The organism is Streptomyces sp. NPDC021080 (genome assembly GCF_044333225.1).
Lineage (GTDB): Bacteria > Actinomycetota > Actinomycetes > Streptomycetales > Streptomycetaceae > Streptomyces.
On sequence record NZ_JBIRQM010000028.1, the window covers coordinates 1 to 55190 of the forward strand.

General features: G+C 69.1%; 53 protein-coding genes and 6 pseudogenes (1 of these 59 running past the window's edge). 39 read left to right on the forward strand and 20 right to left on the reverse strand.

The features are described from left to right. The 3 genes and pseudogenes from ACH4S8_RS41390 to ACH4S8_RS41400 all read right to left on the reverse strand — a co-directional run. Positions 1–369: pseudogene (locus ACH4S8_RS41390) on the reverse strand (IS200/IS605 family accessory protein TnpB-related protein); the annotation flags it as partial. Between the two features lie 168 nt (positions 370–537). Continuing rightward, a complete protein-coding gene (locus ACH4S8_RS41395) occupies positions 538–927 on the reverse strand; it encodes a GNAT family N-acetyltransferase (protein ID WP_398403832.1) in 390 nt (129 codons plus the stop codon). Positions 928–1128: 201 nt separating this feature from the next. Continuing rightward, positions 1129–1851: a Type 1 glutamine amidotransferase-like domain-containing protein gene (locus tag ACH4S8_RS41400; protein WP_398403834.1), complete on the reverse strand. Its 723-nt coding sequence runs from the start codon at positions 1849–1851 to the stop codon at positions 1129–1131. A 192-nt stretch (positions 1852–2043) separates the two neighbouring features. On the opposite strand from ACH4S8_RS41400, the pseudogene ACH4S8_RS41405 reads away from it, so the two are divergent. Further along, positions 2044–2133, forward strand: a pseudogene (locus tag ACH4S8_RS41405) (IS5/IS1182 family transposase); the annotation flags it as partial. Positions 2134–2251: 118 nt separating this feature from the next. Beyond that, positions 2252–2437: a hypothetical protein gene (locus tag ACH4S8_RS41410; RefSeq protein ID WP_398403836.1), complete on the forward strand. Its 186-nt coding sequence runs from the start codon at positions 2252–2254 to the stop codon at positions 2435–2437. A gap of 105 nt (positions 2438–2542) precedes the next feature. Here ACH4S8_RS41410 and ACH4S8_RS41415 read toward each other — a convergent pair whose 3' ends face one another. After that, positions 2543–2758, reverse strand: a complete 216-nt coding sequence (locus ACH4S8_RS41415) for a hypothetical protein (RefSeq protein WP_398403838.1) — start codon at positions 2756–2758, stop codon at positions 2543–2545. Positions 2759–3007: 249 nt separating this feature from the next. After that, positions 3008–3304 carry a hypothetical protein gene (locus ACH4S8_RS41420; RefSeq protein ID WP_398403840.1) on the reverse strand — a complete coding sequence of 99 codons (297 nt, stop codon included), beginning with the start codon at positions 3302–3304 and terminating at the stop codon, positions 3008–3010. A gap of 990 nt (positions 3305–4294) precedes the next feature. Here ACH4S8_RS41420 and ACH4S8_RS41425 point away from each other — a divergent pair. Next, on the forward strand, positions 4295–4558 hold the full coding sequence (locus tag ACH4S8_RS41425; RefSeq protein WP_398403842.1) for a hypothetical protein: 264 nt from the start codon (positions 4295–4297) through the stop codon (positions 4556–4558). Positions 4559–4633: 75 nt separating this feature from the next. On the opposite strand, the gene ACH4S8_RS41430 is transcribed toward ACH4S8_RS41425, so the two are convergent. The 3 genes from ACH4S8_RS41430 to ACH4S8_RS41440 form a co-directional block, all read right to left on the reverse strand. Continuing rightward, the gene (locus ACH4S8_RS41430; RefSeq protein ID WP_398403844.1) at positions 4634–5215 is read right to left on the reverse strand and encodes a DUF4383 domain-containing protein; all 582 of its coding nucleotides are present in this window, start codon (positions 5213–5215) and stop codon (positions 4634–4636) included. Between the two features lie 200 nt (positions 5216–5415). After that, positions 5416–6861 (reverse strand): PHB depolymerase family esterase, encoded by a 1446-nt coding sequence (locus ACH4S8_RS41435; protein ID WP_398403846.1) that lies wholly within the window; start codon positions 6859–6861, stop codon positions 5416–5418. Positions 6862–7026: 165 nt separating this feature from the next. Then, positions 7027–7344, reverse strand: coding sequence for a hypothetical protein (locus ACH4S8_RS41440; protein ID WP_398403848.1), 318 nt, complete (start codon positions 7342–7344; stop codon positions 7027–7029). Between the two features lie 247 nt (positions 7345–7591). On the opposite strand from ACH4S8_RS41440, the gene ACH4S8_RS41445 reads away from it, so the two are divergent. The 3 genes from ACH4S8_RS41445 to ACH4S8_RS41455 all read left to right on the forward strand — a co-directional run bounded on the left by ACH4S8_RS41445 (position 7592) and on the right by ACH4S8_RS41455 (position 11286). Continuing rightward, on the forward strand, positions 7592–8920 hold the full coding sequence (locus ACH4S8_RS41445) for a phosphoribosyltransferase family protein (RefSeq protein ID WP_398403850.1): 1329 nt from the start codon (positions 7592–7594) through the stop codon (positions 8918–8920). A gap of 132 nt (positions 8921–9052) precedes the next feature. Then, complete coding sequence (locus tag ACH4S8_RS41450) at positions 9053–10183, forward strand: CapA family protein (RefSeq protein ID WP_398403958.1); 1131 nt, start codon at positions 9053–9055, stop codon at positions 10181–10183. Between the two features lie 260 nt (positions 10184–10443). Next, a complete protein-coding gene (locus ACH4S8_RS41455) occupies positions 10444–11286 on the forward strand; it encodes a formate/nitrite transporter family protein (RefSeq protein WP_398403852.1) in 843 nt (280 codons plus the stop codon). Here ACH4S8_RS41455 and ACH4S8_RS41460 read toward each other — a convergent pair. Then, positions 11273–11407 (reverse strand): hypothetical protein, encoded by a 135-nt coding sequence (locus tag ACH4S8_RS41460; protein ID WP_398403975.1) that lies wholly within the window; start codon positions 11405–11407, stop codon positions 11273–11275. The two genes, ACH4S8_RS41455 and ACH4S8_RS41460, sit on opposite strands and share 14 nt — an antisense overlap. On the opposite strand from ACH4S8_RS41460, the gene ACH4S8_RS41465 reads away from it, so the two are divergent. Next, positions 11406–11582, forward strand: coding sequence for a hypothetical protein (locus tag ACH4S8_RS41465; protein ID WP_398403960.1), 177 nt, complete (start codon positions 11406–11408; stop codon positions 11580–11582). The two genes, ACH4S8_RS41460 and ACH4S8_RS41465, sit on opposite strands and share 2 nt — an antisense overlap. Positions 11583–11614: 32 nt before the next feature. Here ACH4S8_RS41465 and ACH4S8_RS41470 read toward each other — a convergent pair whose 3' ends face one another. Then, entirely contained in the window at positions 11615–12340 is a 726-nt protein-coding gene (locus tag ACH4S8_RS41470; protein ID WP_398403854.1) for a carbon-nitrogen hydrolase family protein, read from the reverse strand. A 273-nt stretch (positions 12341–12613) separates the two neighbouring features. Next, positions 12614–13225, reverse strand: coding sequence for a hypothetical protein (locus tag ACH4S8_RS41475; RefSeq protein ID WP_398403856.1), 612 nt, complete (start codon positions 13223–13225; stop codon positions 12614–12616). Positions 13226–13599: 374 nt separating this feature from the next. On the opposite strand from ACH4S8_RS41475, the gene ACH4S8_RS41480 reads away from it, so the two are divergent. Continuing rightward, positions 13600–14709, forward strand: coding sequence for a lactonase family protein (locus ACH4S8_RS41480; RefSeq protein ID WP_398403858.1), 1110 nt, complete (start codon positions 13600–13602; stop codon positions 14707–14709). 378 nt (positions 14710–15087) lie between these two features. Here the strand turns inward: ACH4S8_RS41480 and ACH4S8_RS41485 are convergent, their stop codons facing one another. Then, positions 15088–15264 (reverse strand): hypothetical protein, encoded by a 177-nt coding sequence (locus tag ACH4S8_RS41485; RefSeq protein ID WP_398403860.1) that lies wholly within the window; start codon positions 15262–15264, stop codon positions 15088–15090. Between the two features lie 94 nt (positions 15265–15358). On the opposite strand from ACH4S8_RS41485, the pseudogene ACH4S8_RS41490 reads away from it, so the two are divergent. After that, a pseudogene (locus ACH4S8_RS41490) lies at positions 15359–15847 on the forward strand (transposase); the annotation flags it as partial. A gap of 329 nt (positions 15848–16176) precedes the next feature. Here ACH4S8_RS41490 and ACH4S8_RS41495 read toward each other — a convergent pair. The 3 genes from ACH4S8_RS41495 to ACH4S8_RS41505 form a co-directional block, all read right to left on the reverse strand. Continuing rightward, complete coding sequence (locus ACH4S8_RS41495; protein ID WP_398403862.1) at positions 16177–16554, reverse strand: hypothetical protein; 378 nt, start codon at positions 16552–16554, stop codon at positions 16177–16179. 206 nt (positions 16555–16760) lie between these two features. Further along, a complete protein-coding gene (locus ACH4S8_RS41500) occupies positions 16761–18017 on the reverse strand; it encodes an IS701 family transposase (RefSeq protein ID WP_398403962.1) in 1257 nt (418 codons plus the stop codon). A 155-nt stretch (positions 18018–18172) separates the two neighbouring features. Beyond that, on the reverse strand, positions 18173–19009 hold the full coding sequence (locus tag ACH4S8_RS41505; RefSeq protein ID WP_398403864.1) for an SDR family oxidoreductase: 837 nt from the start codon (positions 19007–19009) through the stop codon (positions 18173–18175). 82 nt (positions 19010–19091) lie between these two features. On the opposite strand from ACH4S8_RS41505, the gene ACH4S8_RS41510 reads away from it, so the two are divergent. The 4 genes from ACH4S8_RS41510 (at position 19092) to ACH4S8_RS41525 (ending at position 23363) form a co-directional block, all read left to right on the forward strand. Further along, a complete protein-coding gene (locus ACH4S8_RS41510) occupies positions 19092–20051 on the forward strand; it encodes an AraC family transcriptional regulator (RefSeq protein ID WP_398403866.1) in 960 nt (319 codons plus the stop codon). A gap of 400 nt (positions 20052–20451) precedes the next feature. After that, on the forward strand, positions 20452–21036 hold the full coding sequence (locus ACH4S8_RS41515; protein WP_398403868.1) for a DinB family protein: 585 nt from the start codon (positions 20452–20454) through the stop codon (positions 21034–21036). A 37-nt stretch (positions 21037–21073) separates the two neighbouring features. Beyond that, positions 21074–21900, forward strand: a protein-coding gene (locus tag ACH4S8_RS41520; RefSeq protein WP_398403964.1) for an IS5 family transposase whose coding sequence is annotated in 2 segments (ribosomal slippage) — positions 21074–21430 and positions 21433–21900 — 825 coding nt in all. Because the reading frame shifts where the segments join, the coding sequence is not laid out codon by codon here. A gap of 344 nt (positions 21901–22244) precedes the next feature. Then, the gene (locus ACH4S8_RS41525; RefSeq protein ID WP_398403870.1) at positions 22245–23363 is read left to right on the forward strand and encodes a substrate-binding domain-containing protein; all 1119 of its coding nucleotides are present in this window, start codon (positions 22245–22247) and stop codon (positions 23361–23363) included. Here ACH4S8_RS41525 and ACH4S8_RS41530 read toward each other — a convergent pair. After that, positions 23320–23796 carry a MarR family winged helix-turn-helix transcriptional regulator gene (locus ACH4S8_RS41530; RefSeq protein ID WP_398403872.1) on the reverse strand — a complete coding sequence of 159 codons (477 nt, stop codon included), beginning with the start codon at positions 23794–23796 and terminating at the stop codon, positions 23320–23322. The two genes, ACH4S8_RS41525 and ACH4S8_RS41530, sit on opposite strands and share 44 nt — an antisense overlap. Before the next feature lie 396 nt (positions 23797–24192). Here ACH4S8_RS41530 and urtA point away from each other — a divergent pair, with 396 nt between their 5' ends. From urtA to ACH4S8_RS41560, 6 genes are all read left to right on the forward strand, one after another. Continuing rightward, positions 24193–25446, forward strand: coding sequence for an urea ABC transporter substrate-binding protein (urtA, locus tag ACH4S8_RS41535; RefSeq protein WP_398403874.1), 1254 nt, complete (start codon positions 24193–24195; stop codon positions 25444–25446). Positions 25447–25549: 103 nt separating this feature from the next. Beyond that, positions 25550–26437, forward strand: a complete 888-nt coding sequence (gene urtB, locus ACH4S8_RS41540) for an urea ABC transporter permease subunit UrtB (protein ID WP_398403876.1) — start codon at positions 25550–25552, stop codon at positions 26435–26437. After that, positions 26434–27564, forward strand: a complete 1131-nt coding sequence (gene urtC, locus ACH4S8_RS41545) for an urea ABC transporter permease subunit UrtC (protein ID WP_398403878.1) — start codon at positions 26434–26436, stop codon at positions 27562–27564. Before urtB ends, urtC begins: the two co-directional genes overlap by 4 nt. Continuing rightward, complete coding sequence (gene urtD, locus ACH4S8_RS41550) at positions 27561–28343, forward strand: urea ABC transporter ATP-binding protein UrtD (protein ID WP_398403880.1); 783 nt, start codon at positions 27561–27563, stop codon at positions 28341–28343. The genes urtC and urtD overlap by 4 nt, the downstream gene beginning before the upstream one ends. A gap of 5 nt (positions 28344–28348) precedes the next feature. Then, positions 28349–29041 (forward strand): urea ABC transporter ATP-binding subunit UrtE, encoded by a 693-nt coding sequence (gene urtE / locus ACH4S8_RS41555; RefSeq protein WP_398403966.1) that lies wholly within the window; start codon positions 28349–28351, stop codon positions 29039–29041. Between the two features lie 129 nt (positions 29042–29170). Continuing rightward, complete coding sequence (locus ACH4S8_RS41560) at positions 29171–29548, forward strand: hypothetical protein (RefSeq protein ID WP_398403882.1); 378 nt, start codon at positions 29171–29173, stop codon at positions 29546–29548. Here ACH4S8_RS41560 and ACH4S8_RS41565 read toward each other — a convergent pair. Next, positions 29533–30447 carry an MBL fold metallo-hydrolase gene (locus ACH4S8_RS41565; protein WP_398403884.1) on the reverse strand — a complete coding sequence of 305 codons (915 nt, stop codon included), beginning with the start codon at positions 30445–30447 and terminating at the stop codon, positions 29533–29535. The genes ACH4S8_RS41560 and ACH4S8_RS41565 overlap by 16 nt on opposite strands. Positions 30448–30547: 100 nt before the next feature. Between ACH4S8_RS41565 and ACH4S8_RS41570 the strand changes: the two genes are divergently transcribed. The 4 genes and pseudogenes from ACH4S8_RS41570 to ACH4S8_RS41585 all read left to right on the forward strand — a co-directional run bounded on the left by ACH4S8_RS41570 (position 30548) and on the right by ACH4S8_RS41585 (position 33776). Then, complete coding sequence (locus ACH4S8_RS41570) at positions 30548–31540, forward strand: AraC family transcriptional regulator (RefSeq protein ID WP_398403886.1); 993 nt, start codon at positions 30548–30550, stop codon at positions 31538–31540. A gap of 364 nt (positions 31541–31904) precedes the next feature. Continuing rightward, positions 31905–32618, forward strand: a pseudogene (locus ACH4S8_RS41575) (zinc-binding dehydrogenase); the annotation flags it as partial. A gap of 187 nt (positions 32619–32805) precedes the next feature. Beyond that, positions 32806–33111 (forward strand): cupin domain-containing protein, encoded by a 306-nt coding sequence (locus ACH4S8_RS41580; RefSeq protein WP_398403888.1) that lies wholly within the window; start codon positions 32806–32808, stop codon positions 33109–33111. Next, positions 33108–33776 carry an NAD(P)H-binding protein gene (locus ACH4S8_RS41585; RefSeq protein WP_398403890.1) on the forward strand — a complete coding sequence of 223 codons (669 nt, stop codon included), beginning with the start codon at positions 33108–33110 and terminating at the stop codon, positions 33774–33776. The genes ACH4S8_RS41580 and ACH4S8_RS41585 overlap by 4 nt, the downstream gene beginning before the upstream one ends. A 65-nt stretch (positions 33777–33841) precedes the next feature. Here ACH4S8_RS41585 and ACH4S8_RS41590 read toward each other — a convergent pair whose 3' ends face one another. After that, positions 33842–34735 carry an SDR family NAD(P)-dependent oxidoreductase gene (locus ACH4S8_RS41590; protein ID WP_398403892.1) on the reverse strand — a complete coding sequence of 298 codons (894 nt, stop codon included), beginning with the start codon at positions 34733–34735 and terminating at the stop codon, positions 33842–33844. 58 nt (positions 34736–34793) lie between these two features. On the opposite strand from ACH4S8_RS41590, the gene ACH4S8_RS41595 reads away from it, so the two are divergent. From ACH4S8_RS41595 to ACH4S8_RS41625, 7 genes and pseudogenes are all read left to right on the forward strand, one after another. Next, positions 34794–35474 (forward strand): TetR family transcriptional regulator, encoded by a 681-nt coding sequence (locus ACH4S8_RS41595; protein WP_398403894.1) that lies wholly within the window; start codon positions 34794–34796, stop codon positions 35472–35474. Between the two features lie 49 nt (positions 35475–35523). After that, positions 35524–36030, forward strand: coding sequence for a hypothetical protein (locus ACH4S8_RS41600; protein WP_398403896.1), 507 nt, complete (start codon positions 35524–35526; stop codon positions 36028–36030). 511 nt (positions 36031–36541) lie between these two features. Continuing rightward, positions 36542–37627 carry an S-(hydroxymethyl)mycothiol dehydrogenase gene (locus tag ACH4S8_RS41605; protein WP_398403898.1) on the forward strand — a complete coding sequence of 362 codons (1086 nt, stop codon included), beginning with the start codon at positions 36542–36544 and terminating at the stop codon, positions 37625–37627. A 55-nt stretch (positions 37628–37682) separates the two neighbouring features. Further along, positions 37683–37894 (forward strand): annotated as a pseudogene (locus ACH4S8_RS41610) (MBL fold metallo-hydrolase); the annotation flags it as partial. A 238-nt stretch (positions 37895–38132) separates the two neighbouring features. After that, complete coding sequence (locus ACH4S8_RS41615; protein WP_398403900.1) at positions 38133–38495, forward strand: bifunctional 3-phenylpropionate/cinnamic acid dioxygenase ferredoxin subunit; 363 nt, start codon at positions 38133–38135, stop codon at positions 38493–38495. Continuing rightward, positions 38492–39694: an NAD(P)/FAD-dependent oxidoreductase gene (locus ACH4S8_RS41620; protein ID WP_398403902.1), complete on the forward strand. Its 1203-nt coding sequence runs from the start codon at positions 38492–38494 to the stop codon at positions 39692–39694. Before ACH4S8_RS41615 ends, ACH4S8_RS41620 begins: the two co-directional genes overlap by 4 nt. A 130-nt stretch (positions 39695–39824) precedes the next feature. Then, entirely contained in the window at positions 39825–40955 is a 1131-nt protein-coding gene (locus ACH4S8_RS41625; protein ID WP_398403904.1) for an aromatic ring-hydroxylating dioxygenase subunit alpha, read from the forward strand. Positions 40956–40964: 9 nt separating this feature from the next. Here ACH4S8_RS41625 and ACH4S8_RS41630 read toward each other — a convergent pair whose 3' ends face one another. Then, positions 40965–41762 carry an IclR family transcriptional regulator gene (locus tag ACH4S8_RS41630; protein ID WP_398403906.1) on the reverse strand — a complete coding sequence of 266 codons (798 nt, stop codon included), beginning with the start codon at positions 41760–41762 and terminating at the stop codon, positions 40965–40967. A gap of 151 nt (positions 41763–41913) precedes the next feature. Between ACH4S8_RS41630 and betA the strand changes: the two genes are divergently transcribed. The 3 genes and pseudogenes from betA to ACH4S8_RS41645 all read left to right on the forward strand — a co-directional run bounded on the left by betA (position 41914) and on the right by ACH4S8_RS41645 (position 45798). Further along, positions 41914–43581: a choline dehydrogenase gene (gene betA / locus ACH4S8_RS41635; RefSeq protein WP_398403908.1), complete on the forward strand. Its 1668-nt coding sequence runs from the start codon at positions 41914–41916 to the stop codon at positions 43579–43581. Positions 43582–43738: 157 nt separating this feature from the next. Next, positions 43739–44962: an RNA-guided endonuclease InsQ/TnpB family protein gene (locus ACH4S8_RS41640; RefSeq protein ID WP_398403910.1), complete on the forward strand. Its 1224-nt coding sequence runs from the start codon at positions 43739–43741 to the stop codon at positions 44960–44962. 64 nt (positions 44963–45026) lie between these two features. Beyond that, positions 45027–45798, forward strand: a pseudogene (locus ACH4S8_RS41645) (5,10-methylenetetrahydrofolate reductase). Between the two features lie 326 nt (positions 45799–46124). On the opposite strand, the gene ACH4S8_RS41650 reads toward ACH4S8_RS41645, so the two are convergent. Further along, positions 46125–46583 (reverse strand): carboxymuconolactone decarboxylase family protein, encoded by a 459-nt coding sequence (locus ACH4S8_RS41650; protein ID WP_398403912.1) that lies wholly within the window; start codon positions 46581–46583, stop codon positions 46125–46127. An 86-nt stretch (positions 46584–46669) separates the two neighbouring features. On the opposite strand from ACH4S8_RS41650, the gene ACH4S8_RS41655 reads away from it, so the two are divergent. The 6 genes from ACH4S8_RS41655 to ACH4S8_RS41680 all read left to right on the forward strand — a co-directional run. Continuing rightward, positions 46670–47545 carry a sigma-70 family RNA polymerase sigma factor gene (locus ACH4S8_RS41655; protein ID WP_398403914.1) on the forward strand — a complete coding sequence of 292 codons (876 nt, stop codon included), beginning with the start codon at positions 46670–46672 and terminating at the stop codon, positions 47543–47545. A gap of 307 nt (positions 47546–47852) precedes the next feature. After that, a complete protein-coding gene (locus tag ACH4S8_RS41660; RefSeq protein WP_398403916.1) occupies positions 47853–49322 on the forward strand; it encodes an aldehyde dehydrogenase family protein in 1470 nt (489 codons plus the stop codon). Between the two features lie 20 nt (positions 49323–49342). Continuing rightward, the gene (locus ACH4S8_RS41665) at positions 49343–50431 is read left to right on the forward strand and encodes a glycine betaine/L-proline ABC transporter ATP-binding protein (RefSeq protein WP_398403918.1); all 1089 of its coding nucleotides are present in this window, start codon (positions 49343–49345) and stop codon (positions 50429–50431) included. Beyond that, entirely contained in the window at positions 50431–52440 is a 2010-nt protein-coding gene (locus ACH4S8_RS41670; RefSeq protein ID WP_398403920.1) for an ABC transporter permease, read from the forward strand. Before ACH4S8_RS41665 ends, ACH4S8_RS41670 begins: the two co-directional genes overlap by 1 nt. Positions 52441–52452: 12 nt before the next feature. Next, positions 52453–53424, forward strand: a complete 972-nt coding sequence (locus ACH4S8_RS41675) for an ABC transporter substrate-binding protein (protein ID WP_398403922.1) — start codon at positions 52453–52455, stop codon at positions 53422–53424. Between the two features lie 249 nt (positions 53425–53673). Continuing rightward, positions 53674–55190, forward strand: the 5' portion of a protein-coding gene (locus ACH4S8_RS41680) for an FAD-dependent oxidoreductase (protein WP_398403924.1). 922 nt of this gene lie beyond the right edge of the window; only the first 1517 of its 2439 coding nucleotides appear in the window; it begins with the start codon at positions 53674–53676; its stop codon lies beyond the right edge, outside the window.

Here is a 55190-nt window from a genome sequence, read left to right on the forward strand (position 1 = left end):
CCCGAGAGGGAGGGACAGCCGGTGCCGGATCGTGTCCACCCCAGCCTCCAACTGCCGGATGTGCGCCAGTTGGCCGCGCCGGGCCAGCGCCCACAGGTCATGGGTGGCCTTCGTCAGCGACCCCGCCCACCGCGACGACGACAGCCCCGTCAGCTCCCGCTTCCGCACTGCCCACGACTCACTGCCGTGCTCCAGGCCGACCGCGCACCGTGCCTTCAGATCCCGCGCGGCGAGTGAGCCCAGATGGTCGCCGACCAGCCGCAGCACCCTCTCGTCCTGGGCAGTCAGGCCCTTGAGCCGGTCCCGGACCGCCACCCCCGACGGACCGGGCACCACGAACGACGCCGCCACCGCCCGCAGATCCCCCACACCGCCACCCCCAGCCCCATCCGGCCCGAACAGCCCGTCACCCCACCCAACGACCACCACCCATAAAGGTCACGCATTCGAGACAGGAACCCCCGTTCCCTCCCAGACCTCGTACGAGCGGAAACCGTCAACACTCACTCACGCACGCCAGAACACACTTACGCACAGTCAACAGGCAACAGTTGCCAACCCCCGGCCTTGGCCGGCCGCAGCCAGCGCGATCCGGAAGTTGCAGCTGCGGTTGCCGCTGTCCCACTCGTTGAGCACCGCCTCGCCCACGCAGGCGCCGGTCGCCCGCTCGACGACGGCCAGGTCCAGCCGGTCCGCTTGCTCGTGACGGGTGCCGTACCACACGCGCATCCGTTGCTCAGCGGTCTCGTCCCAAGGCTCACGGCCTGCCGGTCCTTGGCTGCTGCCGGTCAGACGGCCCACCTCCGGATCCTGGAGCAACGAGCGAAGCACGGGAGCGTCCTGGTCCATGAGGAACGGGCGCAGGAACACCCTCTCCCCGACGAGCGTGGGTTTGACGGAGAAGTCGGTCGGCAAGTGATCACTCACGAGGCGATTTTCAACGGAACTGGGCGTATCGGCAATCGAGTTCCTCGGGCCACGTCACATTGATCGAAGGAACGTCGTGGTCAGCCGCATCGAGCGGTATCGGCAACAAGACCAGCGACAGCGCCCGGGGTCGGCAAGGCGCAGATCTCCGTTGCTTTCGCGGCCCGCTGGACAGCCTGACCGACGGGTGAGGCGAACGAGTCACTGTGCTTCGCCGAGCGGGCGGCAGGGCATGGTCTCCTCCAGCACATCGCCCTTCCCGTCCGTCCGTACATGGTGCAGACGGGCCATGGGGGTGCGGGTCACCGCATCCGTCAGCAGGCCGTCGGTGAACAGGGCGCCGATGCCGTCGTCGAGGGCCCAGCCGGCGGCGAGCGAGCCGGCTGCGACAGCTTCGTGGTATGAGGAACGGCGGCCGGGCTCGCTGTCGTAGTGCGGGCAGACCGAGCCGGGCAGCAGGCCCAGCCCGTCCGGGAGGAACGTCAGCGGTCCGAACGAATCGGTATGGGAGCCTTCCGCCCAGCAATTGGCGCCTGCGCTGATGCCGCACAGGAGGGTTCCGCGGTCGTAGGCCTCGCGAAGCAGGCGGTCGACGCCGTGTGTGCGCCAGACCGCCAGCAGGTTCGCGGTGTTGCCGCCGCCCACGTACACGATGTCCTGGGAGAGCAGGACTGCTCGTAGGGCGTCGTCGTCGAGTTCCCTGCGGAACAGGGACAGGACAGCCGGCTCGCACTCGCGGGGCCGGAACGCGGTGTGGAACTGCTCGACGTAAGCCGGGGCATCACCACTTGCTGTGGGAAGGAAGCACACCTTGGGCCGCGGAACGTCTGCGAGGGAGAGCATCCAGTCGTCGAGCAGGCCGTCGTCGTCGGTGGAGAAACCTCCGCCGAGGAGAACGAGTCGACGGGCGGGAGCGGCAGCCATGGACGGGCCTCCTTGACGCGCGGACAGCGGCATCTCGAACGATGGCCGGTCACCGACCGCGTCCGCAATGCATATAGAACGCCTGGTAGTAGAGGCACTCATGCCGCACTGCCGTAGGTGGCAGCCGACATGATCGAGAGCGTTTCAGGCAACGCAGAGGAACCTGTCCGCCCGGCTCGGCCGCATGCTGCCCGCTACGAACGCCGCGCCGACCTCCACCAAGGCCTCCTGGAACTCGCCTGCAGCATCATCTGCCTCAGGCGACTCCGCACATCATTCTGAAACGATCAGGAATCACCCCTGACCGGCAGACGCGGTACCTTCACGCCGAGCCCGGTCTTCCCCTCGCCGTCAGCACCGAACAGCACTGCCCCGACCACACCCACCCCCCTGCCCCCGGGTGCCACCGTGCTCTTGTTCACCGACGGCCTCATCGAACAACCCCGCTCACGCCGTCGACGACGGCCTGGCCGCTCTCGCCACCGCCCACGCGCACCTGCCCCTGCAGGACTTCGTGGAGGTCCTGGCCGACCACCACCCCAGCGGCGGCCACGACGGCATGGCCATCCTTGCCCCGGGCACCTGACGGGCAAGCACCTGTGCCTGGCCCCTTGCTCCAGGCCGGCCCGTCAGCAAGAAGACAGAACAGAAGGCATTACGCCGGGCTCGTCGGTACGGGTGCCACAGGGGGTCAGCCGTCTCTGCGGTCCAGGACACGACGGGCCGCTTCCGCCTCTGCCGCAGGCGGCGACAGCTCGTCGAGCGTGTCGAGTTCGGCGTCTTCCTCCAGCTCGTTTTCCCAGGCCGCAGCGAGGCGCTCCTGCTCATCGCGCGGTTCGGCGTCGACAGTCTGCCGATCCTCCGGGGTCAGAGCCGCCAGAAATCTAGCCACCGAGTCCATCGGCATGCCGTACTCCTCTTCGCTGGACAGCGTGTGGATTCCCGCCCAGCATGGTCAATCGGCTTTCGGACGGTCGCCTGACACGGCTTCAGTACACTCGGATGGCCGCTGCCCGGCCGGGCAGCCCCGACGAACGCCCGCCAGACCGCCACGGGCCGAACCGCAGACGGCCTGTCCGGCAGACCGCCAGGGTCCGGTGATGGCAGCGCGGGCGCCGCTGCGCCCGCGCCTGTGGCGGGAACGGGAATTCGGTGCTCATGGCCATCCGCCCATCCGCACAGGCTGAGGAACGACAGCGCCGCCGCCGGCCTGCACGGCGTCCACCACCGCCTGGTGCAGCCGCCTGCTGTCCTGCTCGGACTGGCACGGCGCCGGGCTCCCGGTGAGGGTGAACCACTTCGTGGTGTCGGTATACCGCGCCTCGACATCGGCCTGTCCACCGTCCCAGGTGGTGCGTACGGTCAGTTCGCCGGTCACGATCCCGGCCTCGTCCGTACGGGCACCTCCTCGCCCGGTGAACACACTCTTCGTCGTCCACGTCGCTTTGGCCATGATGTCTTTCCTCCTCCTGGTCGTGAGGGGCTCTTGGCGTCCTTGCGGCGGAAACCGTCGCGGCATCAGCCGAAGAACCGCGATACCCGGATCGTCTCGACACCTCTGCGCCGGGCTCCTGGCAGCCCCAGCCGTGCTCCTGTGGCGCCCGTACGGCTCGACCGTGCGGTAGGGCCCTGCGTCGGCGACGTGTCCGCGTCGCGTGCTGCACGGCGTGCCGGCAGCCTGGCGCCACAGGCACCCCGGTCGGAGCGCAGGGGCTGCTCCCCGTTCCGCAACCACGAGTCACGGGGTTCCGGATCTCCTCCCGGTGAAGCGCAGTACGTCACCCGCCTGTGCTCTGCATCCTCGTCACTCCCACTCTTCCCGGAGGTCGACACCTTCACCCGCGTCCCGTATGTCGGGTTTCCTTCTTTCGGGGATCGCCCATGGGTCGGCTCGCGAGATGGGCCGATCGGGCATTCCTGGGGGTCATGCGGCCCGGCAGTCAGGGAAGGGGCGATCCGCGGGGATTCGGCATGCCCGCTACGGCGCAGATACAGCCCCGGCCATGATCCTCCATCCACCCATCCATGTAGCCCAAAGTGATACCAAAAATGCATTGAGTTACATCGGGGTTGTATTGATTCGCGCTCCGGGCAGCGGCGTACGGAAGGCATGGGAAGGCGGAGCATGTGATCCCCCTCTGACCCCGCCGCGGGAGCTACGTAACGGCGGCGGGTCGTCCGCGGAGCGCCGAGGCTCTGCCGAACGCGGATCCGCGCATTGATCGGATCAGGTACGCGATCGGGCAACCCTTGGTCCAGACGGCGGTGAGAACGTTCTTTACCTCCACGACGCCGGCGGTGTTCTTCGCCTCCGCGGTCGCCCGGCGGGCAGCAAGCCTCGATCCCGGCCTCGACCTCCGCCCTGATTGCGGCGTCGTCTCTGATGAGAGCCTGCAACAGCGCGTTGCGGCGTACGACACCGACCGGGCGGCTCTCACGGTCGGTGACCGGGATCCGCTTCAGTCGGGACGGCGCGGCGAGCACGCACGGCTTCGGTCTCGGGAACTGCCTCGCTCCGGCGGAGGCTCTCGATTTGCTGCCGCCGAGGCTCGTGGTGCACGCCGTGGAGGTGACCGACGTCGAGTTCGGCACACCTCTGAGCGAAGCGGTGCGGTCGGCCCTCCCCGTATTGACCGACCGCGTCACCGCCTCCGTGCGACAGGCCTACGACGGAACCCCGGGCGCCGGGAGGCGGCAGGAGCGTTGAAGATCGGCCGTGGTGCCGGGCCGGGGCGCGCGGTCGAGCCCGCCTGTCCGACGTCCCTGGGCACCGGCCTGCCCGTCAGCTGCGCCGTGGGCCGGGAGCCCCGGTCGGTCCACCCAGGGCGGTCCGGTTCGTGCCGGTCGGCAGTACCCCTCCGGGAGCCGACCTCCTGCGCCGGGCGAGGGATTCCTCGGCGGCCTCGCGCGGGTGGCGCCGTTGCCAGTACGGGTTGTCGTGCGGCAGTTTGCTCGACACGCGTCCGTACATGCCGAACGTCAGGATCACCAGCCCCATGACGAAGCTGAAGATGACGTTGGTCATCCCGAAGCCGAGGACGTTGGCGGGCCGGTCGAGGATGAAGATGTGGACGAACCCGCTGAGCACGAACAGGGTTCCCACCACCATGTTGAGCGTGGAGGCGACGTTCCCGCCGATGACACCCCCGATGATCAGGGCCAGGCCGACCATCACAGAGATCAGGCTGAGGGTGCCGTTGGTCGACATGCCCGCGATGCTCCGCCCGTCGGTGGTGAACGGGCTGAGCTCGTCGGCGAAGCCGAGGGCGCCGAAGACGAGCAGGACCACCCCGCAGAAGGCGGCTCCCCAGCGGTACACGGCGGCCAGGTGGTGGTCGATGGGGAGTTCGTCCTGGAGGTTCATCGCTCGTCCCTTCGCGTGCCGGGGAGGCCCACGACCGGGGGGCCCTTTTGCTCATGTTTCGCAGCTTTATTCCGCCGAAAGCCGCCGGGCGGTTGCACCTCTTTCCCGAGTGGCGGGATCGGCCCGTCGAACCCCTCCGGCCGGCGCCGAAGGGGTTGTCCACGCGTCGGCCGGGGAGGCGTGAGCAGCGGCGGTCCCGGTCAGGCGGGGCAGCCGGAGTCGGCGATCACGTAGTAGCCGGTGGAGGTCTCCTCGAGGGTGTGGGTGGTGAAGGTGTTGTACAGGCCCATGTTCTGGTGGGAGCCGTTCGCGTAGGTGTAGCCGCCGCTCTGGTGGGCGCGGCCCGCGGTGACCTGGTCGTAGTTGTCGGCGGTGAAGCACTGTGGCTGGAATCCGGTGGTGGTCGCCGTCACGGCTGCGCTGGCGGCGCCGGCCCTCCCCGGTGAGTCGACGGCGGCGACGGTGTAGCTGTATCCGGTGCCGGAGGCCAGTCCGGTGTCGGTGTACGTGGTGGAGGTCGTCGAGCCCGTCTTCGTACCACCGCGGTAGACGGTGTACGAAGCTGCGCCGCCGACGGCGTTCCAGGACAGTGAGACGCTGGTGTCCGTGGTGCCGGTCACGCTCAGCCCGGTGGGCGCGGGCAGGGAACCGGTGCCGCCGCCGGAGGTGGCGTCCAGGCCCCAGAACTTCGCCGTGTAGTAGCTGGAGCAGATGTAGTCGAGGTAGTACGTGCCGGTCGTCCCGCACTGGCCGGAACCGGAACCGGGGTTCACGGCGAGACCGTGTGCCATGCCGGAGATGGTGAAGGTCTCGACGGCGGGATCGCCGTTGGCATCCTTGTAGATGTTCTGGGTGGTGCCGCCGGTGAGCGTGGTGGTCGACGACGGGGTCTGGCTGACGCCCCAGACGTTCGTCCACTGGTCGCGGGACTCGGTCGCGTTGGCGGGGTTGACGGTCGAGTCGCCGGAACCCTGCCAGACGGCCACCCGCGGCCAGGGTCCGTTCCAGCCGCCCGATGCGCTGCGGACCAGGTCCCCCCATTGCTTCGGGGTCTTGCCGACCGGGTTGTACTCGCAGGTGAGGCCGCTGCTGAGATCGGTGGCGCAGCCCGCCGGGATGCCGGAGTCGATGGAGCCGCCCGCGAAGACGTCGGGGTAGTCGGCGAGCATCACGGAGGTCATGGCGCCGCCGGCCGACAGTCCCGTCACGTACACGCGGCCGGGGTCGCTGCCGTACCGCGTCTTGGCGTAGTCGACCATCTGCTTGATGGACAGGGCTTCGCCCTGGCCCCGGGTGTAGTCCTCGGACTGGTACCAGTTGAAGCACGAGTTGGCGTTGTTGGCGCTGGAGGTCTGGGGGAGGACCAGCGCGAAGCCGTACAGGTCGGCGTACTTGGGCCAGCCGGAGTGGCTGTAGTAGTCGCTCGCGCTCTGGGTGCAGCCGTGCAGGGCTACGACCAGCGGGGCGCCGGAGGGCAGGTTGTCGGGGACGTACGTGTACATCGACAGGCTGCCGGGGTTGGAGCCGAAGCCGGTCACCTGGGTGAGCGAGGCGGCCGACGCGCTCTGCGGCGGGGTGATCAGGGCGAGCAGCAGGGCAGTCAGTGCGGCCCAGCGGCCTTTACGGGTGCGGTCACGAACCGACATGCGGTCCTCCCGTGGTCCGAGGAGTGGGGGGCCGTCGCTCCGGTGTCCCTCCGGAGCGGCGGTCCACTGCACCGTAGGACCGCGGCGGGCAGCCGAAAGTGGAAGCGGACTACACTTCTCGATCACCTCGGGTGTCGGTGGACTCCATTGTGCAGGGCATCAACGTCACGGCAGTTCACCGGAGTTGACCAGGTCTTTGGAAGCGGGCCTGGGTGCGGTTCCGCTCGCCGTCGGCGCGGCCCGGTGCTCGACCCGGTCGGTCGGAGCGTGGAAGGCCGAGGGCTGACGGGTCGGCATCGGCCGGAGCCGGTCCGGACAGGTGCGGTACAGGTCGTGGACGTGGGTGCCGCCCGTGAACCCGCGGTAGCGGTGCGAACGGTGAGACAGGCTGAACCGCCGCGTCGGCGTCGGCGTCCGGAACATGAACCACGACGACATCTCGAGGCCGGACGTGCTGTTCAAGGGCTTCGAGGTGCTGCTCACCACGGCCGTGTACGGCGCGTGCGGGATGGTGGTGCGACTGAGCCGCCGCCGCGACGCGGGCTCGTGTCCGGCCTGTGACCGGGTATCGACCGGTGTGCATCACCGCTACGACCGCTGTCTGCCGGATCTCCCAGTGGCCGGGCCGGAGCGGGTCGCTCGGCGATGAGCGTCTCTTGGCCGTGGGGCTGAGGGTAGAGGTGAGGGGCGAGTGTCGCCCCGTGTTCCTCCGTGACGAGGAGGTCGGGTCGTGTTCTTCAGGGATCGTAGAGATGCCGGCCGGCAGCTGGCCGCCAGGCTGGGGCATCTGAAGGGGAGCGACGTGGTGGTGCTGGGGCTGCCCCGTGGAGGGGTGCCCGTCGCCGCGGAGGTCGCGGGGGCGCTCTCCGCGCCGCTCGATGTCTGTCTGGTGCGCAAGCTGGGCGTGCCGTTCCAGCCTGAGCTGGGGATGGGGGCGATCGGTGAGGGCGGGGTGCGTGTGATCAACGATGACGTGGTGCGTACCGCGGGCATCGCCCCGGACCAGCTGGCTCGGGTCGAGGCCCGTGAGCGGGAAGTGCTGGAGCGCCGGGCCCGGCGTTACCGAGCAGGGCGGCAAGCGGTTGGCATCGAGGGTCGCACGGTGTTGCTGGTCGACGACGGGGTGGCCACGGGGTCCACGGCGCGTGCGGCCTGCCGGATCGCCCGTGCGCGCGAAGCGGCGCGCATCGTGCTCGCCGTCCCCGTGGCGCCGCACGACTGGAGCGCGCGGCTCGGCGAGGACGCGGACGACCTGGTCTGTCTGCACAATCCGTGGGGCTTTTCCGCGGTCGGCCAGTTCTACGAGGACTTCTCCCAGACCGGCGACGACGAGGTTGTCGCCTGTCTGGAGGAAGCCGTGGTCCGTCTGTCGAGCACCCGGCGGACCGAGCCGCGTCACGCCGGGCCGGAGGATCCGGAGGAGGATGTGCAGGCCGGGGCGACGGTGTTGCGCGGGAAGCTGACCTTGCCCGAGGGGGCGACGGGTGTGGTGCTGTTCGCGCACGGCAGTGGCAGCGGTCGGCACAGCCCGCGCAACCAGTTCGTCGCGCGCGGGCTGAACAGGGCCGGGCTCGGTACTCTCCTGTTCGACCTGCTCACCGAGGAGGAAGCCAGAGACAGAGCCAACGTGTTCGACACCGGTCTGCTGGCCCGGCGGCTGGCGGACGCCACCGACTGGGTGCGCGGTCGGCCGGAGACTCAGGAGCTGGCTGTCGGCTACTTCGGTGCGAGCACCGGCGCGGCCGCCGCGTTGTCGGCGGCAGCCGAACCCGGTGCGCGGATCGCAGCAGTCGTCTCCAGGGGCGGCAGGGCCGACCTGGCCGGCCCACGGTTGCCGGCTGTGAAGGCGCCCACCCTGCTGATCGTCGGGGGCCGTGACGAGTCGGTGCTCGACCTCAACCGCCAGGCACAGGCCCGGCTGCGCTGCGAGAGCCGGCTCGCGGTCGTTCCCGGCGCGACCCACCTCTTCGAGGAACCCGGTGCCCTGCAGAGGGTCACCGATCTGGCCCGTGATTGGTTCACCGACCACATGGCTCCGGTCCAGCACACGGCGCGGTAGATGCGAACGCATGCTCCGGTCACGGTGATCAGGCGCAGCGGCAATCCCTGGCGCACCACACATGTGCAGCCACATGGCGCCCCCGTCCTGCGGATCGTTCGCGCCTCGCTCGCGACGGCTTTACCGTGGGAGGTGTACGAGGGCGTGGTGACGCTGTTCCTCGGCGGGGACGTGATGCTCGGCCGCGGCGTCGATCAGATCCTCCCGCACCCCGGTGACCCGGTGCTGCGGGAGACGTACATCCGCGACGCCCGCGCCTACGTAGACCTGGCCGAGGCGGCGAACGGGCCGATTCCCCGGCCGGTCGGTTTCCGCTGGCCGTGGGGCGAGGCGCTCCCGGTCCTGGACGAGGCGGCGCCGGACGTGCGGGTGGTCAATCTTGAGACCTCCGTCACCGGCGACGGGGAGTTCGCGCCCGGCAAGGGCGTCCACTACCGGATGAACCCGGCCAACCTGCCGTGCCTGGCCGCAGCCCGGCCGGACGTGTGCGTACTCGCCAACAACCACGTGCTCGACTTCGGCCCACGCGGTCTCCGCGAGACGCTCGACGCCCTGGCGGAGTCGGGGCTGCGGACGGCGGGGGCAGGCTTGGACGAGGTGCGGGCGAGACAGCCGGCGATCGTACCCGTGGGTGCCGACGGGCGGGTGCTGGTCTTCTCCTTCGGAATGCCGTCCAGCGGGATCCCGAAGGACTGGGCCGCCACCGGGCAGCGGCTCGGTGTCGCCGTCGTCGCGGAGCCTTCGGCAGCCGCCGCCTCCGCGTTCGCCGACCGTCTCCGGCAGGTCAGGCGGCCGGGGGACATCGCGATCGTCTCGATCCACTGGGGTTCCAACTGGGGCTACGACGTCTCGCGCTCCGAGGTCCATTTCGCCCACGCGCTCGTCGACGCGGGCGTGGACGTCGTCCACGGACATTCCTCGCACCATCCGCGCCCGCTGGAGGTGTACCGGGACAGGCTCATCCTGTACGGCTGCGGTGACCTCGTCGACGACTACGAGGGGATCGCCGGCTACGAGAGCTACCGGGACGACCTGCGGGTGCTGTACCTGGTGTCGGTGGAAGCGGACACCGGCCGACTGATCGACGCGCGGATGGTGCCCCTGCGGGCGCGCAGGATGCGGCTGGAGCACGCCCCGTCGGAGGACACCGAGTGGCTGCGCGCCGTCCTGGACAGGCGGAGTCGAGCGTTCGGCACCGGCGTCGAAAGCCGGGCCGACGGCACGCTCACTCCACGGCCTCTGCATACCGGGCAGCACACATGACGTGGGCCTCGGACGGGGGCCGCTCAGCACGTGTGCGTCGAATGCGATGCGCCCGTGGCCTGTGTCGGGTCCAGGGAAGTCTCGAAGCACGGAAGCCGGGAGATCCGCCGACGGGGGCGGTTCGCCGGTGGTCGACCACCTTCGTGCCGGCCGATGAGGTGCCGGCGTGCGGAACGGCCCGGGGAAAACGGGCAGAAGGTCCCGCAGACATAGGACCATATCGTACTAAAAGGGGTGAATGGGGCGCATAACCTCGAAGTATGCCCATGACCATCCCCTCCACCATCGATGCATCTGCGGACCTTGCCGTCAAGAAATCCCGGCTGGTTCGCTCACCCGCTCGCTACCTGGTCTCCGCGATGCTCGCCGGCATCTACATCGGTGTCGGCGAGGTCCTGCTGCTCACCGTTGCGGGGCCGCTCGAGGCGGGGCACTCGGGGGCCGTCAAGCTGGTCGAGGGCATGGTGTTCCCCGTCGCTCTGACCATGGTGATGTTCGCCGGTGCGGACCTGTTCACCAGCCAGTGCATGACCATGACGTTCGGTGTGCTCAGCCGCCGTACCACCTGGATGGACACGGCGCGGGTATGGGCGATGTGCCTGTTCGGCAACCTCGTGGGGGCTGTGTTCTTCGCGCTGATCGTAGGCGCGGCCGGGACGGTCGAGAGCGGGCCCTCCTCCGCCCTGCTGGGCTCACTGCTCGCTGCGAAGGAAGCGGAGACGGGAGGACAGCTGTTCGCTCGGGCCGTGCTCTGCAACATGCTGGTCTGCCTGGCCGTGTGGATGTTCACCCGGGCATCCGGCGACGGGGCCAAGGCCTTCATGGTGTGGATTCCGGTGTTCGCCTTCGTCTCCAGCGGCTTCGAGCACAGCATCGCCAACATGGCGCTGTTCTCGCTCGGCATCGTCAGCGGTCAGGCAAGTGTCGGCGACCTCGCCCACAACCTCGCCTTCACCGTCCCAGGCAACATCGTGGGTGGAGCGGTGCTGGTGGCCGGGGCGTACTGGTTCTCGAACCGCGGAGCCACCAAGGCCGTCGACGCCCCCGCCGAGCCGTCTCTCCCCGCTACGGACACCGCCCCCCGGACCCTCACGACGGTCTGACCAAAGGTCCCTCGACGGCGCCGACGACATCACTGTCGTCGGCGCCGTTCAGGTCGTCGGGGTGGTGAACGTCCATCGAGGAGCCGCACATGATCGTCACCAGCGTCGGCGCAGGGACCATGACCCGTGGCATCGCTACCCGGGCCGTAGCAGGGGGACACTCCGTCCGCCCGCACGATCGCAGCCAGGCCAAGGCCGAGGAACTGGCCGCCGCATCCCGCTACTGCACTCGGCGTCCCAGGAACGCTTCGGCCCGAACCGGTCCAGCGCCATCGCGATCCTGCCGTGACAGCTGACGCGTTCGCCCAGAGGCTCCGCTGATGTCGTTTCAGACAGTGGCGTCGGGGCGGCCGAGGACGGTGGTCAGCACCTCACCGGGCGCGGAGCCCGCTTGCGCCACCGGTGAACCGTCCGGGGACCACACCCCGGAGCCGCCGGATGTCTCCTGGTACTCCCCGCTCGGTCCCGCCGCAGTCGACAGTACGACCCACACGCCGTGCGCCCGCGCCCGCTCCCGCATGTGCGCGTCCCGGCGGGCGGACTGCTCGGGTCCCTCGCCGTAGAGGGTGCCGGCGACGTACGCGTCGATGCCCAGTGCCGCGGTCCGCGTGGCGTGCTCCGGCACCGCGGCGTCCCGGCACACGGCGAGCCCCAGTCGCCAGCCGTCCACCTCGAACGCCACGGGCTTCTCGCCCGGGGTGAAGCGGAGCCCTTCGGGGCCGTGCAGATGCATCTTGGCGTACACCGCCTCGGCGCCCTCGCCCGTGACGGCCAGCGTCGCGATGTACTCGCGTCCCTCCGCGTCCCGCCAGGGGGCGCCGGCCAGCGCGGTCGACCCCGTGCTGCGGCAGGCGTCGATCAGAGGGGCGAGGCGGGGATCGTCCACCGCCACGGCCGGCGCGGCGAGGTCGTATCCAGTGAGCGACAACTCGGGGAAGACGACCAGACGGGCCCCCGCGTCCCGCACCGCCTCGGCGTGCAGCACGGCGTTGGCGGCGACGTCCGAGCCGGCGCAGCGGGGCTGGGCGACGGCGACGGTCAGCGGTTCGGGCACAGGGCACTCCGGTCCGGTGGGGGAACACCGGTAACCCTAGTCTCGTGCCGTGAACCTCCGGACAGAGGCCAGGCTGCGCCCTTTTTTCGGCGGCGCGCTGCTCGCCCCCGAAGTCGGCATGTCAGCGCGGAAGTCGGCTGACGTCGCCGGGTGCCTTGAGCACGGCTGCGCCCGGTCGAGGCACGGCGAAGAGGCGGATCCGACCAAGACGGTGCCCATGTCCCGGTGGCGTCGGGACGGCAAGTCGTCGCTGCCGTACGCCCGCGTCGCACGTCAGGCCATGCGCATCGACGGCACCCGCTTCACCGTCGTTCCCAAGGTGAGCAGCGCGAAGCCCAGTGCGAAGCCGAGCATCGTCCAGACACCGCGGGGCCAGAAGATATGGCTGTCGACGAAGGACCAGCCAGCGCCGAGGAGTACCACCGTGCCGGGCAGGATCCGGACGCCGTGCTTCGGGAACAGTGCGCCGGCCGTGGCGGCGATGGCACCGATGAGGGCGTACACGCCGACGTGTCCGAGGAGCTCTCCTGTGGCGTACAGCGGGCGCTTGACCGGTCCGAGGCTCACTGTCGCGCCGACGTTCTCCACCGCGGTCCCCGCCGCGATCCCCGCGACCGCGTCCAGACCCGTGTAGAAGGCGGCGTAGCCGAAGGAGCACACCCAGGCCACCACCGTGGCGAAGCCCGCGAGGCAGGGTCGGGGCCGGTGCCACAGAGGTATGAGGAGGCCCGCTGTGAGCAGGGGGAAGACGGGCAGGAGCGCGATGTGCAGCTGCGTCCAGTCCGCGGCCGTCGAGCGGGCCAGTCCGTGCGGATGCGCGAGGCCCGCCACGGCCAGCACCAGTGGGGCGACGGTGGCGAGGGCGATGTTTCGTAGGATCAACACGCCCGCGAGCGTAGGCGTGTTGACGCCTCCGGAGGCGGGTGCGTAAGGGTTCCGTAAGACATGGACCGCGGCGTGCGGTGCCACGTTGCTTGGTACGGGGACGGGTCTTACGAGAGTCTGACGCGGCCACAGATCCCGTGTCGCCCCACCACTCCCACCGTCCACTCTGGTGCGGTCCGCGCAGCCTCGAGCCGCACCGCGAAGACACATCACCAGGACGGGAAGCGCACATGCACAGCACCCCCGAGAACCATCGCCGTACGATCCGACCCGCCGCAGCACGTGGCGGTCATCGGGCGACGTCACGAACACGGCGCATCATGATCGGTGGCGGGGCTCTGGCCGCCGCAGCCGCGGCCACGGTGGCCGTGAGCGTGGCATCGGCCAGTCAGAACTCCGGGAGTACGCCCGAGGCCGACCACGCCGTCTTCGTCCAGGGCAACGAGTTGGGCGGCAACACCATCCATGTGTTCGCCCGCGGCGAGGACGGCACACTGAGTGCCGCGGGGACCTACGCCACCGGTGGCAAGGGCGGTGACCAGGTCGACGCCCCGACCGACTCGCTCGCCTCCCAGGGTTCGCTCGCTTACGACGGTGCCTCGGGGATGCTGCTGGCGGTCAACGCGGGCAGCGGGACGGTGACCTCCTTCCGGGTTGAGGGAAGCCGGCTCACGGACCGGCATGTCGTGAGTTCCGGGGGCAAGTTCCCCGCCTCCGTCGCGGTCCACGGACGGGTCGCGTACGTCATGAACGCAGGCGGACGGGGCAGCGTCCAGGGCTTCGAGATATCCGGTGAGGGGCTGCGGCCGCTGGCCGGGTCCCGCCGTTCCCTGGGCCTGGGCAACAAGGACATCCCCTTGTTCTCCAGTTCTCCCGGCCAGGTCGCGTTCACTCCGGACGGGCGCGACCTGGTCATCACCACCAAGTCCGCCAACACCGTCGAAGTCCTCCCCATGAAGCGGAACGGTCTGCCGGCCGTCACCGCACCCGTCGTCAACAAGTCGGCCGGAGCCGTCCCGTTCGCGATCACCTTCGACGCGACCGGGAAGCGGATACTCGTCGCCGAGGCCGCGAAGTCCACGGTCACCACCTACAAGGTGCGGCACGACGGCACCCTGCGGGTCCTCCAGGAGCCCTTGCCCAACGGCCAGGAGACCCTGTGCTGGCTCGAGCGCGCGGGCAACCACTTCTACGGCGGCAACACCGGCAACTCCACCGTCACCGGGTACCGCATGGACAGGCGCGGCCGGCTCTCGCTGACCAACGACGTGGGCATCGCCACGCCGCCCTCGGCCAAGTCGAAGGGCGTGATCGACCTCGCCGTGACCGAGGACGAGCGGTTCGTCTATGTCCAGAACGCTGTCTCCGGGACGGTCGACGGTTTCCGCGTCAGGGCCGATGGCTCACTCGCCAAGATCACGACAGCCAGTACTGGCCTGTCGCCCTTCGGTGAGTCCGGCATGGAGGGCATCGTCGCCGTCTGACGGGTCTCGCTTCGGAGCGGCCGGACGGCGCGACCACCACCGGCGCCGAAGCAACCTGGACGGGGTGCTTCCTTTGGACTGGCGTGTTCTCACCTGCACCGATGGTCCACAGACGTTCGTGGACGTCTGCTGGTGTTCGTCGGCGTCGTCGCGCTGTGGATACTCAGCCCCTTCCGCAGGTGCTGGTACGAGACGACCGGCCAGCGCCCCGCCGCCCGCCTCGAACGCTTTGGCGCAGCCGGTAGGAGCTGATTTCCGCAGGTCACGGCTCGCTCGTAGGGGGCGGGTGCGGACGCTGCGGACACTGAGACGGCCGGATGACAAGAGACCACCCGGGCACTGGGTGGTCTCTTCGCTCTCAAACCGCACGACTGCTTCCTACCGGCTCTCGGTCCGCCGCCGGTACCGATCGTCGACGACCAACCACAGTGACATGACCACCAGCCACATGGACAGTCCCACGAGTGTGTCGCCCCACGACTCACCCTTGCCGAAATGCCAAATCAGCGCGACAACGACCCCACCGATGAGCAGCCGTACCAAACGCTCAGTCATGCCGATCACGCTAGTAGGGCTTGGCCATCTTCATCCGTGAGTGGAGTGTCTGCTGGTGTGTGGGCGTCGTTGGCGTGGTGTGACGCCTGGGGAGATGGCTGAGGTCCGGGAGGACCTGGAGGCGTTCGCGGCGGGATTGTTCGACGGGTTCTTCCGCGCGGATCAGCGCCGTTGGGGACAGGCGTATGTGCGGGGACTGCTGCTGGAGGGGCGGCGTAAATCGGTGGAGCCGATGGCGGCCCGTCTGGGTGAGGACGGCAACTGGCAGGCGCTGGCGCATTTCGTCACCTCCAGTCCGTGGGATCCGGCGCATGTGCGGGCCCGGTCGGCCTGGAGGATGCACGAGGTGATCGGGGCGGAAGCGCTGATCGTGGACGACACCGGCTTCCTGAAGGACGGGGATGCCTCGGCGTGTGTGTCGCGGCAGTACACCGGCGCTGCGGGCAAGGTCACCAACTGCCAGGTCGGGGTGTCGCTGCACCTGGCCCGTGAACATGCCTCGGCCGCGGTGAACTGGCGGCTGTTTTTGCCCGCGTCCTGGGATCCCGCCTCGCCGGAGGCGGATGCGGACAAGGTCGCCCGCCACCCCGACGTCCTCGCCGCCCAGCGGCGCGAGCGCCCCCGCGTCCGCAGCGAGAAGGGCGTCCGCTGGGGTGGACGCTCCCTCTGGGGCGCGGACTGAGCCCGTCAGCCAGGAAGTCATAAGCAGCCTCGATCGCCCCTGGGCTCGCCATCGGGGCGGCCGCGGTGCCCGGCGGCCCAGCGCCCGTCCACGTCGGCGGCGACCGACCGGCACGTCGTGCAGGCTGTCTGCCTGAGCGGGGACCACAAGTATCCGTAGCCGGACAGCTCCTCCCGCTCGATTGTCCAGGGATTCGGCGTTCAACCATGCTGGTCGCCCGCACCGTTTTCTCAGCCGCCTTGCTGCTGACTCATCCACTCCGCGATGGCTTGCTCAAGTTCGGCGAGCTGTTCGGTCGGGCTGAATTGCAGGAGTTCGGTGCCGGCATCGACGTAGGGCCGGTGACCAGGCGGGGTGTAGAACGCATCACCGGTCTCGTACACCTCCTCGTGGTCGTCGAAGACGAAGCGCACGTGTCCGGCAAAGACGTAGCCCCAGTGAGGGCAGGGGCACTGACTCCCGGGCAGGGCTTTGAGCGGGCCATCGAGGTCGGCGTCCGCGGTGAAAGATACGAACTCGACCGTGTAACCGTCCATGTCCTCGCGCCGGTCGGTCACCGGACCGAACTCCTGTACCCGGGATGCGGTGAGTTTGGAGATCTTGGGCATAGTTGAGACGAGACCATAGATCGCGCGCCCCGACCCGTTGGAAGGCCCTTCAGGGTGAACCGAGCTCAGAGCAGGCGAGATCAGCCCCCCAGCGCCGGGGCGGCGGGCAGGGAGACCAGGGCGAGCGCGGCGAAGGCGTAGGCGCACCACATGGTGCCCACGGTGTGGGTGATGGGACGGCTAGTACTCCAGTGCGACTTCGTGATCTATTCGATCGTGAGCCGTCGGCGGTAGTGGCTGCGGCGGGCCGTGGCCTGGTGGTGTCTGTGCCAGTTCGACCAGTGCAGCAACGTCGGGGACATGGTTGGTGGGTTCAGCAGGGCGCCGAGCAGGTGGCGGATCTCCGGGACGGTCAAGTCGATCTGATCGGTTCTGCGGTTGGGCCGATTGGGCTGTGCGGTCGTGGTCGGCGTCGCATCGGCAGCGAGTGCGGTCAGGAAGGCCAGGGCGAGCATGGCCAGAGTGATGTGCCGGTGCCAGGCCGTCCAGTGGCGGACCTGGTAGTGGTCCAGTCCGACCTGGCCTTTCGCTGCTTGGAAGCACTCCTCTATGCACCATCTGGTCCCGGCCACCCGGACCAGCTCGGACAGCGGCACCCGCCTGGGGGACCAGCACAGGTAGTAGGCGAGTTCGCCGCCGGTGGGGTTGCGGCGGATCAGCAGGTGCCGATGGCCGTAGGCGCCGGTCTCGATCCAGGCCCAGTCGTAGTATCGCGGCCCCTTCGCTCCGTCTCCGACGCTTTGACGGTGCCAGGCCGAGGCGGGCAGGCGGTCAGCGACAGCGTCCGCGCGGTCGGCTGTTCGCCCCTGGTTGATCCGCACCCGCGTGCTGCAGGCGACGGCCAGGACGTAGCCGATCCGGCGGGACTCCAACAGAGCACGCAGGCTGGGGTCTTGGCAGTAAGCCTCATCCGCGGTCACCCAGGAGGCGCTGATCCCGGCGCCCAGGGCTGCCTCGATCATCTGCCCGGCCAGAGCGGGTTTGGTCGCGAACTCCGCCTGGTCGGGCACCCCGGCCCGGGTACGTCGCTCGGCGTCCTGGCACCATGCGCGCTCGGGCAGGTAGAGCCGACGGTCGATCAGCGCCCGTCCCTTACTGGAGGCGTAGGCGAGGAACACGCCGACCTGGCTGTTCTCGATCCGGCCCGCCGTGCCGGTGTACTGCCGCTGCACGCCCGCCGAGGCGGTGCCCTTCTTCAGGAATCCCGTCTCGTCTGCGATCAGCACGCCGTCGTCGGCTTGCAGGTGCTCGAAAACGTACGCGCGCACGTCGTCACGGACCACGTCGGCGTCCCAGCGGGCACTTTGCAGTAGTCGCTGCATCGGCCCGGGGCGGGCGCGGCCAGCTTGTTCGGCCAGCCGCCGGCAGTTCTTCCGCTCGACGCCGGACAGTAGGCCGAGTACGAAGGCGCGGGCCGCGGCACGCGGCTCCACCTGCCGGAACCGGCCCGCAATCCGGGCCATGGCCTGGTCGAACATCGACCGCCAGCGGGTGGCATCCATACTGTGACCTGCGGCCACCGCGCGATCTTCAGGAGTCCACACAACCCTTGATGATCACGCGGTGGCCGTTCCCGTTCACTCCGGGGTCCGACGCGAGATCGCGGTCGGCGGCTGGGTCAGCTCCAGCGGCCTGCGGCGGCGGCCTCGGTGACGAAGTCCTTGAACGGCCGGGGCGGTCGGCCGAGCGCCCGCTCCACTCCGTCGGAGACGCCCGCGCCCCGGCCGTCACGGATGTCCATGAGCAGGCCGGTGAGCAGACGAGCGACGTCGGCGGGCACGCCTTCGGCGACCATGCGGTTCACGAAGGCGTCGGGGTCGACGTCGAGGTGACGGACCGTGCGGCCGGTGGCGGCGGCGATCAGGTCGGCCGCCTCGCCGAAGCCGATCGCCTGCGGGCCGGTCAGCTGGTAGGTCTGTCCGCTGTGGCGGTCCTCGGTCAACGCCGCGGCGGCGACCTCGGCGATGTCCTCGGCGTCGACGAACGGGGTGCGCCCGTCACCGGTGGGCAGGGCGAGGGTTCCGGCCAGGATGCCCGGCAGCCAGAAGGACTCGCTGAAGTTCTGCGCGAACCAGTCGGGTTGCAGGATGGTCCAGTCGACACCGGAGTCGCGGACGGCTTGTTCGGCGGCCTTGAGTGGGTGGCTGTTGTCGGCCCGGCCGACGCCGTGGGCTGAGAGCAGCACCAGCCGTCGTACGCCTGCGGTGACTGCATCAGCCACCAAGCGCGGGATGCGCGCCTGCCGGTCCACGCCGGGCTGCAGGTTGGGCTCTACCAGGTAGACGGCGGCGGCGCCGTCGAGGGCGGGCGCCCAGGTCGCTGGGTCGTCCAGGTCGAAGTGGGTGTCACCGCCGGTGCGGGATGCCGTGCGGACGGGTAGGCCCTTGGCCGTCAGACAGCGGGCGATACGGCGGCCGGTCGTGCCGGTGCCGCCGAGAACGAGGATGTTTTTCATGCTCTCCAGACAACCCCGGTGGAGGCAGACGATCCATGGGAGAACGTCGCCAATCCCTTTGTGATCGTCTAACGTCGCCAGCATGGATGTCCTGAGTGAACTGCTGCACCGGGCCCGTGCCAGGAACGCGGAGGTCCGGCAGCTGATCCAGCGGCCGCCATGGTCGATGGCCTTCGCCGGCGCCCCTTCGCTCACGGTCGTGGCCACCCTCGGCGGCCACGCGTCGGTCCGGCTCGACGACGACCCGCAGGCCGCACTGGTGCGTCTGTCCGCCGGGGACATTGCCCTGATCAGCGGCACCACCCGGTACACGATCGCCGACCCCCCGGACACCCCGCCACAGGTGGTGATCCGCGGCGGAAGGAAGCACGTCATCGACAGCGGGACGGCCGTCCCGCAGAACCTTGCACCCCGCACGTACGGCGACGGGTTGCCGGGTGCCACCACCCTGCTCCGGGGTGCCTACGAACTCCGCGGCGACGTGGGCGAGCGCCTGTTGGACATGCTCCCCTCATTGGCCATCGTGCCCGCCGGGCCGCGTACCCGGGCGGTGCTGGACCTGCTCGCCGCCGAGGTAGCCCGCGAGGAGCCCGGCCAGGACGCCATCCTGAACCGGCTCCTGGACCTCGTACTGGTACTGGCGCTACGCGCCTGGTGGGCCCGGCCACAGGCCCAACCCCCCTCCTGGTACCGCGCGCTGGCAACCCCGGCAGTCGGCGAGGCCCTGCGCCTGCTGCACGAGGACCCCGCGCAGCGGTGGACAGTCGCCGAACTGGCCGCGCGGGTGGGCCAGTCCCGGGCCACCTTCGCCGCGCGCTTCACCAGCGTGGTCGGCGAACCGCCGCTCACATACCTGACCGGCTGGCGGATGGCCTTGGCGGCGGATCTGCTGCGCGACACGGAGGAGACCGTCGCCGCGGCGGCGCGCGCGGTGGGGTACGAGGACGCGTTCGCGTTCAGTGTGGCGTTCAAGCGGGCGCGCGGGGTCAGCCCGTCGGACTGGCGGCGGCAGGTGCGGTCGGGATGGCAGGTCAGTCCATGACGGTGATCGTGCGGACCGGCGCGACACCGGCCAGGAACGCACAGGCCAGAACTCACCGCAGCCACTAACGCCGACGACTCGCGACCGAATAGATCATGAAGTCGCACTGGAGTACTAGGCGGTTGTTGAGTGCCGACGCGTGGCCTTGATAGCGGCCGTCAGGTTCCGCGGTGCCGGTGCGGGCGCGGGGTACTGAGTTTGGGCGATGCCGGTCAGCCGTCCATGATCAGACGGTCTCGGTTACCGGTAGTTCGTTAAGAGGTTGTCTCACGTGGCAGGTTCCGCGAGCTTCTTGAGTAGCGCAGGGCGGTGGCCATGGCCAGGCTTCGGCTCTGCCGGCCATTGCGATCCACGTACGGGATCTTGAGGCCGCGAGTAACCCATGGCAGGCTCATGCCGCATGATCGATGAATTCGCGAAGGACAACCTGCACGGGAGACTGCGGCGGGACCGCGAGGCGCTGCTCTGGAAACTCGACGGCCTGTCCGAATACGATGCCCGCCGACCTTTGACAGTGACCGGGACCAACCTCCTCGGCCTGGTCAAACACGTGGCCAGCGTCGAGGCCAGGTACTTCGGCGAGGTCTTCGACCGGCCGTCCCCGGAACCGCTGCCCCGGTGGCAGGACCACGACGGCAGCGATCTGTGGGCGGCTGAGGACGAGGCGCGCGATCAGATCATCGAGTCCTACCGGCGCACGTGGGAACACTCAGACGCGACGATCGACGAACTTGCCCTCGACGCCCCCGGCCACGTGCCGTGGTGGCCAGAGCCTTATACCAACACGAACCTGTTCGCCATCCTGGTCCACGTCCTCGGCGAGACAAACCGGCATGCCGGGCACGCTGACATCCTGCGCGAAGGCGTCGACGGCCGAACCGGGATGCGCCCCGAACACGAGATGCAGATCGATGAGGACGCCCGCACCGCCTACTGCGCGAAGATCGAGCAGGCCGCCAGATCGGCCTCATCAGCCAAGGCGTAGAGGGCTGTCCCACGTGATTTGATGTTCGAGCGGCATGATGCCTGCCGTGAGTGCTGACCTGTCGAAGCGTCTGGTTCCTGATGAACTCTGGGAGCTGGTCGCCCCGCTATTGCCGTCGTTCGCGGCTCGACCGCAAGGTGGCGGGACCGCTCCGCGTGACGAGCGGGCCGTGTTCACCGCAGTGGTGTACGTGCTGACCAGCGGCTGTGCCTGGCGGCATCTGCCGCCGACGTTCGGCACGTCCTCCGCCACCGCGCATCGCCGCTTCACGGTATGGACCGAGGTCGGCCTGTGGCGTCGGCTGCATCGGGCGGTGCTGGACGAACTCGGGGTCCGGGGCGAGGTGGACTGGACCTCGGGGATCATCGACGCGGCCTCCGTTCGCGCCAAAAGGGGGGATCGCTGACGGGGCCGAACCCGGTCGATCGCGGCAAGAAGGGCAGCAAGCTGCACGTGCTGTCCGATGCCCAGGGCATACCGCTCGCCGTCGCCGTGTCAGGTGCGAACATGCACGACAGTCTCGCCCTCAAGCCGCTCATCCGCGGCATCCCCGCCGTCCGGTCCCGCCGGGGACCACGGCGGCGCCGGCCCGTCAAACTCCGTGCGGACAAGGCGTACTTCTCCGCCGAACACCTCAGCTGGCTACGCGAGCGCAGGCTCGTCGCGCGCATCGCGCGGCCAGGCATCGAGTCCGGCGAACGCCTTGGTCGGCACCGCTGGAAGATCGAGCGGTCGATCGCTTGGCTCTTCGGCTACCGCCGCCTGACCATCCGATACGAACGAAAGGGCTCGCACTTCCTCGCCTTCCTCGGCCTGGCCGCTGCTCTGACCTGCTACAGGAAGCTCGCGAAACTTGCCACGTGAGATGCCCTCTAAAACCGGCGGTAGAGGTCAATGACATGTCCGGTGGTGACGGCGTCGATCAGGGCCTGGAGCTCGGAGGGTGGGTCCGTGTCCGTCCAGGCTCGCCACCATCGGGCCAGGGTGATAGCGGGGGTGAGCCAGGAACGGATGGCGCGTAAGGCCCCGGGCCAGCAAGGCTGTTGGTGCAGGTGACCGCAACACTCACGGACCGGCGCGCGAGCGCCGGGGGAGCGCCGGGGGAGGGTCCCTTCGCGGGGCCGAGCGCCCGGCTTCTCACGCCTACGAATCGGTCTCGATCCCGGCCGTTGCTTGGGTGCTGAACGCCGTGGGGCAATGATGTGAACATGCGCCGGCCACTCCACCTTCACCGCCCTGAGTGGTTGAGGGTCGACGACTCGACCCTGAACGTCGCGCTCGTGTACCCGATGCAGGGGCCGGCGGGCATCTTCGGTCCCGCCTGTGAGGCGTGCGCGCGGCTGGCCGCCGAAGAGATCAACGAGGACGGCGGCGTGCTCGGCAGGGAGTTGCGGCTGCTGGAGGTCGACGGCGGAGCCCGGCCGGAGACGGTCGCCGAGGAGGTCGAGGCCCTGGTGGCGACCGGAGCGGTGCACGGGGTGACCGGTTGGCACATCTCCTCGGTCCGGCAGGCGGTGGCGCCACGCGTCGCGCACCGCGTGCCGTACGTGTACACCGCCCTCTACGAAGGCGGGGAGCGTACCGACGGTGTCTTCATGACCAGTGAGACGCCGGACTGGCAACTGCAGCCCGCCATGCGGCTTCTCGCCGAGACGCGGCGGGTCCGCAGGTGGTTCGTCGTCGGCAACGACTACGTCTGGCCCCGGCGCACCGCCCGGGCCGCCCGCCGCTACGCCCGCGCGCTGCGGGGCGGGCGGGTCTGCGGTGAGGCGTATCTGCCGCTGGGCACCGAGGACTTCGCCGATGTGCTGCGGCGCATCGAGCACACGGACGCGGACGGTGTGCTGATGCTGCTCGTCGGCAGCGACGCGGTCCGTTTCAACCGGGCCTTCGCCGCCTCGGGCCTGGACCAGAGGTGTCTTCGGCTGAGCACGCTGATGGACGAGAACATGCTGATGGCCAGTGGCCCGGAGACGACCGGCGACCTGTTCAGCACGGCCGGTTTCTTCGCCTCGCTCGCCAACCAGGACACCCTGGACTTCCACGGCCGGTACGCCGGCCGTTTCGGCTTCGAGGCGCCGGCCCCCGGCAGTCTCGGTGAGTCGTGCTACGAGGGAGTGCTGCTGCTTGCTTCGCTCATCGAGCGGGCTCGCACCCTGGACGTCTGTGCGATCTCGGCCGCCGCCGAGAGTGTCTCCTACGAGGGTCCGCGCGGCCTGCTCCACCTTCATGACCGGCATGTCCGCCAGCGCATCTACCTGGCGGAGGCGGCCGGGCCGGACTTCAACGTGGTGGCCCAACTGCCTTCCCCGTACGACCTGTCGTGACGCGTGCCGGATCGGTCGCGAGCCGTCCTTGCAGGGCCTCGGCCAGTTGCGCGAGCAGGTCGTCCAGTTCCTCGCCTGCCAGTTCCAAGTCCGGCCAGTCGGCCCGTACTTCACGTGCCAGCAGCTGCCAGCGCTGCATGCCGCGTGGGGTGAGGTGGGCCAGGACGCGGCGCCGGTCGGCCGGGTCGACGCGACGGTAGACCAGGTTCTGGTCGACGAGCTGGTCCATCAGTTTGGTCAGGCTCGGAGCCGGCAGGAAGGCGTGGTCGGCGAGGGCCGTCATGTTGTGGCCCCGTCCGTCGGAGAGCAGGTCGAGCACCCGCCATGCCTCCACGCTGCACTCGAACTCGTCGAGGACGGACTGCACTCGGCGCACGGCGAGGCGTTCGGCCCGCGTGAGGAGGTAGAGCAGTTCCTGGGGTCGTCTCGCCATCGTGCTCCTCCACTCGTGCTCGCCGACCGGTGTCTGAGCCTACCGTCGATCACCGGGCCCTGAAAAAGAGGAATCAGAATAACTGTTCCTTTCCGTGGGAAGCATTGATCGCCGTTTCTGTCATGACCTCAACCGGGCGTATTCAACGGTGACTTCCTCCGCTTTGGCCGACCGCAATACTTCCACTGGAAACTGTTCATCAATTACTCCGAAACGCGGTGGAAACAGTTTCCCTCCAGGCTGTGGTCGCACTTCAGCAACCAGCCCGGACACCACCCCTGAACGGCTGGGGAACTCGTGTGCCGACACCGCCACTTCTGAAGCGCCGTCCCCTCATCCCCTCCCCAGAGACTTTCCGCTCTCTTCGTACCGCCCTTCGGGGCAAGGAGGTTGTGCATGTCCGGGTTCAGCATCAGCAGACGCGGTCTCCTGTCCGGTATATCCGCCGCCGGCGCATCCGCCGCCCTCGGCGCGTGCGGCGCCAAGACGGGCGACACCACCTCCACCGGCTCCGGCGCCAAGGCCGACACCTCCGGTGCCACGGTCAAGGTCGGCCTGCTGAATTCGCTCTCGGGCACCATGGCGATCAGCGAAGTCACCGTCCACAACGCGCTGTTGCTCGCGGTGAAGGAGATCAACGCCTCCGGCGGCGTGCTGGGCAAGAAGCTCGAGCCCGTCAGCCAGGACGGCGCCTCCGACTGGCCCACCTTCGCCGAGAAGGCGGAGACCCTCATCAAGGACGACAAGGTCGTGGCCACCTTCGGCTGCTGGACCTCGGCCAGCCGAAAGGCCGTCAAGCCGGTCTTCGAGCGGTACAAGTCGCTGCTGTTCTACCCCGTGCAGTACGAAGGCCTGGAGCAGTCTCCGTACATCTTCTACATCGGCGCCACCACCAACCAGCAGATCGTGCCCGCACTCGACTACCTCAAGAAGCGGGGCCTGACCAAGCTCTACCTGGTCGGCAGCGACTACGTCTTCCCACGCACCGCCAACAAAATCATCAAGGCGTACGCGAAGGCCAACGGCATGGAGGTCGTCGGCGAGGACTACGCCCCGCTCGGCTCCACGGAGTTCGGCACCATTGTCAACAAGGTCAAGGACGCCGGCGCGGACGCCGTGTTCAACACCCTCAACGGCGACTCCAACGTGGCCTTCTTCAAGGAGTACAAGTCCGCGGGCCTGACCGCGAAGAGCCTGCCGGTGCTCTCGGTCTCCATCGCGGAGGAAGAGGTCAAAAGCATCGGCACCCAGTACCTGGACGGCCAGCTCACGGCCTGGAACTACTACGAGACCACCCCCGGCGCGGCCAACACCAAATTCGTGGCCGCCTACCAGGCCGCGTACGGCAAGGGCAAGCCGACCTCCGACCCGATGGAGGCCGCCTACATCTCCGTCCACCTGTGGAAGGCGATGGTCGAGAAAGCAGGGTCCTTCGACGTGGCGAAGGTCAAGGCCGCCTCCGACGGCATCCAACTCGACGCCCCCGAGGGCAAGGTCACCGTCGACGGCGCCACCCAGCACGTCTACAAGACCGCTCGGATCGGCAAGGTCGGCTCCGACGGCCTGATCACCGAGGTGTGGAACTCCGGCAAGCCGGTCAAGCCGGACCCGTACCTCAAGGGCTACTCCTGGGCCTCCGGACTCTCCTGAGCACGCCCCGCACGGCACCGGACCCGGCCCTCCCCAGGGGCCGGGTCACGCCCACGGCACACCGCGCAGACCCGCACCCTCGCCCCCGACCCGGAGCCGACCCATGACGGTCATCCTCAACCAGTCCCTCACCGGCATCAGCATCGGTGCCGTCCTGCTGCTCATCGCCCTGGGCCTGACCCTGACCTTCGGCCAGATGGGCGTGATCAACATGGCGCACGGCGAGTTCATCATGGCCGGCGCCTACACCACGTACGTGCTGCAGAAGTCCATCAGCAGCGCGGGCGTCTCGCTGCTCGTCGCCCTGCCGGTCGCCTTCCTGGCTGCCGGAGCCATGGGAGCCCTGCTGGAATGGCTGCTCATCCGCCGCCTCTACACCCGCCCACTGGACACGCTGCTCGTGACCTGGGGCGTCTCGCTGATGCTCCAGCAACTCGCCCGCGACATCTTCGGCGCCCCCAACGTGCAGACCGCCGCGCCCGACATCCTCACCGGCAACATCGCACTGGGCGGCGGCATCACCTTCGCCAGCAACCGCCTGTTCATCCTCGGCCTGGCCCTGCTGAGCGTCCTCGCCCTCACCCTCATCCTGAGACTCACGCCACTGGGCCGCCGTATTCGGGCCGTCGTCCAGAACCGCGACCTGGCCGAGGTCTCCGGGATCGCCACCGGGCAGGTCGACCGCATCACCTTCTTCATCGGCTCGGGCCTCGCGGGAGTGGCCGGCGTCGCCCTCACCCTGGTCGGCCCGATCGGCCCGACGACGGGCACCAACTACATCGTCGACGCCTTCCTGGTCGTCGTCGTGGGCGGCATCGGACAGCTCAAAGGGAGCGTCATCACCGCCTTCGCGCTCGGCATCCTCCAAGCGGTCCTCGAATACTCGACAACGGTCAGCGTCGCCAAGGTCATCGTCCTCGTGGCGATCGTCGCCTTCCTGCAGTGGCGACCCAAGGGCCTGTACACCCTGCGCACCCGGAGCCTGGCATGACGACCACGACGACCCCCACCACCGTGGCGCCGGTGCCTCCGCCCCCGTCCCTGCCGCAGCGGCTCCGCGTCCCCGCCGCCTTCGTATCCGGCGCCGTACTCCTCCTCGGCGTCGCACCAGCCGTTCTCTCCGACTTCCGCCTCAACCTCCTCGCCAAGTACCTGTGTTACGCGATCGTCGCGGTCGGCGTCAGCCTCGCCTGGGGCCGCGGCGGGCTCATGGTGCTCGGCCAGGGCGTCTTCTTCGGCCTCGGCGGCTACGCCATGGCCATGCACCTCAAGCTCACCGACGCGGCCGCCACCGGCCAGACCCTGCCCGACTTCATGCAGCTCTACGGCACCGGTGACACTCTGCCCTGGTGGTGGAGGCCGTTCGCCGATCCCGCCTTCGCGCTCGCCATGACGGTGCTGCTCCCGATGGCCCTCGCCGCGCTGCTCGGCTTCTTCGTCTTCCGCCGCCGGGTCAAAGGCGCCTACTTCGCCATCCTCAGCCAGGCGCTGGCCGCCGCCCTGTCCATCTGGCTGATCGGCCAGCAGGCCACCACCGGTGGCACCAACGGCCTCACCGACATCCACGGCTTCCTCGGCTACTCCCTCGACGACCCCGTCAACCAGCGGATGGTGTACTTCATCATCGCCGCCGTCCTGCTGCTCCTGATGACCGGCGGCCGCCAGCTGTTCGTCAGCCGGTACGGTGAACTCCTCGTCGCCACGAGGGACTCCGAGGAGCGAGTGCGTTTCCTCGGCTACGACCCGGCCAACGTCAAGCTCGTCGCCTACGTCCTCGCGGCCGGCACGGCGGGTCTGGCCGGCGCCCTTTTCGTCCCGGCGGTCGGGATCATCTCCCCGGCGCTGATCGGGATCGTGCCCTCCATCGGCTTCGTCATCGGGGCAGCGGTCGGCGGCCGGGCCTCACTGGTGGGCGCGGTGCTCGGCGCGATCGCGGTCGCCTGGACGCAGAGCACGCTCTCCGACGCCTTCCCCGCCGCGTGGACCTACCTCCAGGGCCTGCTGTTCGTGGTCGCGGTCGGCTTCCTGCCCGGCGGCCTGGCCTCCCTGGGCGCTGTCCTGCGCAGACGCCGTACCGCCACCGCCACCGCAACGCGTACGACGGGAGAAACGGCATGAGCGGCCAGGGACTGACCGTCCGCGACCTGCGGGTCACCTTCGACGGCTTCACCGCCGTCGACGGCGTCGACCTCGACATCCACCCCGGCGACCTGCGCTTCCTCATCGGCCCCAACGGCGCAGGCAAGACCACCCTCGTCGACGCCGTCACCGGCCTGGTCAGGGCGACCGGCTCGGTGAGCTTCGGCGACCAGGACCTGCTGGGCAGGCCCGTCCACAAGATCGCCCGCATGGGCATCGGACGTACGTTCCAGACGGCCACGGTCTTCGAGGAACTGACCGTCCTGCAGAACCTCGACATCGCGGCGGGCGCCGGGCGGGGCCCGTGGACGATGCTCCGGCGCCGCAGACACATCCCCGAACCGGTCGCGAAGGCCCTGGAGACCACGGGGCTGACCCACCTGCGCGACCGCCCCGCCGGCGTCCTCGCCCACGGGCAGAAACAGTGGCTGGAGATCGGCATGCTGCTCGTCCAGGACGTGAGACTGCTGCTGCTCGACGAGCCGGTCGCCGGTATGAGCCACGACGAGCGCGAGGCCACCGGCGCGCTGCTCCAGCGCATCAGCGCGGACCGCACGGTCGTCGTCATCGAGCACGACATGGACTTCATGCGCTCCTTCGCCCGCAGCGTCAGCGTCCTGCACGCGGGGAAGGTCCTCAGCGAGGGCACCGTCGCCGAGGTCCAGGCAGACACCAAGGTCCAGGAGGTCTACCTCGGCCGCGTCGCGGCACCCGAACCCGCCTCCGCACCGCCCGTGGCCGTCGCCGAGGAGGCGTGAATCAGATGCTGGAGATCACCTCCGTCCAGGCCGGCTACGACCGCACCACGGTCCTGCACGGCGTCACCCTCACGGTGCCCGAGGACGGCGTCGCCACCGTCCTCGGCCACAACGGTGCCGGCAAGAGCACGCTGCTGCGTGCCGCCATGGGCCTGATCAAGCCCAGGAGCGGCACCGTCCGGCTGGACGGCGAGGACATCACCCACCTCGCCCCGCACCAACGCGTCGCCCGAGGGATGGCCTACGTCCCCCAGGGCCAGCAGTCCTTCCCCCATCTCACCACCGCCGAGAACCTCCAACTCGTCGCCGACGGCCGCCCCGACGGTACAGCGGCCACCGCCGAGGCACTGGACCTCTTCCCTGTCCTGCGTGAACTGTCCGGCCGCCGCGCCGGCCTGCTCTCCGGCGGCCAGCGCCAGCAACTCGCCATCGCTCGCGCGCTGATCACCCGCCCCAGACTCCTGCTGCTCGACGAGCCGACGGAGGGCATCCAGCCGTCGGTCGTCACCGAGATCGAGGAGACGATCCTCAACCTCACCCGCCGCGGCGGCCTGTCCGTCCTCCTCGTCGAACAACACGTCGGCTTCGCCATGCGCGCCGCCCAGCGGTACTACGTGCTGGAGGCCGGACGCGTGACGTCCTCGGGCGAGGGCGGAACGGCCGCCGAACAGACCGTACGAGCGGCACTGAGCGTGTGAGCCCGGGCAGTTGAAGCGTCGTCCTCGACCTGGTGGCGTGGAGGTCGGACGAGGGGACGTGCGGCTGGTCGGCGTGTACGGCGACGGAGCGCGCTCAGGCGCTGCCGTACCGGGCAACCATGCCGTGTCATGGCCGACGTGCGGGCCACCCGGTTGAAGTCGCGGCAGCTGCGGGCGATTTCCACCCGGGCCGAGATCACCGCCACCAATTTCACCAACACCTATGAGTGGGGTGACCTGAGCGGGGATCCGCGCCGTATGGTCGCGCGCTACTTCGACGCTCACCCGTACGTCACGAACTGGGGCACCCACCGTCTGATGCTCCGCCTGCCACGGCAGGCACTGAACCTGTCCATGCCGCAGGCGTATTGCCTTGGCCGGCACGTCGAGGTGTGGACCGCTCGCACGCATCTCAGGCTGCACACTGAATACGCAAATCCGAGATTCGATGCGCAATGGTCGCGGTCCGTAGTTGCCTTGACTGACGCGACCTACTCCGTACCGTAGGCCGCCCACCGCCCGAGGGTGAACCCGCCGTTCTCTTGCCGGACTTCCACGGCACCCGCCCCGCCGAAGTGTGCAGGGACGACCAACTCGCTTTCGATGGCGGCTCGTTCGAGGATCCGCCGGCGACTGGCCACTGCTTGTTCCGCATCCAGACAGAAGCAACTGTTGCAGGAGGGTGTGAGGATCTGCACCGGGCTGTGCAGAAGATCGCCGACGAAGACCGCCCGGTCGCTCCCGGATGCGAGCCGCAGTACGGATGAGCCGGGTGTGTGGCCTGGCGCGGACTCCAGAGTGAGGTATTCATCGATGCGGTGGGTGCCGTCCCACAGGACGCTCTGCCCGGCCCGGTGGACGGGCGCGATGCTGTCCTCGTAGATCAGCCGGTCATCCTCCCGGCGGCCGTTCCCGTACGCGTTGTCCGGTCCGAAGTGGAAGTCGTCCGCGGCCGGGATGAGGTACTGGGCGTTAGGGAACGTGGGCTCCCACCCTCCGTCCACACCGACGGTGTTCCAACCGACGTGATCACCGTGGACGTGGGTGTTGACGACGACGTCGACGTCCTCCGGCCGAACTCCGACCCGCGCCAGCCCACCCAGGAAATCGCCCTGCCAGTGGTGGAACTGCGCCGAGCCGGGCCGCTCGCGCCCGTTCCCTACCCCGGTGTCGACCAGGACGGTCCGTCCGCAGCTGCGCAGCACCCAGGTCTGCAGCGCCACCACCGCCCTGTCGCTGTCCGGTTCCCAGTGATCCGGCGCCAGCCAGCCCTCGTTGCCCTTCCACACCTCGGTGCCGGACTCCGGAACCAGGCCGCGTGCGGGCGCGAACGCCCCTTGCCACTCGACGACTCGGATGACCTCGACATCGCCGAGCACGATGCTCTCCATGCTCTCGCTCTTCATGTCGTCGACTCTAGGAAGGACGGATGAGCCTCTCAATGCCTGTCCGGCTCATTCGGATACGCATCCGTCTCACCACTGACGCTATTGGTATCGTCGCCCGATGGATGTGGTGAGCGACGCAGTCTCGGCAGTACGCATCGGGCGTCCCTCCTCAAACCGAGTGCGGGTGAGCGGGAACTGGTGCACGCGGCTCGCCCCGTACGACGGTGCGGGCTTCCACGTGGTGCTGGAGGGCAGCTGCTGGCTGCTGCCCGACAACGGCTCTCCGGTCTCACTCGGCACGGGTGACGTGGTGCTGCTGCCGCACGGCACGGGACACGTGATCGCCGACGCCCCCGTCGATGCGACGACCGTGGAACGGGCGGTGCCGTTCGAACGATGGTTCGACGAGAGGGGGTCGCGCCGGCCCCGAGCCACCTCCGGCGAGGTGCAGATGCTGTGCGGCAAGTACCGGCTCGACCGCAGTCGCATGCACCCGCTCATGGCGGAACTGCCGAAGGTCGTCCACCTGCCGAACCGAGTGGGCACCCATCCCGAACTGCGCGCCGCCGTCGACCTGCTGGGCCACGAGCTGGGCGCACAAGGACCCGGCGCCTGCATCGCGGTGCCCAGCCTGCTCGACCTCCTCCTCGTCTATATGATCCGCTCCTGGGCGGCCCAGGGCACGAGCGGCACCTGGCCGACCGTACTGGGCGACCCAATAACAACCGCCGCCCTACGGGCGCTGCACTCGGACCCGGCCGCCCCGTGGACCAACGACCGCTTGGCCGCCGAGGCAGGCGTGTCCCGCGCCACCCTGGCTCGCCGCTTCACCACCCTGGTCGGCCGCCCGCCGATGGCGTACCTCACCTGGTGGCGCCTGACCTTCGCCGCCACCCTGCTCCGCGACACCCCGGACCCTCTGGCCACCATCGCTCGCCGCGTCGGCTACGGCACTCCGTACGCCCTCTCACATGCCTTCAGCCGGGAATTCGGTACTACCCCGGGGCAGTACCGGGCAGAGACAGCGGGGCGCTCGGCCTCCACGAGAGAGTCCTTGATGAACCCGCCTGATCGCACAGACCCGCCAAGAGACGAAGAGTACGGACGCTGAAACCCAACCAACGGGTTCCACAGGCGACTTGGGGACTCAGCCACCCCTCACCCTGGGAAGCCACCAGGTCAGCGGTGGCGACAAGCAGGAGGCTGTCGGGGCCTGGTTGCCCGGACCACCGTGCACGTTCCCTGCGGCTTGCCCGATCACATTCAACGATCACTTACTGTGACCACCGAGCAAGTCCGTGACCTGGAGAATGCGTAACGACAACTGACACGGTCAGTGCGCATTACCCGTGGACGCCAGCCTTCCGCAGGACCCAGTGCGCACGAAACGATGGAACCTACAGCTCACCTCCGCTCGCGCAGAGAAGACGCGTGGAACGGCTACGCGGCGCCCCCGCAGGACGGCTCACCTCCGCTCGTGCGGAGAGGACGAGTTCATGTCCACCCGCCAGGCCGACTATGTCCGTATCCCCAACGCCCAGGGCACCCTGGTCGCCACCGAGCAGGTGCCCGGCAAGGACCTGTGGCCGAGCCTGCCGGCCTGCTCGGACGTCATGGGCACCGGCTGGTGGGCCGCCGACGCAGCCGAGGTCAGGCCCGGCTCGACCGCCGTGGTCGTTGGTGATGGCGCGGTCGGTCTGTGTGCGGTGATCGCCGCGAAGGAGAGGGGCGCGGAGCGGATCATCGCCATGTTCCGCCACGAGACCCGGCAGAGGCTCGCCCGTCAGTTCGGCGCCACCGACGTCGTCACCGAGCGCGGCAGGGAGGGCGTGGAGAAGATCAAGGAGCTGACCGGCGGGATCGGCGCAGACAGCGTGCTGGAGTGCGTCGGCACCGCGGAGGCCGTGCGGCAGGCCCTGCACTCGGCCCGTCCTGGCGGCAGCGTCGGCTTCGTCGGCGTTTCTTAGGACGCCGCGATCGACGGCCAGGAGCTGTTCTTCTCCCACGTCGGCCTGCGCGGCGGCCCCGCCCCGGTGCGCCGTTACCTGCCCGACCTCATCGACCGCGTCCTCACGTGCCGCATCGACCCGGGCAAGGTCTTCGACCTCACCCTTCCGCTGGAGCAGGTCGCCGAGGGCTACAGGGCCATGGACGAACGTCGCGCCGTCAAGACCCTCCTCAAGCCCTGACCACATCCACCCCGCTCAAGCCCCGACCACACCCACCTCCCACACCACGAGGAGCACGCCCCCATGCAGATCACCCGCAGCTTGATCGACAACGTTCAAGGGACCTGCCGACTGGTTCACCGGCGACGTCTACGTCGCCCCGGTCGCCGCGGCCCCGTCCCGCGTCACCGCGTCCCTGGTGCACTTCATGTCCGGGGCCCGCACGCACTGGCACCGTCACTCGCTGGGCCAGACGGTCTTCGTCACCGAAGGCGTCGGCCTGTGCCGGCGTCGCGGCGGACCGGTGGAGGTCATCCGGCCCGGCGACCGCGTCCTGTTCGAGGCCGACGAGGAGCGCTGGCACGGCGCCGCCCCGAACCGGCTGATGGTCCACGTGGCCGTCAACGAGGGCGACGAGACGCACGATGTCGTGCACTGGCTGCAGCCCGTCACCGACGAGGGGTACTATTCCGCACCATTCCACATGAATCAGCCTAGGGAGGTCATGCGGTGAAGGTGATCCTTTTCGGGGCGTCCGGCATGGTCGGCCAGGGGGTGCTGCGCGCCTGCCTGGAGGACCCCGGGGTGACCGAGGTCCTCGCTGTCGCTCGCCGCCCGCTCGACGGCGCCGCCGCTCCCAAGCTCCGGGAGCTGCTCCACGCGGACTTCACCGACCTCACCCCGATCGCCGGAGAACTGGCCGGGGCCGACGCGTGCTTCTACTGCCTGGGCGTCTCCGCGGCCGGGCGCGACGCCGCCGAGTACGAGACCATCACCTACACGTACACGCTCGAGGCCGCCCGCGTCGTCGCCGCCGGCAACCCCGGCCTGACTTTCGTCTACGTCTCCGGAGAAGGCACCGACAGCTCCGAAGCGGGCCGCTCGGCCTGGGCCCGAGTCAAGGGCCGCACGGAAAACGCCCTCCTGGCCATGGACATGCACGCGTACGCCTTCAGGCCCGGATGGATCCAGCCCGTCCACGGCGAGACGTCGCGCACCCGCTGGTACCGGGTGATGTACCGCCTCACCTCATGGCTGTACCCGGTCGTCCGGCGCGTGGCTCCGCGCTACGTCACCAGCACCGAACAGGTAGGCCGCGCCATGCTCGCCACCACCCGCCTGAAAGGCGCCGGGCCGCACGTCCTGCGGACCGCCGACATCAACCGGCTCGCCGCCTGACCGGGCCGGGGGACGCCAGGCCATCATGAGCACCTACGTATCCGGGCCCTGAACTCCGCCGCCCACTAGGCCGTCGCGTCCTCGGGGAAGTCCACGGGGTAGGCCTCCGCGAAGTCCGCGGACCGCCCGACGGGGCTCCACTTCTCGTCCTGTGCCAGGAGTCGCCGGTCCTGGGCGATGGATCCCTCCGACGCCATCGCGCCGAGCGCGAGGTTGGTCGGGATGTCGCGGCGCTTTGCCATTCGTACGAGGATCTCCGCGGCGCGCACCGGGTCGCCGGCGGGGCCCTCGGTGCTCTGCCGGATGCGCCGGTTGATCGCGCCGACGGTGTCCTCGTAACCCTCGGGCACGTCGTGCACGGTCATCGAGGAGCCTGCCCAGTCGGTGCGGAAGCCGCTCGGCTCGACGACCAGGACGCGGACCCCGAACGGCGCGGTCTCCACGCGCAGCACCCGGCTGAAGCCGTCGATCGCGAACTTCGCCGCCTGGTAGGAGGCGATGCCCGGGGAGCTGCCGACGCGGCCGCCCATGGAGGAGAACTGGACGACCAGCCCGCCGCCCTGCTCGCGCAGCAGGGGGATCGCGGCCTTGGTGACGTTGTAGACGCCCCAGAAGTTCGTCTCGAACTGGGCGCGGAAGTCGCCGTCGTCGGTGGTCTCGATCGGGGAGACGTTGGCGTAGCCGGCGTTGTTGACGAGTACGTCGATCCGTCCGAAGTGCTTCCTGGCCTCCTCCAGGGCCGCCTTCGCGGCTGCGGGGTCGGTCACGTCGAGCGCGATCGGGGCGATTCGGTCGCCGAACTCGGCTGCCAGGTCGTCGAGTTGTTCGGGCCGGCGGGCGGTCGCCGCGACGGTGTCGCCCGCCTCCAGGGCGGCACGGACGAGGGCGCGGCCGAAGCCGCGGGAGGAGCCGGTGACGAACCAGGTCTGCTGGGTGTTCTCGGTCGTGTTCTCACTCATGCAGTTAGTGAAACACTGTTGCGTTAATAGTGCAACGTGGTTGCGTTAAAGTGGGTCCGTGGACACCACCGACTTCCGGCGCGCCCGGTCCCCGCAGGCCAAGCAGCAGCGGGAGGCCGCCATCCTGGACGCCGCGCGGGCCCTGGGCGCCGAGCGCGGTATCCGGCAGGTCACGTTGACCGACATCGCGGCGGCCGTGGGCATGCACAAGTCCGCGCTGCTGCGCTACTTCGAGACGCGGGAGGAGATCTTCCTGCGGCTGACCGCGGTCGACTGGCAGGAGTGGGCGCCGGTCCTGTGCACGGAGATCGGCCGGGTCGCCGACGGCGACGCGGCGGGCGTGGCCGCGGCCTTCGCCCGCACCCTCGCGGCCCGCGGAATGTTCTGCGACCTGCTCGCGCAGGCGCCGATGAACCTCGAGCGGAACGTCTCGGTCGAGGCGGTGCGCGAGTTCAAGCTGGTGACTCTGGTCGCGGTCGCCTCGGCCGTCACCGCGGTCCGCGAGCGGCTGCCGGAGCTGACCGAGGCCGACGGAGTGGACCTGATCGCCGCCGCGACGTCGATGGCCGGCACGTTCTGGAACATTGCGACGCCGGGACCCGAGGTCGCAGCGCTGTACCGCGACGATCCGCGGCTCGCCCACGCGATCGTGGACGTGGAGCCACGACTGGCACGGATCCTGGCCGCCATGCTGGAAGGGATCGTCGCGCGGCGCCGAGGTGAAGCGCCGCAGCACTGACCCGTCACCGTGCCCTGACGGTCCGCTGCCTCGACACCACGGGTCAAACATGACGGCCGCCTCCGTGCAGGCGTGCGGAGGATCACGGCAGGCCGCCTGCGCCCTGCCGAAGTGGCATGCGGACGTCGATGATCTGGCTCACGCTGCGGCCGACGGCTACGGGAGGACCGGACCATGGACAACGGTCTCCCGGAGTACCTGCGGCACGCCCTGGACCGGTCACTGCGGCGTCTGGGCGCGGATCGCGTCGACCTTGTGCTGCCTGCACCGCGTCGAGTCGGCCGTCCCGATCGAGGAGATCACCGAAATGGTCCGCCATCAGCGCGGATACCTGCTGCTGGAGTGGATCCGCCAGGCCGGGCAGGACGCCTCGAAACCCATGAAGGGCTCCGGCTTTCTCCGCCAAGACCTCCATGCGGTGACCGCCGGGCTGACCCTGCCCTGGAGCTCTGGCGTCGTCGAAGGCCATGTGAACAGGGTCAGAACGCTCAAGAGAGCCATGTGCGGCCGAGCCTCGTTCGATCTCCTCCGCACCCGGATTCCCACTCGGTCATGAGGGCTGCGACTCGCGCTCGCCCCGAGCAGCGAATCCGGTGGTCCGGAGCCGTGACGCCGCCTGGGTCGACGCCCGTGCGGGCTGCTGAAGGCTGAGAGACAGGGCGGATCGCCTGGGCAAGGAGGGCGTGTGTGCCCGTGGGCGATGCGCGAGGTCGGGGGCCCGGCCACCGCCTGCAGCACCTTCGGGTGTGGGCGCCAGCGTCCGATCGGCCTTCTTCGGATCGGCAGCGGTGTCACCGGACTGGACTGATCGGGACCTGTCGGCCGCGGCCCGCCGGCCGGCTTCGGACTCACCACAGGACCACCACGTCCAACAGTGGTGCGGTGTCCGCTGAGCCCGCACTCCGCCCGCATTCATGCCGTCCCGCCGCGAAGCCGCCCAGCCGCGGGAACCCCCGTCGGGCTCCTTGACCCCCGGTCGGCACTCCACGATGCTGTGTTGCGGCACGTGAGATCCGTGCCGTAATGAGCAACGCCTGATTCGAGTCTCGACCAGCTGAGGAGTGGCCATGACGCACCAGGTCCGTGCTGTCGTCGCGCGGGGCAAGGGTGCCCCCGTCAGCCTGCAGACGATCATCGTGCCCGACCCGGGACCGGGCGAGGCGCTGGTGAAGATCGAGGCGTGCGGGGTCTGCCACACCGATCTGCACTATCGCGAGGGCGGCATCAACGACGACTTCCCCTTCCTGCTGGGGCACGAGGCCGCAGGCGTCGTCGAAGCGGTGGGGGAGGGCGTCACCGATGTCGCCCCCGGCGACTTCGTGATCCTCAACTGGCGAGCGGTGTGCGGGCAGTGCCGGGCGTGTCTGCGCGGACGGCCGTGGTACTGCTTCAACACCCACAACGCGAAGCAGAAGATGACCTTGCTCGACGGCACCGAGCTGTCCCCTGCCCTCGGCATCGGCGCGTTCGCGGAGAAGACGCTGGTGGCGGCGGGGCAGTGCACGAAGGTCGACCCGGCCGCGTCGGCGGCCGCCGTCGGACTGCTGGGGTGCGGCGTGATGGCCGGCATCGGTGCGGCCATCAACACCGGCAAGGTCGGCCGCGGTGACACGGTCGCGGTCATCGGCTGCGGTGGTGTCGGAGACGCGGCGGTCGTCGGGTCGAACCTGGCGGGCGCGGCGAGGATCATCGCCGTCGACATCGACGACCACAAGCTGGAGACGGCCAGGAAGCTGGGCGCGACCCACACGGTCAACTCCAGGAACACCGACGCGGTCGAGGCGATCCGCGAACTGACCGGCGGCTTCGGCGCCGACGTCGTGATCGAGGCGGTCGGCCGCCCGGAGACGTACAAGCAGGCCTTCTACGCCCGCGACCTGGCCGGCACGGTCGTCCTCGTGGGTGTGCCCACCCCGGAGATGAAGCTGGAACTGCCACTGCTGGACGTCTTCGGCCGCGGCGGCGCGCTCAAGTCCTCCTGGTACGGCGACTGCCTGCCCTCCCGTGACTTCCCGATGCTCGTCGATCTCTACCGGCAGGGTCGGCTGGACCTGGACGCGTTCGTCACGGAGACCATCGCGCTGGACGAGGTGGAGAAGGCGTTCGAGCGGATGCACGGTGGCGATGTGCTGCGCTCGGTGGTGGTCTTCTGACGGCCGCCCGCATCCGAATACCCCGTCACCTCAGGAACGTTCATACGTACCGGTCCTGACCGTCCTCTTCGGCGGCGACACCCTGTTCGCCGGTGGGCCGGGGTGGCGGGGCGGTCGTACGGCCACTTCCCGACCGTCATCGCGTCGATCCGGGACCGGCTGCCGACACTGCCGGGCGACACCGTCGTGCACACCGGGCACGGAGGGACGACCGCCGTCGCCGCCGAGGCGCCGCACCTCCAGGAGCGGATCGGGCGCGGTTTCTGACGCCCGCTCATACCTCCTCGACCGCCCCGCTCGTACCCCTCGACCGCCCGCCCTCGGTCCGCGTCCGTCGCGAGCCGATGCGGCGGGCTGTTGTTGTTCCATGTGAATCAAGTTCCGTGTTGCGCACCATGATGGGGCGCCTCGGAGTGCCCTGTGGACGCCTTGACAAGGGTTCTGGCCGACCTCAGACTGTTGTTGCGCTTACCGCAATCCGTTTCGCTATACGCACCGAGGTGTCATGATGATTCCCGCGTGCCGTCTCGCGGATCTGCCGCGAGGCGAGGCTCACCGGCTCGACATCGATCCGCCGGTCTCGGTCTTCCACACCGAGGACGGCGAGCTGTTCGCCATCGACGACACCTGCACCCACCAGGACGCCTCGCTCGCCGACGGCTGGCTGGAGGGCTGCGAGGTGGAATGCCCGCTGCACGCTTCGAAGTTCGACCTGAGGACCGGTGCGGTCGACTCTCCGCCGGCCAAGCTCCCGGTCCGGACGCACGAGGTCGTCGTCGAGGACGGCGTGATCCACGTCCGGTTGTCCGCAGCCGCCCCCAACCTGCCGCCCTGTGTCGCAGCCCGGCTCGCCGGAGGTTCCGGGTGAGGACCGTCGCCGTGGTCGGCGCCTCGCTGGCCGGGCTGTCGGCGGCGCGCTCGCTGCGGAGACAGGGCTATGACGGGCGGCTGGTCGTCATCGGTGACGAACTCCACCGCCCGTACGACAGGCCCCCGCTGTCCAAGGAGTTCCTGGCCGGCACCCTCGGCGAGGCGGATCTCTCGCTGGAGGCGGACGACGAGGACCTGCGGGCGGAGTGGCTGCTCGGCGCTCGTGCCACCGGACTCGACCGCGTCGGGCGCGCCGTCCGGCTCGCCGACGGGCGGGAGGTCCGCGCCGACGGCATCGTCATCGCGACCGGCGCCGCGGCGCGTACCCTGCCCGGGTCCGAGGGCCTGGCCGGAGTGCACACCCTGCGCACCCTGGACGACGCCCGCGCCCTGCGGGACGAACTGGCCCGGGGCGGACGGCTGGTGGTGATCGGCGGCGGCTTCATCGGTGCCGAGGTCGCCTCCACCGCATACGCCCTCGGACTGGACGTGACGGTCGTGGAGGCGGCCCCGACGCCCCTGGCCGGACCGCTCGGCGCGACGATGGGCGGCATCGTCTCCGCCCTCCATGAGGACCACGGCGTAAGGCTGTTGTGCGGTGTGGGGGTCAAGGGGCTGAGCGGGGACGAGCGGAGCGGGACGGGGGTCCCCCCGGGCGGAGTCCGGGGGAGGGTGGAGGCCGTTCTGCTCGAGGACGGCCGCGGTGTCCCCGCTGACATCGTCGTCGTCGGTGTGGGCGCCCGCCCGTGCGTCGAGTGGCTGGAGGGATCCGGCGTCGAACTCGACAACGGCGTCAAGTGCGGCGCCGACGGCCGTACCAGCCTGGCCGGCGTGGTCGCGGTCGGCGACTGCGCCAACTGGTACGACGCCCGCGCGGGCGCCCACCGCCGCGTCGAACACTGGACCGGAGCGCGCGAGCGTCCCGACGCCGCGATCGCCGCACTGCTGGCGGGCGGTGCGGTGGAACCGGGGGTGCCCCGGCCGCCGTACTTCTGGTCCGACCAGTACGGCGTGAAGATCCAGTTCGCCGGTCACGCGGCAGCCGCCGACAGCGTGACCATCGAGGCGGGCGTGGCGGACGACCGCGACGTCCTGGCCGTCTACCGGCGAGCCGGGGTCCCGGTCGCCGTGCTCGGGATGAACCAGCCTCGGCTGTTCACCCGCTGGCGCAAGCAGCTCGCGGCCGCGAGCTCTTGACGCGACCCCGGAGTCACCTCATGCTTCGGTTGCGCATGGCGCGCGGCGTTGCTCCCTGTACAACATTGCCGGGAGTCTTTCCTCCCGGCGCGTGAATGGCCCCTCCACGACGTTTCCCGAGGAGTGCACCGTGATCCCGACCAGCCTGCCGGACAGTCTGATCGCCACCCTCCCCGGTTCCTCCTACACGGATCCGGGGATCTTCGCCCAGGAGCAGGAGCGCATCTTCGAAACGATGTGGTTCTGCGCCGTGCGTTCCTCGGAGCTGGCGAAGCCCGGTGCCTTCCGGACCGTGGAGGTGGGCCGCGAGAGCATCCTGATCACGCGGGCGCGGGACAACTCCGTACGTGCCTTCTTCAACGTCTGCCGGCACCGCGGCGCCAAGCTCTGCACCGAGGAGGCCGGAGAGGTCAAGCGTGCCTTCCAGTGCCCGTACCACGCCTGGACCTACGACCTGAACGGCAAGCTCGTCGCGGCGCCCAACCTCACGAAGATGCCCGACGTCGGCCGCACGGAGTTCGGCCTGGTCGGCGTGACCGCCCGAGAATGGCTCGGCTACGTCTGGGTCTGCCTGGCGGAGAACCCGCCCTCCTTCGAGGACGACGTCATCGGCGAGGTCGTCGGCCGGCTCGGCGACGTGGAGTCGATCGAGCACTACGACATCGGCAACCTCGCGGTCGGCAAGCGGATCGTCTACGACGTCAGGGCGAACTGGAAGCTCATCGTCGAGAACTTCATGGAGTGCTACCACTGCGCCACGATCCACCCCGAACTCACCGAGGTGCTCCCCGAGTTCGCCGACGGCTACGCCGCTCAGTACTACGTCGGCCACGGTGCCGAGTTCGGTGAGGAGGTCCAGGGCTTCACCGTCGACGGTTCCGAGGGCCTGGACCGCATACCCGGCGTGTCCGACGACCAGGACCGCCGCTACTACGCGATCACCGTCAAACCGCAGGTCTTCATCAACCTCGTCCCCGATCACGTGATCTTCCACCGGATGTACCCGGCGGCCGTCGACCGCACGATCGTCGAGTGCGACTGGCTCTACCTCCCGCACGTCGTCGAGAGCGGCAAGGACGTCAGCCGGTCCGTGGAACTCTTCGACCGGGTCAACCGCCAGGACTTCGACGCGTGCGAGCGCACGCAGCCCGGGATGAGCTCACGGATGTACGCCAAGGGCGGGGTGCTGGTGCCCAGCGAACACCACATCGGTGCCTTCCACGACTGGGTGAACGAGCGCCTCGGCACTCCCCGGCCGTAGTGGGGCGGGTCAGCCCAGGTGACCCATCCGGTGGCTGATCTCCTCCGCGCCCTTGACCAGCACCGGAGCGAGTTCGTGCAGGCGCTCCTCGGTGAACCGGTACGCGGGTCCGGAGGCGCTGAGCGCCGCGATGACCTCGCCGTTGCGGTCGCGCACCGGCGCGGCCATGGCGTGGAGCCCGACCTCCAGCTCCTCCAGGGTCCAGGCGTAGCCGCGCTCCCGGGCCTCGGCGAGGTTCTTCTCCAGCTTCGTCCTCGAGGTCAGGGTGTGCGCGGTCACCTTCTTCAGGCCGGCCTCGGCCAGCAGCGCGGTGCGCTCCTCGGCGGGCAGATACGCCAGCAGGACCTTGCCGCTGGAGGTGGCGTGCAGCGGGGTCAGCTGGCCGACCCAGTTGTGTGCGGCGACCGCCCCCGGGCCGCGTACCTGGTAGAGGTTGATCGCGTAGTGCTCCTGCATCACGGCGATGTTGACGGTCTCGCCGATCTCCTCGGCGAGCCGCTCGCAGACCTGGCGGCTCTGCTGGGTGATGTCGATGCGCCCCGTGACCGCGCCGGCCAGGCGCACGATGCCGAAGCCGAGGCGGTACTTGCCGCGCTCGCCCGCCTGTTCCACCAGGCCGCGCGCCTCCAGGGCGCCGAGCAGCCGGAACGCGGTCGACTTGTGAACATCGATCTCGGCGGCCACCTCGCTGACGCCGGCCTCGCCGCGCTGGGCCAGGATCTCCAGCACGCTGATGGCGCGGTCGACGGACTGTACGCCGCCGGACTGCGTACCTGTCGTTTCGATGTCTGGACTGTAGTTGCTCACAGCGAAACTATACGCGTAGTAAACAACAGCGACGCAAGTAACGGCACGGAAACGTAGGCCTTGCAAGTTGCGTTGTTCGCAACCTGGTGCGTATGACGCTACTCGTACTAGCATGCCTCGGGTATCTATGGCGCGAGCGAGACGAGGCACCATGGCTCCCCTGCAATACGACTTCGTCATCGTCGGCGGTGGATCCGCCGGCTGCGCACTGGCGAACCGGCTCTCCGCCGACCCGGGCAACCAGGTACTGGTCCTGGAGGCGGGCCGGCCCGACTACCCGTGGGACGTCTTCATCCACATGCCCGCGGCGCTGACGTATCCGATCGGCAGCCGGTTCTACGACTGGAAGTACGAGTCGGAACCCGAGCCGCGCATGGGCGGCCGGCGCATCTATCACGCGCGCGGCAAGGTGCTGGGCGGTTCCAGCAGCATCAACGGCATGATCTTCCAGCGCGGCAACCCCATGGACTACGAGCGCTGGGCGGCCGAGGCCGGCATGGAGTCCTGGGACTACGCGCACTGTCTGCCGTACTTCAAGCGGATGGAGAACTGTCTCGCGGCCGAACCCGACGACGAGTTCCGCGGCCACGACGGTCCCCTCGTCCTTGAGCGCGGCCCCGCCACGAACCCGTTGTTCGGCGCCTTCCTCAAGGCCACCCAGGAGGCGGGTCACGCCCCCACCGACGACGTCAACGGCTATCGGCAGGAAGGTTTCGCGCAGTTCGACCGCAACGTCAGCCGCGGCCGCCGGCTGTCGGCCGCGAAGGCGTACCTCAAGCCCGTGAAGAAGCGGCCCAACCTCACCGTCACCACCCGTGCCCTGGTCACCCGCGTCCTCTTCGAGGACAAGAAGGCCGTCGGCGTCGAGTACCGGCGCCGCGGCAAGGTCCAGCAGGTACGCGCCCGCGAGGTCATCCTCTGCGGCGGCGCGATCAACTCCCCGCAGCTGCTCCAGCTCTCCGGAGTCGGCAACGCCGAGGAACTGAGCGCGCTCGGCATCGACGTCGTCCACGACCTTCCGGGCGTCGGCGAGAACATGCAGGACCACCTGGAGGTGTACATCCAGTACGCCTGCAAGCAGCCCGTCTCCGTGCAGCCGTACATGGCGAAGTGGCGCGCCCCCTTCATCGGCCTGCAATGGCTCTTCCGCAAGGGCCCCGCCGCGACCAACCACTTCGAGGCCGGCGGCTTCGCCCGCAGCAACGAAGACGTGGACTACCCCAACCTGATGTTCCACTTCCTGCCCGTCGCGGTCCGCTACGACGGCTCCTCGCCCGCCGGCGGCCACGGCTACCAGGTGCACGTCGGCCCCATGTACTCCGACGCCATCGGCTCGGTGAAGATCAAGAGCAAGGACCCGCAGGAACACCCGGCACTGCGCTTCAACTACCTGTCCACCGAACAGGACCGTCGCGAATGGGTCGAGTCGATCCGCGTGGCCCGTGAGCTCCTCAACCAGCCCGCCATGGCCCCGTACAACGACGGGGAGATCTCGCCCGGACCGTCCGTGGAGTCCGACGAGGAGATCCTCGCCTGGGTCGCCAAGGAGGGCGAGACCGCCCTGCACCCTTCTTGCACCTGCAAGATGGGTACCGACGAGATGTCCGTCGTCGACCCAGCCAGCATGCGCGTGCACGGAGTGGAGGGACTGCGCGTCGTCGACGCGTCGGTGATGCCCTACGTCACCAACGGCAACATCTACGCGCCGGTGATGATGATCGCGGAGAAGGCGGCCGACCTCATCCTCGGCAAAGAGCCGCTGGCCCCCTCCAAGGCCGCCTACTACCGGCACCGGGACTCCCAGAAGCAGGCCGGGTAGACGGTGGACGCCGAGGGGCTCGGGGCGCTGTCGTCGAGGGTCCGCTACCGGGATTCATCGCGGTGCTCCGGCGGAGCCGGACCCTGCCGCTGACGGTGACGGATCGCTCGTGTGTTCCCGGCGACGTCACGGGTTCGACATGCCTAGTGTGATCGCCATGCAGCTTCGGTACGGCTTTCGTCTGTACCCGGACGCCGGTCAGCGCACCGCGCTGGCCAAAGCGTTCGGGTGCGCGCGTGTCGTGTTCAACGACGCGGTCCGCGCCCGCGAGGACGCCCGCGGGGCCGGGCTGGCGTTCCCTGCGGCGGGCGAGCTGTCCCGGAAGCTGATCACCGAGGCGAAGCGGACGAAGGAGCGGTGCTGGCTGGGCGAGGTCTCCTCCGTGGTGCTCCAGCAGTCCCTGCGCGACGCCGAAGCCGCCTACCGCAACTTCTTCGCCTCCCTGAAAGGCACCCGCAAGGGCCCCAGACTGGGTGCGCCCCGCTTCAAGTCCCGCAAAGACACCCGGCAGTCGATCCGGTTCACCGCCAACGCCCGTTGGAAGATCACCGAAGCCGGCCGTCTGAATCTGCCGAAGATCGGTGCGGTGAAGGTGAAGTGGTCCCGCATCCTGCCCGCCACCCCCACCTCCGTCACGGTGGTCAAGGACAGCGCGGGACGGTACTTCGCCTCCTTCGTCGTCGACGCTGACACCGCCGCCGACGCCGCCCGGATGCCCGACACCGACCGCGCCATCGGCATCGACCTCGGCCTGACGCACTTTGCGGTCTTCTCCGACGGCACGAAGATCGGCTCCCCGCGGTTCCTGCGCCGGGCGGAGAAGAAGCTGAAGAAGGCCCAGCGGGAGCTGTCCCGCAAGCAGAAGGGATCAAAGAACCGGGCCAAGGCCCGCCTCAAGGTCGCCCGTGCCCACTCCAAGGTCACCGACGCACGCCGCGAGTTCCACCACCAGCTCTCCACCCGGCTGATCCGCGAGAACCAAGCGATCGCTGTGGAGGACCTGGCGGTGGCAGGATTGGGGCGCACCAGGCTGGCCAAGTCCGTGCATGATGCTGGCTGGGCACGGTTCATCGGCATGCTGGAGTACAAGGCCGCCCGGTACGGCCGCACCCTGGTCAGGATCGGCCGGTTCGAGCCGACGAGCCAGATCTGTTCCACCTGTGGGGTCAAGGACGGACCCAAACCCCTGAATGTGCGGGAATGGACCTGCACCGCCTGCGGCACCCACCACGACCGGGACCACAATGCCGCACTCAACATCAAAACGGCCGCCGGACTGGCGGTATCGGCCTGCGGAGCGCCGGTAAGACCAGAACCCGTTCTGGCACAGTGCGAAGAAACAGGAAGCCGCGGAATCCCGACCGGAAACCGTGCCGCGTAGCGGCACAGCAACCAGTCGAGGAGGCCAGAATCCTCACCTTTTAGGGAGAGGAGCATGTCAAGAGGTGCTGCCCGCGAAGGCGACCGTGGACCAGGTCCTTGCCCGTGTACCGAGCGATGTCGTCGTGACCGTGACGGCGTCGCCAGTCAAGTGCCTGAAGCCCACGCTCGACCTCGTCGGCCAGCTGGCGGCGCACGGTTACCGTGCCGTCCCGCACGTGCCTGCGCGGCTGCTGCGGGACGACACGCATTTGAAGGATGTCGTCGACCGGCTCCGGGAGGCGGGTGTCGACGACGTCTTCGTCCCGGCAGACGACGCCGATCCTCCGGCCGGGGCCTTCGAAGGCGCGCTGCCGGTGCTACGCAGGTTGAGTGACCTGGGCGGCCCGTTCGCCCGCGTCGGCATTACCGGTTATCCGGAGAACCATCTGCTCATTCACGACGACGTCACCATCCAGGCCATGTGAGACAAGCGCGCGCACGCCACGTACATCGTGAGCAACTTCTGTTTCGATCCGAGCGTGCCGGGTGACTGGGCCGGCCGCATACGGCACCGCGGAGTCACCCTGCCTGTCCATGTGGGCGTGGCGAGGCCCGTGCAGCGGGCGAAGTTGCTGGCCATGGCGGCGAAGATCGGCGTGGGGGAGTCGACGCGCCTCGTGGTTTCTGCGGTTCGCGACCCCCCGCGGCTACACGCCCGATCGACTGCTCGCCCGTAGCGCGCAAGTGCTGACCGTGCCCTCGGCCGGGGTGGCGGGCCTGCACGTGTTCACGTTCAACCAGATCGCCGAGACCGAGCGCTGGCGCCGCGCGCTGCTGGACCGGTTGGGTCACTGAGGCTCTCTCGGCGAGGATCATTTCCAGTGCCCGTCGAGGACGAATGCGACGCGGGCCATGTCGCCGATTCCGCTGGGGCTGAGGGGGATGTGCTTGAGGGTTCGCCAGCGTTCCCTCAGTTCCGCTGCGGTCCGTTCGCCGGGCGCCCTCACATGTCTGATCAGTGTCGAGCGCGGCAGCATAGGTGACCAACATGAAGCCTCTGGTTCGAGCGGACGTGATCTTGGCGGACTCGTCCTACCAGGGCTTCACGCCTACCCGGCCAACTGACCCACCCGAAGATCATTTCGCTGGCGAAACCTCAGTGGGTGAGAGCTGCGCTGGGCTCACCCCCAGGTCTTGCCGGCTGGTTCCTTGATGGTGCGGTTGATCCGGTTGAAGAAGTTGGTCAGCGCGATCTCCAGGTTGATCGCGCCGATCTGCTCCTCGGTGAAGTGGGCGTTGACTTCTTCCCAGATCTCGTCGGTGACGCCCGGCGCACCGTCCTGCAGCCGGGTGGCGGCCTCGGCCAGCGCCAGTGCCGCGCGCTCCGCGTCGGTGTAGAGCGGCGCCTCACGCCACGCCGCCACGTTGTGCAGCCGCTCGTCGGTGTCACCGGCCTTCTTCCCTCCGGAGACACTTGCGTAGACGCATGCCGAGCAGCTGTTGATCTGGCTGACGCGCAGGTGGACCAGCGCGAGCAGCTTCGGGTCGACGCCCCCGGCGGCGATCGCCTTCTGGAGGTGCTGGATCGCGGTCCACACATCGGGGTTGTTGATGTTCTTGTTCTTGAGCCGGTTCTCCATCTGGGAGTGCTCTCCTTCATCGGGTTACGTTGCGGCGCCTGTGCGCGTCATCCCTATGACGGAGCAGCTTCCACGGAGGTAACACCATGGCCGGCACCCATCCCGCGGACCCGATCGCCGATGCCTTCGAGTCCCACCGTGACCGGCTTCGCGCCGTCGCCTACCGCATGCTCGGATCACATGCCGACGCGGAAGACGTGGTCCAAGAGGCGTGGCTACGTCTCTCCCGCCAGGACACCGACACCATCGACAACCTCGGCGGCTGGCTGACCACCGTGGTCGGCCGCATCAGCCTCGATCACCTGCGGTCGGGCCGGATGCGCCTAGAAGTCCCCTTCGACGACCAGCTGGTCGAATTCACCGTGACGCTCGACGACGCTCCCGCTCCGGAAGACCTCGCGGCACTCGGGGACTCCGTCGGCCTCGCGCTCCTCACGGTCCTCGACTCGCTGCGCCCTGACGAACGACTGGCGTTCGTGCTGCACGACGTGTTCGCCGTGCCCTTCGCGGAGATCGGCACCATTCTCGGCAAATCCGCCGACGCGACCAAAATGCTCGCCAGCCGTGCCCGCAGGAAGGTACAGGCCGCCCAGCAGCCGGCAAACGCCGGACGACAACAACGCGAGGTGGTGCAAGCCTTCCTGGCCGCAGCCCGCGACGGCCGGTTCGAGCAGTTGCTTCAGGTTCTCCACTCCGAAGTGAAGTTCACCGTCCACACCCCGAACGGCACGTTCGTCACGCTGGGGGCCACCGAGGTCGCCACTCGCGCGCGAGTGGCCGGCAGTGCGGCACGAGGACATGCGGCGACCGTCAACGGCCGCCCCGGCGTCATCTCCTGGAGCGAGGACGGCACCCCGCTCTCCCTCCTCGCCTTCACCGTCGCCGACGGTCACATCACCGAGATCACCGCCGTGATCGACCCAGCCGAACTAGCGCTCATGGACCTGCCGGACCCGGTGTGACTCCCTGCCAGCGAAGGCCACGCACACTCGAAGTGGGCCACGCCGAATCCCGCAGAGACGTTGAACTTGGCCTCTGAGAAGACCTCACTGAGCCGATCGCGGGAGCGGAGCACGGCGTCCAGGAGGACGCCCGGTTTCGTATACGGGCGGGCGAGGTCGGGTTCCGGCCCGCCCCTCATGCCGCGGTCCCCAGTGAAATCGTCATCTGCCAACCCCTTGACGTAGGTCTGCGGCGTTCGCCATGGTGTTCCACCACAAGCAATTGAATGCACGATGCGCAACTCGTAGCGGCTGAAGGGCTTGGCGAGTGGCAGACCTGTATGTGGCTGGGGAATGGCGCGACGCCGTGGCCGGCGGGCGCCGGGAGATCCGATGTCCCGCTGATGGCGCGCTCGCCGCGACCGTGTCCGAGGCGACGCGTCCGGACACCGAGGCGGCGATCGCGGCGGCACGCCGGGCCTTCGACGAAGGTCCCTGGCCGCGCACCCCCGAGCGCGAGCGCGGCGCGCTGCTGATGCGCACCGCCGACCTCGTCGAGCGTGACGCCAAGGAATTCGCCCGCGCCGAGTCGCTGGACACCGGCAAGCGGCTGGTGGAGAGCGAGTACGACATCGCCGATGTCGTCTCCTGCTTCCGCTACTACGGCGGGATCGGGGGCACCGATGCCGGCCGGGTGATCGACGCCGGCCGTGACGACGCCGTCAGCCGCGTCGTCTACGAACCGGTCGGCGTGTGCGGGCTCATCACCCCTTGGAACTACCCTTTGCTGCAGGCCAGTTGGAAGGTCGCCCCGGCGCTTCTTGCGGGCAACACGATCGTCCTCAAGCCCAGTGAGCTCACCCCCTCCACCTCGATCCTGCTGATGCGGGCCCTTGAGGAGGCCGGGCTCCCGGCCGGTGCGGCCAATCTCGTCCTGGGTGCCGGGCCCGAAGCGGGGGCGCCGCTCTCCGAGGACCCGGCCGTCGACCTGGTCTCCTTCACCGGGGGTCTGGAGACGGGCAAGCAGATCATGGCCACCGCCGCGTCGACCGTGAAGAAGGTGGCGCTGGAGCTCGGTGGCAAGAACCCGAACGTCGTCTTCGCCGACGCCGATTTCGAGACGGCCGTGGACTTCGCCCTCACGGCCGTTTTTCTGCACTCGGGGCAGGTGTGCTCGGCCGGCGCCCGCCTGATCGTCGAGGACTCCCTTCATGACGCCTTCGTCGACGAGGTCGTCCGCCGTGCCCGGCAGATCCGCCTGGGCGGCCCGTTCGACCCCGAGGCCGAGACCGGAGCGCTGATCTCCGCACGGCATCTGGAGAAGGTCGAGGCGTATGTCGCGGCGGGCCTCGCCGAAGGCGCCGTACTGCGCTGCGGCGGCGAACGGCCCGGTGGCCCCGGGCTGGCGAACGGCCACTACTACCCGCCCACGGTTCTCGACGAGTGCCGTCAGGACATGCGGGTGGTGCACGAGGAGTCCTTCGGACCCGTGCTGACCGTCGAGCGCTTCACCGACGAGGACGACGCCGTACGCATCGCCAACGACACCGAGTACGGACTCGCCGGTGCCGTCTGGACGCAGGACGCCGGGAAGGCCCAGCGGGTCGCGCGCCGGCTGCGCCACGGCACGGTGTGGATCAACGACTACCACCCCTACGTGCCGCAGGCGGAATGGGGTGGCTTCGGGCACTCGGGCGTGGGCCGGGAGCTGGGACCGTCCGGCCTGGACGAGTACCGAGAGCCCAAGCACATCTGGCAGAACATCCAACCCCGGCCGCAGCACTGGTTCCGCGGCTGAACGCCGAAGAGAGGTCGATCGTGACCCCAGCACAGGCTGAGGCTCCGCAGCGGCGCGGCACGCCCCAGGACGCGGCCCCCACCCCGGTCATATCCGTGCGCAAGTTGTGGAAGGTGTTCGGTCCGAGGGCGGATCAGGTGCCGGACTCCGAGGAGCTGTGCGGTCTCACCCGGCGCGAGCTGATGGACCGTACCGGATGCACCGCCGCCGTGCGCGACGTGAACTTCGAGGTCTCGCCCGGCGAGGTCTTCGTCGTCATGGGTCTGTCCGGCTCGGGCAAGTCCACCCTGGTGCGGTGTCTGACCCGGCTGATCGAACCCACCGCCGGTGAGGTCGTCTTCGAGGGCGAGGACATCCGCGACGCGGATGCCAAGCGCCTGCGCGAACTGCGGCGCAGCAAGTTCTCCATGGTCTTCCAGCACTTCGGGCTGCTGCCCCACCGCCGGGTCGTCGACAACGTGTCCTTCGGCCTGGAGATCCGCGGCATGGGCAGGGCCGAACGCACCAAGCGGGCCTTGGAGGTCGTCGAGCTGGTCGGCCTCGCCGGATATGAGAACTCCTACCCCGACCAGCTCTCCGGCGGTATGCAGCAGCGCGTCGGTCTCGCCCGGGCGCTGGCCGGCGATCCGGACGTGTTGTTCTTCGACGAGCCGTTCTCGGCGCTCGACCCGTTGATCCGCCGTGACATGCAGAACGAGGTCATCCGCCTGCACCACGAGGTCGGCAAGACGATGGTGTTCATCACCCACGACCTCTCCGAGGCCCTCAAGCTGGGCGACCGCATCCTCATCATGCGCGACGGCAAGACGGTCCAGTGCGGCACCGGCGACGAACTGGTCGGCGCTCCCGCGGACGACTACGTACGCGATTTCGTCAAGGACGTGCCGCGCGGCGACGTACTGACCCTGCGGTGGATCATGCGTCCCGCGGAGCCGGACGACGCCCTGGACGGTCCCGAGCTGGGCCCGGACGTCGTGGTGCGGGAAGCCACCCGGGCGGTGCTGGCGGCCGAGAAGCCGGTCAAGGTCGTCGAGGACGGGAAGCTGCTCGGCATCGTCGGTGACGAGGAGATCCTCGCGGTGGTCGCCGGGCAGGAAGGCGGCGTGTGATGACCGTCGCCGCAGAGAAGCCGGAGCAGGCGGACGAGGCGGAGGAACCGGCGAAATCCGCGCCCGCCGCGGGTGTACGCAAGGTCGGCCGCCGCACGGTGGTGGCCGCGATCCTGGTTGCCTGGCTGGTGCTCTTCGCCGTGCTGCGCGGCAGGCAGACGCTGACACTGGCGGCGGCGGACCTCACCGATCTGCACCACTGGTTCAACGATGTCAACGACACGATCGGCGCCGACCGCAACTCCAACCCGCTCTTCCTGTACTTCTTCAACGAGATCCGCCTGGTCATCGACAACCTGGTGACCTTCATCCAGGACCTGATCTCCCAGCCGTCCGCCACCCGCCCCGTCCCGCAGATCGGCTGGCTCGGCGTCGTCGGCATCGTCGGCTACATCTCCTGGGCCGTGGGCAACTGGCGGGTCGCGCTCCTGGCCGTGGCCGGCTTCACCTTCTTCGGGCTGCAGGGTCTGTGGCAGGAGAGCATGGACACGCTGGCACTGACCCTCTCCGCGGTCTTCGTCGCACTGCTGATCGGGATCCCGCTGGGCGTGTGGGCCGGTCTGTCCGACCGGTTCAACCGGATCATGACGCCCTTCCTGGACTTCATGCAGACGATGCCGACCTTCGTCTACCTGGCCCCGCTCACTCTGTTCTTCCTCATCGGCCCGGCCTCCGCGACGATCGCCACCCTGATCTACGCGGCGCCACCGGCGATCCGTATCACCGCGCACGCCATCCGTTCCGTGCCGAAGACCACCGTCGAGGCGGCCGACTCGCTGGGTTCGACGCGGCGGCAGACACTGCTGAAGGTTCTGCTGCCGATGTCCAAGCGGACCGTGGTGATGGGCGTCAACCAGACCATCATGGCCGCCCTGGCCATGGTGACCATCGCGGCCCTCATCGACGCGCCCGGCCTCGGGAAGACCGTCGTCCAGGCCCTGCAGTCGCTCGATGTCGGCACGGCCTTCAACGCGGGCCTGGCCATCGTCGTCATGGCCATCGTCCTCGACCGGGTCACGACCGCGGCGAGCGTGCGCGCGGAGGCGGCCCGGCGCTCGGGGAACCGCTTCCTCAAGTGGCGCAGGCAACTGCTGGCGGCGGGCGCAGTGGTCGTGGCGGTGCTGGTCTCCATGTCGCACACCTATGTATGGGCGGCGGAGTTCCCGGGCGAGGGCAGCACCGGCAGCACCATCGCGAGCGCGGCCGACGACGTGACGACATGGGCGCAGGACAATCTCTCCGGGATCACGAACGCATTTCGCGACACGATCACCAACGGCCTGCTCAATCCCTTCCAGACGCTGCTGACCGACTCTCCGTGGTGGCTCGTCGGCGCGGTCCTGGTCGCGCTCGGCGCGGTGCTCGGCGGATGGCGCGCCGGGGTCACCGCGGCCGTGTGCGTGGGCCTGCTGGTCGGTACCGGCGTGTGGTCGGACAGCATGACGACGCTGGCGTCGACGATCGTGGCGACGGTGCTGGTCATGGTGCTCGGTGTCGTCTTCGGGGTGTGGATGGGGCGCAGCATGCTCGTGGACCGGCTGCTGCGGCCCACCCTGGACGCGGCGCAGGTCATGCCGCCGTTCGTCTATCTCGTGCCGTTCCTCGCGCTGTTCGGCGCGACGCGCTTCACGGCGATCGTCGCCGCCGTCGTCTACGCGGTGCCGGTCGCCATCAAGATCATCTCGGATGGTGTGCGGGCCGTGCCCGAGACGACCGTCGAAGCGGCCACCGCTGCCGGGTGCAACACCTGGCAGATCATCACCAAGGTTCAACTGCCGATGTCACGCAGTGCCCTGACTCTCGCGACCAACCAGGGCCTGATCTACGTGCTGTCGATGGTTGTTGTGGGCGGCCTGGTAGGCGCGGGCGCCCTCGGCTACGACGTCGTGGCCGGCTTCTCGCAGGGAGAGCTGTACGGCAAGGGGCTGGCGGCGGGGCTCGCCATCGTACTGCTCGGTGTCATGTTCGACCGGATCACTCAGGCAGCGGCGCGACGCGCGAGCGAATAAGGAGCACTGACCATGGCAAGGCAAGCAAGACACTGGAGAGTCGGCGCGGTCGGCACAGCGGTTCTCGGCCTCACCCTCACCGCCTGCGGCGGTGCGAAGGTCGGTGACAGCACCGCCGGCTCGGGGAGCAGTCCGGGCAAGTGCGGCACCTTCAACCTCGCGGTGAACCCGTGGGTGGGCTATGAGGCCGACGCGGCGGTGGTCGCGTACGTAGCGGAGCACAGACTCGGCTGCAAGGTCACCAAGAAGGACCTGAAGGAAGAGATCGCCTGGCAGGGCTTCGGGACGGGCGAGGTCGACGCGGTCCTGGAGAACTGGGGTCACGACGACCTGAAGAAGAAGTACATCACCGGGCAGAAGACCGCCGTCGAGGCGGGGCAGACCGGCAACAAGGGCATCATCGGCTGGTACGTACCGCCGTGGCTGGCGAAGGCGCATCCGGACATCACCGACTGGAAGAACCTGAACAAGTACGCGTCCAACTTCAAGACCTCGGAGTCGGGCGGCAAGGGCCAGCTCCTCGACGGCGACCCGTCGTACGTCACCAACGACGAGGCGCTGGTGAAGAACCTGAAGCTGGACTTCAAGGTGGTGTACGCGGGCAGCGAGACCGCGCTCATCCAGGCCTACCGCAAGGCGGAGAAGAACAAGGAATGGGTGATCGGCTACTTCTACGAGCCGCAGTGGTTCCTGTCCGAGGTGCCGCTGGTCAAGGTCGGTCTGCCCACGTACAAGACGGGCTGTGACGCCGATGCGGCGAAGGTCGCCTGCGACTACCCGGTGTACGACCTCGACAAGGTCGTCAGCGCGAAGTTCGCCAAGTCGGGCAGCCCCGCCTACGACTTGGTGAAGAAGTTCAACTGGACGAACGACGACCAGAACGCCGTCGCCAAGTACATCGCCGTGGACAAGCTGTCGGCCGAGGCGGCGGCGAAGAAGTGGGTCGAGGCCAACCCCGACAAGGTCGACGCCTGGATCAAGTAGGACGCGGCGCGGCACCGTCTCCGGCCTCGGGCCGGCGGCGGAGCGTTGCCGCACGAGCGACTCGGAAACCGCCGGACGATGCCCGGCAGGCTGCGCCGGCAGCCTGCCGGGCATCGCCGCGTTTCGGGCTGTTTTCCTACGTCACGGCCCCCTTGACACCCGCTCCCCGCGACCGGCACATTGAGTTGCGCAACTTGAAGCATGTTGCGCAGATAGCAACTGGATTGCTTTCTAGTCGGAGGTGCGGCGATGGCGGGACCCCGGGTGGTCATCATCGGAGCGGGCGTCGTGGGAGCGGCCCTCGCCGACGAGATCTCCGCGCGAGGCTGGACCGAAGTGACCGTGGTCGACCAGGGCCCGCTGCCCGCCACCGGGGGATCGTCGTCGCACGCCCCGGGTCTGGTCTTCCAGACGAACTCCTCCAAGACGATGACCGAACTGGCCCGCTACACCGTCGAGAAGTTCTGTTCCCTCGACGTCGACGGCCGGCCCTGCTTCCTGCAGGTCGGCGGCCTCGAAGTGGCCACCACCCCCGAGCGTCTGACCGAACTGCACCGCCGCCACGGCTGGATCACCGCCTGGGGCATCGAGGCCCGGCTGCTGAGCACCGAGGAGTGCGTCGAGCAGCACCCCCTCGTGAACCGGGACAAGATCCTCGGTGGCCTCCTGGTACCGACGGACGGCCTCGCGAAGGCCGTCCTCGCCGTCGAGGCACAGATCCGCAGGGCCACCGAGCGCGGCGTACGCTTCCTCGCCCGCCACGAAGTCCTCGACGTACGGCAGAGCGAGGGCCGGGTGACCGGAGTCCGCACCGACCAGGGCGAGATCCCCGCCGACATCGTCGTGTGCTGCGCCGGCATCTGGGGCCCGAAGATCGCCCGCATGGTCGGCATGAACCTCCCGCTGACCCCGCTCGGCCACCAGCTTGCCTGGACCGGCCCGGTACCGGCCCTGGCGGGCCAGACCGAGGAGGCGGTGCGCCCGATCCTGCGCCACCAGGACGCCGACCTCTACTACCGCGACCGCTTCGACACCCTGGGCATCGGCTCCTACGGCCACCGCCCGATGCCGGTCTCCGCCGACGACATCCTGTCGGTGGACGCGGCCGACGAGATGCCGTCGGTCCTGAAGTTCACCGAAGACGACTTCGCGGACGCCTGGACCGAAACCCGGTCCCTGCTCCCCGCGACGAAGGAGGCCAAGGTCGAGGAGGGCATCAACGGCCTGTTCTCCTTCACCACCGACGGCCTGCCCCTCCTCGGCGAATCCCCGGAGGTCAAGGGCTTCTGGGTCGCGGAGGCCGTCTGGGTCACCCACTCCGCCGGCGTGGGCCGGGCCATGGCCGAATGGCTCGTCGACGGTTACTGCTCGTCCTTCGACCTGCACGAGTGCGACGTCAACCGCTTCGAGCCGCACCAGCTCGCCCCGGAGTACGTCCTGGCCCGCGGCTGCCGCAACTTCGTCGAGGTCTACGACATCCTGCACCCGCTCCAGCCGTCGGGGGACCCGCGCCCGATCCGCACGAGCCCCTTCTACGCCCGCCAGCAGGAGCTGGGCGCCTTCTTCCTGGAGGCGAACGGCTGGGAGCGCCCGCAGTGGTACGAGGCCAACGCGAACCTGGTCGAGGGCCGTTCCGTCCCCACCCCCGACGACTGGGCCGCGCGGTACTGGTCGCCCGTCGTCGGCGCCGAGGCGCAGGCCACCCGCGAGACCGTCGCGATGTACGACATGACGGCGCTCAAGCGGCTCGAAGTCAGCGGGCACGG

Bases quoted from the DNA above. Each gene is read 5' to 3' on its own strand.
- ACH4S8_RS41565 (WP_398403884.1), bottom strand. From the start codon at position 30,447: ATGAAGAGCGAGAGCATGGAGAGCATCGTGCTCGGCGATGTCGAGGTC.
- ACH4S8_RS41510 (WP_398403866.1), top strand. From the start codon at position 19,092: ATGGATGTCCTGAGTGAACTGCTGCACCGGGCCCGTGCCAGGAACGCG.
- ACH4S8_RS41525 (WP_398403870.1), top strand. From the start codon at position 22,245: ATGCGCCGGCCACTCCACCTTCACCGCCCTGAGTGGTTGAGGGTCGAC.
- ACH4S8_RS41515 (WP_398403868.1), top strand. From the start codon at position 20,452: ATGATCGATGAATTCGCGAAGGACAACCTGCACGGGAGACTGCGGCGG.
- ACH4S8_RS41580 (WP_398403888.1), top strand. From the start codon at position 32,806: ATGTCCGGGGCCCGCACGCACTGGCACCGTCACTCGCTGGGCCAGACG.
- ACH4S8_RS41600 (WP_398403896.1), top strand. From the start codon at position 35,524: ATGACGGCCGCCTCCGTGCAGGCGTGCGGAGGATCACGGCAGGCCGCC.
- urtD (WP_398403880.1), top strand. From the start codon at position 27,561: ATGAGCGGCCAGGGACTGACCGTCCGCGACCTGCGGGTCACCTTCGAC.
- ACH4S8_RS41670 (WP_398403920.1), top strand. From the start codon at position 50,431: ATGACCGTCGCCGCAGAGAAGCCGGAGCAGGCGGACGAGGCGGAGGAA.
- betA (WP_398403908.1), top strand. From the start codon at position 41,914: ATGGCTCCCCTGCAATACGACTTCGTCATCGTCGGCGGTGGATCCGCC.
- ACH4S8_RS41675 (WP_398403922.1), top strand. From the start codon at position 52,453: ATGGCAAGGCAAGCAAGACACTGGAGAGTCGGCGCGGTCGGCACAGCG.
- urtE (WP_398403966.1), top strand. From the start codon at position 28,349: ATGCTGGAGATCACCTCCGTCCAGGCCGGCTACGACCGCACCACGGTC.
- ACH4S8_RS41420 (WP_398403840.1), bottom strand. From the start codon at position 3,304: ATGGCCAAAGCGACGTGGACGACGAAGAGTGTGTTCACCGGGCGAGGA.
- ACH4S8_RS41500 (WP_398403962.1), bottom strand. From the start codon at position 18,017: ATGGCCCGGATTGCGGGCCGGTTCCGGCAGGTGGAGCCGCGTGCCGCG.
- ACH4S8_RS41455 (WP_398403852.1), top strand. From the start codon at position 10,444: ATGCCCATGACCATCCCCTCCACCATCGATGCATCTGCGGACCTTGCC.
- ACH4S8_RS41615 (WP_398403900.1), top strand. From the start codon at position 38,133: ATGATGATTCCCGCGTGCCGTCTCGCGGATCTGCCGCGAGGCGAGGCT.
- ACH4S8_RS41570 (WP_398403886.1), top strand. From the start codon at position 30,548: ATGGATGTGGTGAGCGACGCAGTCTCGGCAGTACGCATCGGGCGTCCC.
- ACH4S8_RS41530 (WP_398403872.1), bottom strand. From the start codon at position 23,796: ATGGCGAGACGACCCCAGGAACTGCTCTACCTCCTCACGCGGGCCGAA.
- urtC (WP_398403878.1), top strand. From the start codon at position 26,434: ATGACGACCACGACGACCCCCACCACCGTGGCGCCGGTGCCTCCGCCC.
- ACH4S8_RS41650 (WP_398403912.1), bottom strand. From the start codon at position 46,583: ATGGAGAACCGGCTCAAGAACAAGAACATCAACAACCCCGATGTGTGG.
- ACH4S8_RS41560 (WP_398403882.1), top strand. From the start codon at position 29,171: ATGGCCGACGTGCGGGCCACCCGGTTGAAGTCGCGGCAGCTGCGGGCG.
- urtA (WP_398403874.1), top strand. From the start codon at position 24,193: ATGTCCGGGTTCAGCATCAGCAGACGCGGTCTCCTGTCCGGTATATCC.
- ACH4S8_RS41415 (WP_398403838.1), bottom strand. From the start codon at position 2,758: ATGCCGATGGACTCGGTGGCTAGATTTCTGGCGGCTCTGACCCCGGAG.
- ACH4S8_RS41640 (WP_398403910.1), top strand. From the start codon at position 43,739: ATGCAGCTTCGGTACGGCTTTCGTCTGTACCCGGACGCCGGTCAGCGC.
- ACH4S8_RS41655 (WP_398403914.1), top strand. From the start codon at position 46,670: ATGGCCGGCACCCATCCCGCGGACCCGATCGCCGATGCCTTCGAGTCC.
- ACH4S8_RS41400 (WP_398403834.1), bottom strand. From the start codon at position 1,851: ATGGCTGCCGCTCCCGCCCGTCGACTCGTTCTCCTCGGCGGAGGTTTC.
- ACH4S8_RS41505 (WP_398403864.1), bottom strand. From the start codon at position 19,009: ATGAAAAACATCCTCGTTCTCGGCGGCACCGGCACGACCGGCCGCCGT.
- ACH4S8_RS41465 (WP_398403960.1), top strand. From the start codon at position 11,406: ATGACCCGTGGCATCGCTACCCGGGCCGTAGCAGGGGGACACTCCGTC.
- ACH4S8_RS41590 (WP_398403892.1), bottom strand. From the start codon at position 34,735: ATGAGTGAGAACACGACCGAGAACACCCAGCAGACCTGGTTCGTCACC.
- ACH4S8_RS41495 (WP_398403862.1), bottom strand. From the start codon at position 16,554: ATGCCCAAGATCTCCAAACTCACCGCATCCCGGGTACAGGAGTTCGGT.
- ACH4S8_RS41460 (WP_398403975.1), bottom strand. From the start codon at position 11,407: ATGGTCCCTGCGCCGACGCTGGTGACGATCATGTGCGGCTCCTCGATG.
- urtB (WP_398403876.1), top strand. From the start codon at position 25,550: ATGACGGTCATCCTCAACCAGTCCCTCACCGGCATCAGCATCGGTGCC.
- ACH4S8_RS41485 (WP_398403860.1), bottom strand. From the start codon at position 15,264: ATGACTGAGCGTTTGGTACGGCTGCTCATCGGTGGGGTCGTTGTCGCG.
- ACH4S8_RS41435 (WP_398403846.1), bottom strand. From the start codon at position 6,861: ATGTCGGTTCGTGACCGCACCCGTAAAGGCCGCTGGGCCGCACTGACT.
- ACH4S8_RS41605 (WP_398403898.1), top strand. From the start codon at position 36,542: ATGACGCACCAGGTCCGTGCTGTCGTCGCGCGGGGCAAGGGTGCCCCC.
- ACH4S8_RS41430 (WP_398403844.1), bottom strand. From the start codon at position 5,215: ATGAACCTCCAGGACGAACTCCCCATCGACCACCACCTGGCCGCCGTG.